The sequence below is a fragment of the Microcoleus sp. bin48.metabat.b7b8b9.023 genome, from assembly GCF_013299185.1.
Lineage (GTDB): Bacteria > Cyanobacteriota > Cyanobacteriia > Cyanobacteriales > Microcoleaceae > Microcoleus.
This window is the reverse complement of the sequence record NZ_JAAFKG010000053.1, coordinates 1-52,827: the sequence shown is the minus strand read 5'-3', so window position 1 is coordinate 52,827 and position 52,827 is coordinate 1. Positions and strand designations below refer to the sequence as shown.

Sequence of the window (52,827 nt, the reverse complement as noted above, 5' to 3'; positions counted from 1 at the left end):
GAATATCTCGCTACTTTTGAGCTTGGGAGATTCTAATAATAATTTTTTGTACGGCACTATACTTGATTTACTTTTTTATACATCATACCTAGTGTACCACTTGTTCGACCTTAAGTAAACCGTATTGGGTTATAACTTTATTAAAAGGTGAAATAGTGCAATTCCCTAAGGATGGCTGTGCCGTGCGTACTATTGGCGTGCGAGTTATCGGAGCATTGCGTTTTCTGAGTTACTAGAGGGACTCCGCCGATGAGTTATTACACACTCTTTAAAGGATGGCTACTTCTAAGCCTACCTATCGGGTTCATTGCACTCCTCGTTCGCAAACGCGCGCCGTTTTTGACAGCGTTACCTTTCCTCTCGTACTAAAGTATGTAGGCTCCAAAGATTGGGACACGCAAGTACGGGGGGCGCAGCTATCTTGTAGGGAATCGCTCTTAATATAAAAAATTAATCATTCAATGGAATCAACCTCCTTAAATTCAATCAAAAACAATGAGAGTGGTAGGACTCGAACCCACAACATCCGCGTCCGAAGCGCGGTGCTCTATCCATTGAGCTACACTCCCTAAATTGGTAGTCCTGGCAGGATTTGAACCCGCAACATCTTGCTTGTAAGGCAAACGCTCTACCATTGAGCTACAGGACTACAAAAGCGGATGATGGGAATCCAACCCATGCGCTGAGAATGGCACGCTCAGATGCTAGCTTTTACATCACACCCGCAAACAAATTTGATATTTCAGTTGGGTAGATCTGGTTTTTGAAGAGGGCGAAGCATCACCGCATATAAGTGATTAGTTATAATCTCATATTGACTGCGGTGATGCTTCGCCCCTACAGATATATGTTCGTGTACAAGCCGCTGCACACTTGTTACCTGTCATCTATAAACTGTTTAATTTGCCAAGCGGATAACGAGGCTCGAACTCGTGCCTAGAGTTTGGAAGACTCGAATGCTACCGTTACACCATATCCGCATGATTGAAAATTTAAAATTGCGTTGACACAGGAAAAATTGCGATCGCCATTTCGACTAATCTGAGGAAAATCGATTGTCAAATTCTGCAAATATCCTTCCTTCTGGGCTGGAGTCTAGTACAGAAAATAGTACGCTTTTGAATCTGCCAGCAAATTGACCGTTTGGCAATAAAAAGTCTGCAAACATCTGAGCTACCATAGATGGATCGTTCCTAAAGACGCCGCATCCCCAAGCTCCTAAAATTAACGCATCGCAACCTTTGTAAAGGGCTAAAGCCAACAATTTTGCACCGCGTCCGTACAGAGTTTCGCGGATTTTTGCCGTACTTTCTGACTCTTTTCGGGAAATCTCACCAGCATTGGGAGCGCAACTCGTGATAAAATCAACAAGATAAGGTTCCTCAAGTAAAGTTCCATCATCTTTTCGGAATACTGAACAGCCGGGAGAGTAGATGAGTCGATCCGAGTAAAGCAGGGATTTATGAGAGCGATGATACTCGTAGTATTTAGGACATTTTAAAAGGCTTTTGTACAGTGCAGAACTGCGTGCTAAGCTCTCTTCTTGCGCTTGAGCGCCTCTGATGAATCCACCACCCGGATTTTTGGCAGAAGCGAAATTTAGGACTCCAATTTTTGCAAATTTCTGCGATCGCCCTTGACGCTCTGCACCCACCAGCGTTGTCTCATTTCTCACCATAAATTCCGTGTTCGACAATTGGTGAGTACCTGAGAGAACCTTTTCCTGAATCGCTGACAGGGCATCGGGTTCGTAGTATGCCGTCCCCGCAATACAGGATGCTAATTGGCGATCGATCTTAACCTGCTTCCCTTCTGGGGACAAGTAGCAACCATCTTCGAGAATTTTTAGCGTGTTTTGGGCGATCGCAATTCTTTTCATGCTTTTTACTGAGATTTGCTACAAAAAATTAGGGCTGTAACTTATGTTGAAAAGTTAGCACAATTAGATAGACTCCTTCTGAGCTTTAGGACAAGCAGGTGGCGAGATTTGAACTCGCAAGAAAGCTTTACAAGAGCCTCATGTTGCCAATTACATCACACCTGCATTTTTGGTGGCGGGGACAGGAGTTGAACCTGCTATGAAGAGGCTTATGAGACCTCCAAGCCTACCCAGGCTACTTCACCCGCGATATCACCAAATACCCCTGGCTGGCCTCGAACCAGCAACCTCCTCGTTCTAAGCGAGGCACCTCTTCCAATTGGGCTACAAGGGCAATTTTGTTTAATCAACAGTCCTGGATACACTCCGACTAAAGAAACCGGGTTTTTTACCTAATTTGTGGGTGAGTGCGAAGGATTATGGCACAATTCACAGATTAACTTTGGTTGCTCAAAAGCACCGCGATTGCTCCAGAGGCATTTTCGATAAACTAACTTTTTTCCTAGACACTGTAAGTTCCTCCGATATTTATCAAAAATTCATGCTCCCGACAGGATTTGAACCTGTAGAAAACTAGCTTCTCGAACTAGCGCGTCTGCCGTTCCGCCACGAGAGCAAATAGCAAAAATTGGCGGTTAGCCAAGTACCCCTGACAGGAGTTGAACCTGCAAAAACACCGATTCTGATTCGATGATGTTTTCCAATTACATCACAGGGGTAAAGTCGGGATAGCAGGATTTGAACCTGCAACCTTCGGCTCCCAAAGCCGCCGCGCTACCAAGTTGCGCCACATCCCGTTCATGCTCAAGGTGAGACTCGAACTCACAATCAAAATAGAACAGATTTTAAGTCTGCCGCGTCTGCCAATTCCGCCACAAGAGCAAGTGAAACTTAGTTGAAAATTTGGTACTCCTGACTGGATTTGAACCAGTAACACACAATTTTTGAAATTGCAGCCTCTGCCAGTTGGGCTACAGGAGCATAATCTGCTTTTGTAATAGCAGAACTGGGAAGGCAGGGATCGAACCTGCATTTGTCCGCTTTCAAAGAGCGGTGCCATACCGATTAGGCGACTCCCCAATAGTTGAATAGTTGGGTAGACTACGAACATAGATAAAAGCCTGTTTCAAAGATAGGCGAATTTACCAATTTGTCTACCCAGTAATTTAAAAAATGGCTGCCTCAGTAGGACTCGAACCTACAACCATCACGTTAACAGCGTGCAGCTCTACCATTGAGCTATGAGGCAACGCAATCCCCCAAGTCAGTATCGAACTGACGGCCTCTTGTTCTTCACACAAGCACTCTACCAACTGAGCTATCGGGGGAAAACGGAGAAGGAGGGATTTGAACCCTCGACGGGTGTTAAGCCGCTCTTTCTTAGCAGGAAAGCGCCATAAGCCTCTCGGCCACCTCTCCTCAATGAGCGAGAATGGAGGGATTTGAACCCCCAAATCTTCAGCCGCGCAAACTGAGTTGTTGTCCGATTACAACACATTCTCTCGATCGCAACTACATATTAAATACAGTTGCGAATGGGTCGGGCTGGAATCGAACCAGCAAAGCTTTAAGCTACTGTTTTACAGACAGCTACTCATACCAATATGAGAACCGACCCAAGGTTGAAAATTTGGTAGGTCGCCGAGGAATTGAACCTCGATCCATCCGCTTAAAAGGCGGCTGCAAAACCATTCTGCCAACGACCCACAAACAGTGCTGACGGGAGTTGAACCCGCAAATCACTTGGGTGAAAACCAAGCGGCTTAAACCATTTGCCTACAGCACTACAAATTTGATATTAAAAAATTGGCACAGGAACTGAGATTTGAACTCAGAATGCTGGTTTTGGAGACCAGAGTGTTGCCAGTTACACCATCCCTGCTTGCGATATAAGTTCAAAGAAACCGGGTTTTTTACCTAATCTGTCGGCTAGGGTGAAGAATTTTTGTAAAAAACCCGGTTTCTAACTACCTGTGCGTCCAGCACTGTGTTGCTTTGTTACTTTCAAAGTTACAAACTGCAATTAAAAGAGTGTTGGGTTAATCTCTTAATTTCTCGTTTCTCAAAACAAGTAAGCTTCTGGAAATTCGCCGATTAAACTTGGGCTTCATCTCGCAGTTGCCAAACCATTTTCTGAGCTTCCCATGCCTCATCAAGCTGTTGCAAGGTAGCATCAACGTCTTGAGAATAGCTATCAGCAAGGGATTTTTGAACGAACGCAGTCAACTGATCTTCCAAGTTGGCACTATTATTTGATACATCGTTAGGCATGAACCTTGAAAGAACGGTAGTTTTGGTCTTCATAACTTCTAACCTCTGTCAATGTCTATTAGGCTTTACTTCCTCTGTTTTGTAGATAGAATGACCGACTTTACAGTGCGTACCCTAAATAATTAAATTTCATGGAATTTATGTAATTTTTAATTACGATTGGGAACAGAGGTTAGGGCGGGATTTGAACCCGCGAAATTCGGTTTTGCAGACCGACGCTTTGAGCCACTCAGCCACCTAACCTGGGAGTCCCGACGAGGTTTGCACTCGCAATCTTCTGCTTGAGGGGCAGACGGCTTGACTTTTGCCTACGGGACTATTGATTTTAGATTTTAGATTTTAGATTTTAGATTGCTCCTGCGAGTAAAACTGTTATTTTCAACTTAAGATTGTTAACTTAAGATTCTCAACTTAAGATTGTTAACTTAAGATTCTCAACTTAAGATTCTCAACTTAAGATTGTTAACTTAAGATTGTTAACTTAAGATTGTTAACTTAAGATTGTTAACTTAAGATTCTCAACTTAAGATTGTTAACTTAAGATTGTTAACTTAAGATTGTTAACTTAAGATTCTCAACTTAAGATTCTCAACTTAAGATTGAAAATCTCACAATCCACAATCCACAATCCACAATCTAAAATCTAAAATTGCTTGACGGGGCTGACGGGTTTCGATCCCGCTACCTTCGCTGTGACAGAGCGACGCTCTCCCAATTGAGCTACAGCCCCACAAGGTTTGTGTTTGGACGGGGTGGCGGTTGATTCCGCGTACTACAACCCTAGGGGGTGATGGTTGCCGGAGTCTACACCGCCAAATGTCCAAAAGTATGTGACATTGTTAATTTCCTATTCAGTTTTCAAGGTTCGTATTGCCTGTGAGACAAAGCTTTAAAGCTCTTTCCCCTTTGCTATACATTTATACTACATTGCGTACTACAGGACTGTCAAGGGGGTAATACAACTTTTTTTGAAATCTTTTTTTGACATGGGGTGTCGATCGCCCTTTCCGAACACTCCCACTCTGCCAAACTACGTAAAATCAAGACATTTGGCTGCTAAACTGGTGGTGTCGTTCGAGAAAAATCCGATGCTGAAACTGTACTACAATCCGATTTCTCTGAATTCTCGTCGCGTGTGGGTGGCACTTCTGGAGAAACAAGTTGCGTTTGAGCCGATCGCACTTAACCTCGACGGCGACCAATTTGCACCCGATTTTCTGGCAATTAACCCGTTTCACCGCATACAGGCGTTGGTGGATGGAGATTTGACTCTGGTGGAGTCGCTGGCAATTCTCCATTGTATAGATGCAAAATATCAAACCTGAATTTCTTCAACCCGCGAAGGGGAGTTTAGTCTGTCTACGCCCGGATTCGATCGCCCGGATTCGATCGCCCTTCCGATACCGCTGTCAATCCCGCTGAGACATATTTATCAAAAATTAGGTTTCTTTTCCCTGAAATTCCCATTATCATTATCGGCAGTGTGGAGTGAAGGGAATCCCAAGTGACCGGAAATCATCTATTTCAAAGACTGCGAAAAAAATGGCGTTTTGTGGCGATCGCCCTGGCAGCGGCTGCAATCAGCTTTATCGTGGGTATGCTGCTACCAGGAAACCAACAGGGAAGCGACAAACCTGCAACCGCCGCCGTGCAGAACCTCAACCAATCCTTAACGGTAAATCCGCTAGCAAAGGAGGTTGGAGGCGATCGAACAAGCTTTAATCTCGATCGCACAGTTGAGGAACTTCTCACCGTATTGGAACCCAAAGAAAAACGCTTGACTTTTGTGCCGCCAGAGCAGTTTCAGGGAACAACTGTTTTTGAAGGGACAATCAAATATTCTCAGAAAGTTATTGCTTTAACAGTGGATGACGGGCCGTGGCCAGAAACGACTGAACAAATGCTGGATATTTTTAAGCAAAATGACATTAAAGCAACATTTTTTTGGATAGGTAAATCTCTCGAAACTTCTCCTGACATTGCTCGTCGAGTTGTAGCAGAAGGTCACGCGATCGGCAATCATACGTGGCATCACCCATACGATCCGATGGATGCGGCGACGGCGGCTAGCGAAATCGATCGCACGGCAAAACTTATTTACGAAACGACGGGAGTCAAGACTACTTATTTCCGCCCGCCGGGAGGAGTTTTGACTAATGGTTTGGCTAAGTATGCTAAGGAACAAAATTATTCTGTGGTGATGTGGTCGGTAACTTCTGCGGATACAGATCCGCGCGCTCAACCAGAAGCTTTTGTTGAGAATGTGTTGAAGGGTGCGAAGCCGGGGGCGATTGTGTTGATGCACGATGGCGGGGGCGATCGATCTCGTACTATCAAGGCTTTACCGGATATGATTGCTGGCTTGAAGGAGGAGGGATATCGGTTTGTGACGATTCCTGAGTTGCTGGAAATGCAAGGGAAATCAGCAGCGTAAATTGTGCGGGCGGGCGATCGGCTTTTTTTGAAGATGAACAAAAGGCGATCGCTTTTTTTAAATTAAATTATGTATGTCGAATTATAACTATTGACGCTTGAAAAGAGGTATCCACTTTTTGGCATCTGACCAGAGAATTGGAAGAGTATTATTAGGACAAGCATCGGCAAATACAACTGCTGCTTGACAATTTCCGTAACCAAGTGGATTATTGTTAACTAAGTTACGACCATACTCATAAGCGACATTTTTTGCTCGTTCCAAATCACTAGATTTAGAGAATATTTTAGACCGATCGCTAAAAACTTTATCAGATTCATCAAGGGGATCACATATATGTACCTTGACATTAAAATTAAGTTCATAAAGCTTAGTTTCGATCCGTGTTTTAGCTTCCTGGAAACCAGATACAGAGATAAAAAATACTATCAAGTTGGTATTCCGAAGCAGTTCTCCACATTCATTCGCTAATTCTTCAAAATATTGACAAGCAGATCCCCCCGTACCTATAAAATCATCAATAAAAACAAGACCTTTTATTTTTTCCATTCGGGTCTGATCTGTTAGAGTTTGAGCTAGTTTTCCTCGTTCAACAATATTATTAGCATAAATTTCATTTTCATCAGCAAAAATTTTCGCATAAGAGCATCCACTTTTGCTGGGATTATGTTCTAGATAGCTAACAAGTATATCCGATCTTTTCCTTTGCTTTTCTGTTTCATATTTACGTACTGAAATTCCTCCTCTAACGATGATTCCATGAGCTTCTTTCATTTTATTTCTAAGATTATCACCATTGTAGAATTTTAGATGTTTAAGAATTCGGAACATTAACCTCTGTTCTGTATTTTCCTTAAACTGGCTTAACCAAGCTCTCACCTTATCTTCTGTAATGGGTCTAGATAAATATTGTCCCCAATTACTGATTAATTGAATGATTTCTTCAGAACGAACATAAGCCTCTTCTTCTTCTTTTTTTCTTGACAAAATAGCATCTAAATCAGTAAAAGTTGTAATAATTTCATGAAGTCCTTTCTCTTTCAGCCATTTTCCAAATAAAGGAACTTTATACTTATAAACAGTATCCTCTTCACTTACAATTATTTGACGGCGTTCAAAATCTCGCAGTTCAAATTTAACCTGATTTTCATTTAATCCGTATTTCATAGCCTGCTCTATAATTTTATCTTGGTTAATATTAATATTTTTTCGACTTATTTCTGCTAAAGCCAACAAAACTTTTCTCCGATTCATTGACCTCTCTTCGGCACGATCTGTCTCAAATAAACCATCTTCCCAAAAATGCAGGAAACTATTGCTAGCTAATTTATTTATAGTTATCTTAGTAGCCTCTTCCACTTCTTTTTGTGTAATATGCCCATCTCGACGATTTACTATAAGTTTAAATAATTCACCGCATATTTGCTTGGTGAAATAAGGATTACCACCTGTTTGTTGATAAAGTTCATATATTGCTCGTTCTGAAATTTCAATATTCCACTGAGCCACTGGTTTTTTTACAAGGTCTTTAAAGTCAGATTGATGATTTTCAAAGTAATCAATTCTAAAAGATTCAAATCTATTAAGAGCATCACCTTGGGTGCTTATTATAAATTCCATTTTTTCGCCTCCTACCAGAAGAAAGCCAAAATGTGTCTTTCCACTAATAGCTCTTAGGCTTAAAAAAAATGTATCTCCAATAGTCCCTCTTTTGTAAAGATCAATTGGCAATTCGTCAAATTCATCCAAAATAAAAAGAATTTTATATTCAGGTACAAGTGTTACAATCGAATCTAAAAAACTACTCAAAGGAGATAATGCACCGTTGAAAGAAGGTATTTCCAAGCCGTCAAACTGAGAATTACTTTGTTTTATTCGTTCGCAAATTTTTTTTGCTAAATTTTCTATAGTAATTACCGGATCGCTATTAGCATAATCACCACCTTCTAAATCAATTACAAGATAATTACTGGGCATTAGCCTATTTAAGCGTGCTTTTAAAGTTTGCGCTATAGAGGTTTTACCCACACGCTTTTGTCCAAAAATATAAGACGATCCTATACTTCTGGCTTTGCTTCTTGCGATTAATGTATTGAGTTGTTCTGTTCTGCCAACTAACTCATCCTCGGTTATGACTGGTTCTAGACTGTATGGCTCTTCTATCGCTAAACTATCCCAATCGATATTATCACTTTGGCTTTCAAACTCTAGGCAAAAATCTTTTTTAATTTCTGATCTATCAAAGTTTTTCCAAGCTAGTTCTAGTATTAATATAGCCTGTTTTTCTGAATGAGTCACTTCACAGGAAATGGGAACTGTTATAGAAGTCAAATGTAGATTTCCTAGATAACGTTCCGATCTATCTAAATATATATTATCACTTATCTCTATTAGATTAAATCTGACATCAAATGCCTGGTTAGGCCCACAATTGCTAACGATTAAGTTCAAATCAAATTTAGCATTTTTTGTTAAAAAAGGGTACTTTTTATCCGAGCTGGAAATATTTAACTCAGCAGGTTTACTAAGGGGATTATTCTGAAAATCTTTTTCTAAAAGTTCTAAAACTTTAGTGGCAAATCTCCCTAAGTAATTACAACTATATTTTGTTCCAAATATTTTAGCAGAATTTAAATAATCAGTCAGAATTTCTTTTGCTTCGGTAAAATTCTGAACTTTTTTCACTCCTTCTTCTTTTAAATACTGCTCGATAGATTTAAAAATTTGCGTTAGTTTTAATTTTTCTATTAATTCTTGTGGAATAAAAGAAAAAAGTATAGCCTTCGATATTTTATTGTTGAGTTTTCGAGTAAGCTCACTACGGAAAGGAGTAATCAAAGTAATATCATTAAAAGAATTTATCAAATTTTCAAAATCTTTTTCTACTTTTAATACAACGTTTTTGAGAATATTTTCTTTTACATGAGATTGAGATTTTAGTTCTATATCTAATTGAGGATATAAGTCTTTGGCAAATACGTCATCAAAAAGTTCTAGGGTTTTGTATTTGACTCTGTTATCATCAAGGATATTTTCACAAGTATTTAATAGTCGTAACAAACAAACAGCGATAAATCTTTTTTGATTGGGATTTAAATTTTGATCAAAAAGCAGATCTACTAAATTCGAGTGATTTACATATTCAATATCTTGGCATTGGAAGATTGCCTGACAAAAAAGAACAAAAAATTCTGAATCGATATGTTTGTGTTTGGTTTCTTTTGTGTTGAATAAAAAAGCGTCTAGCGAATAGTCAATGGCTACAATAGGTTGACTAGATAATATTTTTTTAATCTCGTCTATACTTTTTGGGGACATCATTTTTTCCGTGAAACTGCAAACCTAATAGTCTTAAATAGATATTTGTACTGTTTATTATCTTTGCTTCTGTGTCTCTGTCAGCTTAGCTTGATATCGGAAGTTCAGATATAGGAAACCACTGTCGAGTATGACATATAATGCGAATATTCCGCCACTTCTGCACGATTCAAATCAAACCTTGTCTGAATTACCCTTAATTCCCGTGCCCGCATCTCCAGAATCCGATCGCCCAAACCTTCCTCTTCCTCACTGGCTGCATACGTTAGATACTTGTCCCAGTACCAATACCTGGGCGATCGCCCGCGCAGACCAATTGCACCACGGAGATGTAATATTTACTAAGCAGCAAACCAACGGGCGCGGACAGCAAGGGCGCACCTGGTACGCCCCAACAGGTGTTTTGACTGCCAGTTTTGTACTCGACAACCTCAATCCCCATCTGTTGCCAGGACTCAGTTTAGCAGTCGGTTTGGCCGTGATTTTCGCGATCGAGGATTTGGTACCCGAATGTCGCGATATGCTGCGCCTGAAATGGCCAAATGATGTTTGGATCGATCGCCAAAAATTAGCCGGAATTCTCTGTGAAGCCTCTTCTGGTAACAGTTTTGGCACTCGCGCCGTTGTGGGAATTGGACTCAACCGCTGCGTAGATTTCGCGGCGGCCGGATTGGATGACAGGGCGATCGGCAATGCGGTAAGCTTGCATTCTATTGCTACTAATGTACCCGATGAATTGTGTTTGCTTGCGAGACTCCGGCACTATTTACTCGAACTAGCCGATATGTTTTCCGCCACCGACAAGCCACCCGAAAAGTCTGGTTTAGCAATGCTTTTGCCAGAATTACGCCGCCGCGACGGGCTGATTGGTTCCAATGTGGCGATCGAACTTTCCTCCGAAACCATCTGCGGAGAAGCCGCCGGCATTGACGGATGCGGCCGGTTGTTAGTATGCTTGGCGGGCGATCGAATACAAGCCTTTACCTCCGGGCGAATTCGATTAAGTTAAGACGAAGAAGTCATTAGTCATGAGTCATGAGTCATTAGTCATTAGTTATTTGCTAGCAATGCCCAATGCCCAATGCCCAATGCCCTGTTTGGCCAATGCCCAATTCCCTATGCCCAATTCCCTATGCCCAATTCCCAATTCCCAATTCCCCATTACCACTTTAATTTACCACCTCAAATACTACTAATCTGCTCATCCACAGCGGTTGATTAGCCTCCACACCTTCACGACGACCCTTCGTAGAAGCAACTTGTATTCTATTGCCATTTATCCCTTCTTTAACTAGAGCAGCTTTCACATTTGTCGCCCTTTCCAGCGCCAACTTTTGATTTTCCACAGGACTACTTTTAAAATCGCTGTAGCCAATTACCCTCAAATTAGTCGTGCTATTTTCCTCCATATATTCTTTGACTTTGCTCAGTTTTTGTGCTATGTCTTTCGGCGCCAAAATTGCTGAACCAGCACCGAAATAAAGGCGAACTTCTATTGGCAGTGACGGCGGTTGAGTTCCGATTCCCACTGTATTTGTTACAGACTTTACCCCCGGAATTTTCTCGAAAGCTTGAGTAATTTTCTGAGCATCCGTTGCTTTGCTCACACTACCTGCAATCGCGACTTTTCCCTCTGCATAGCGAGCCGAGATATTAATACTTTCTAATTTATTCAAAAGAGCCACAGTCCGCTTGACATCAGCTTCGGTTAAAACCGGATCGGGAGGTACTTCAACGGCTATAATTTTATTGTCAATTCTTAATTTGGGAGCTGCTTGCTGAGCAATTTTTTCCGCTTTCACTCGCAGCTTTTGATTCGGTACTCGTCCCGAAATCTCTAATACTCTATCTTTAACATCTGCCGCGAGTCGATAAACCGATAAGTCGGGAGCAGATTGTAAAGCTAAATTTGTATCTGCTTCTAAAGTCGCTGCAATTCCGCTGCGGTATTCATGAATGCCCCAACCTACGCCAATTAAACCTAACGCGGCCAAACCGATAACTGGTAAAATTGGAATCTTAGCAGGTTTAATTTTTACCTCTGTATCGATTAATTTTTGCAAGTTCAAGTTTACTTCTGGAGGTACACGGGTTGGATCTCCGTTAAATGCCTGAATTTGCTCTCCGTATTCTTCAATAATATTCTTGAATATCGCTCGCATTTTGTACTTAAACCACTGGCGGGTTCCTCCTTCGATCACTACTGCTAGATAACACGAACCTGCTACTTCCAATACTATCGAAGATGTCCCGTATTGTACCGCATCAATCTCTGCAAGATTTCCCGATTTAGATATACAGTCGTTGACAAAAGAGCGGATAGCAGTCAGCATCCCTGCTACCATTTCTGATTCTAGCTCTTCGCTTTCAGGCGGCTGCACTCCTGAAATTAACAAGCCAGAGTTTTTTTGAATCAAAAATACAGCTTTAACAGTCAGCGGTGCTGTTGCTTGCATTAGCAATTCTGCTTCAGAAATTCCCTGCAATTTGGCTTTAATTTTGCGAGCGATCGCCTCAGGACTTAACGATTGCTCCAACTTTTCGTTAATCTCGCGCATCGTCTCGCCTATGTATTTTAAAATTGTGCTGCCTATGATCGGATAAAGTGCATCCGACATTGCTTCTCGCTTGATAGTGATTTGCTGTTTGATTGCCGAGGCTATTTCCGGCGCCAGCGCTATGGCAATTTCATCGGGATATTCACTAATTCTGTGGCTGATTCCCACAGGAATAGAAGGCGCTAGGGCTACTCCAAACGACTGCCGATTTTCTCGAATTTTGGTATTAATTACTTCATCAATTATCGGAGCTAGAGTTTCGGTAAATAATTTTCTAGAGTCATTAATTGTTTGGATCATCATTTCGGGAAAGATGCTTTTAATTCGGGCCATTAATTCTGCCCGATCGCCTCCCCATTCAGCATCAGTTATTTTGCGTTCTAGTTCCTGTACTTTACTGTTGAGATTGTAATTATAACCTACCACTTCATCTAATAACGGTAAAATAGATTCTATGACCGATTTTTCTAGTTGGGAGTGATGGCTAACCATCAGCTCATCAATCAAGGGTTTGAGTAAATCTGTAAACAAGTCTGTCGATTGATAAATCCGGTGTTCGATCGCCACAATTTTTTGTTCGATATTTCCGAGTCTTTCATCAATCTTTTTGTTCTGAACGATCGCATCGACAGTAGGGGCGATCGCAGATTCTATCTCTAGCTTAGCGTCCCGAATGCTTCCGGACAGCATTTCCAAGATCGCGGGCATGATTCTGCCCATCAACCCCTCGATCTCGCCTAAAACTTGCTGCTGAACTTCGACAATCTTACTTTCATTTTGCAATATTTTTGCTGCAATACCGCTGTTTTGAATAGCAGTATCGACAGCAGGTGCGATCGTCTCTCTCATCTCTAACTTTGTCTCGTCAATTTTCCGGCTTAGCGACTCAATCATTAACGGCATCAACCTTGCCATGATTTCTTCCGGCTGAGATTTTTGCTGGCGCTGAAGATTATTGAGCCTACTTTCGACATCGCTCAATTTTCCGGGAATTTCTCGTTGCAGAATCGCTGATTGAATCAAAGGTTCGATCGCTGCTGCTACCTCTAATTTTGATTCATCAATTTTCCGGTTCAGAAAATCCGTGATTGCTGGCATTAGCATCGCCATAATCTCTTCTGGCGTCTGAATTGGCGACTCTTGGGTAGCTAGTCGGCGCTCGACGATGCTCAATACTTTTTCTTCTATTTCTACCCAAGCTATTCTTACCTGTACTGAAGGTGCGAGTGTTTCGACAACTTCTAACTTTAATTCACTAATTTTGCGGGCGAGCAAATCGCTAACTACCGGGACTAACTGTTTGATAATATCTTCCGGTTGCTGCTGGTAACGCTGCTGAACAGTCGCAAGTTTCTCTTCAATTATGACTACTTGTTCTTCCAGTCCGTTTTGATTTTCAACTACTTGATTGATTGTCGGTGCGATCGCCGAAGTCACCTCTAACTTAGACTCCTCTACCTTGCGGTTGAGCAGATCTCCCACCATCAACATTAGCCGTTTAACTAACTGTTCTGAATTTCCCAATTGCTGCTGGTTGAAATCAGAAATTTGATTTTCCAAATCCGCTAATTTTGCCTGAACTTCCAGGCGATTGATTTTATCGTTGCCGACGAGTTCTATCGCCTGGTTTAATTGAAACTTCAACCGCTCTAGCTCTTCTCTCACTAATTCGGGAATTAAAGGTTTCAATAAATTCATCAATTCTTTCGGCTCAGACATTAGTTTCTCAAAATTTTCTAACCTTTGTTCTACGCTGAAAATATTACTGTAAAATTCCGGCAAATCCCTTTCAAACAACAGTTCCTGCAACCGTTTAAACTCTTCGACTGCTTTTTCTAAATCTTCTTCCGACGGTGGCTCATTGTTTGCTAAATTAGCGATTCTAGATAAGCCTGCTTCTTCGTTCTTGTTTTGTCGTCTTTGAGGTGGTATCTCTTCATGATTATTCAATACTTCCGGTACAACCGCAGGTGATTCGATCAAAAAAGACAATTGGTTGCGCCGATTTTCCTCTTCCTCAAGTCGCTCTGCTGACTTTTCAGAGAGCGGTAACTTCAGCTCGATAGATTCTTTTTTTGATTGCTTCAATAACTGAATTTCAGTTAATATGATTAGCAATTCCTGAAGTTGATCTCCTGCTTTAGAACTTGCCAGATTTGCATCTGACACCTCTGTTTCTGACTGATATATGTTCCCTGAATTATCATTAGATGCTGCCATACTGTGCTACCAAAATCTGATTTTAACCGATCGACTAAAATGACCAGCTTGCTTGTCGCCTGACACCAGCGAACATCAATAGGATTGACACTCAAGCGGGCTGAAGCCGCTGAGATTTTGCGGACAGAATAGGCTTGGATAATACCCAAAGTCTAACTCTCGCTACGGTCGTCAAAGACCGTCTACCCAGTTGGTTTAAGCTTACACCTAACTTACTGGCTACTTTTCTCAGAATATTTGCAGCACCATTTAAGTCTGCATTCACCATCAAAGCATTAGCTGACTGATACAAGCCACGTTTAATCCGTTTTCCAGATGCTTTCCACCACGATGGTTTTTCACCATATTTGGGTAGGGAGTCACCATCTAAAAAACTAGCTTTCGATGTATATGCTTCTTCAGTTTCAACAAACCTGACACCGTGCAAATCACACAGTTCTTTTAACCTATTTTTCAGTTTACCTAAAGGCATTTGAACAAATTTTTGATTGTTCGCTTTACCTAGATTACTGTTAGACTTAAAACCTTCATTCCACCCAACTATCAGTGTACCAATTCCGATTTTAAGACAATGGTTAGCAATCAACTTAGCAGCCTTATTGATACCATCACGCATTTGGTGGTTACGTTTTCGGGTAACACCGTCTAACCAACTATCCCAATAACCTTCTGGCTTTCCTTCTTTTCTGGTTGCTACTTTTTTGTTCCATAATTGATTCATCGCTTTCATAGCACGAGCATCAATCAAGAAGGAATTTCCTAATGTATCAACACAAGCTGCTAAATTATCAGCAGTTCCCAAGTCAATTGATAACGCTTGACTAATGTCTAGATTATGTTGTTTTTTTTCAACCTCGTAGGACATTTCCAGATAAAAAGCGCCATTTTTAGGGAGAATTGTAAACTCTTTCACTTGGGAAAAATCAAGATTCGATGGCATAGGTAAAAAGAATTCAGAAACTCCAAACCATCGCTTCACTGTTAAACCCAAGGAAAATCTTAACTGATTGTCAATAAGCTTAGGTCTTAAACCTCCCGAATTTGGATAAGCCACTTTGAACAACTTAGAACCTGTCAGGTATCCCGGTGGCTTGGGCTGGAAATGCAGTTGACCTTTGATGTACAAATCTCTTAATTCTTTAAAAGATTTGAAGGCTTCCGTGACTGACATCAATGTTTGCTGCATTGGCGTTGATGGCAACGACTTAGCAACCATTGATTTTGTAACTGACGATTCAAAAGATAAGTCAAACTTTCCCGTCAACAGTTTTCCGGTCTTAAAAAAAGTTTGACGAGCCAAATAAACCCCACTGTTGTAAAGTTTACCTGATTGTTGGCAGAGATACTCCAACAATGCTTTAACTTCTTTGGTTGGAGACAGTAATACTTGCTGAACTCCCATGGTTTTTTGGGTTTTAGTCACCTCTATTTTCCTGAATATTGGTTGATTTGTCTAGTTTCAGTTATTATACTAGATATCTCAAGCTCGCTCAATAAAATCTTTAGAAAGAAAGAAAGAAGGAAAGAAAAGAGACAGGGACTAAAGTCCCTCGTGCCGCTTCCCTAGGAAGGTCTAAAGACTCGCTTGTTTCTCGCATCCCGTATTAATTTTTATGACACAATTTTGCACAGTGTCAGACTTAATTAAGGCTATCGCCCTATTTTAACTGGTGCTCTGCGACTAGCCAACTGGGCCGCCAACTGCAACGCTGCTGTCATGCTGGAGGCATCGGCAATTCCTTGACCTACAATATCAAAAGCTGTGCCGTGATCTGGAGATGTACGGACAAAGGGTAAGCCAATTGTAGTGTTGACTGCTTTGTCGAAGGCCATCAATTTGACTGGAATCAAGCCTTGGTCGTGGTACATTGCCAAGTAACCGTCGTGAGCTTCTTTGGCTAAGCCGTACCAAACTTTAGCCGGTTTTACCCACATGGTATCCGGGGGGATTGGCCCGTCTAATTGCACTTGAGGAAAACGATCGCGCTGCGCTTTCAACCACGGTATCATCCAGTCTTGCTCTTCACTTCCCAGTTTGCCATTTTCGCCGCTGTGAGGATTTAAGCCAGAAATCGCTATTTTTGGTTTTTCTATCCCAAAATCTTCGCGCAAACACTCGATCAGCAATTCTAGTTTTTCACTCAGCAACTCTGGAGTCAAAGCCTCGGGTACTTGACGCAGAGGAATATGTGTGGTAGCGAGTAAAGTTACCAGCGTCCAACCGCTGTGGGGAGATGTGGCGGCAAACAGCATTCCGAACCGCTGCGATTTCGACCTTTCTGCGAGAAGTTCTGTTTGTCCGGGGTAATTGTAACCTGCGGCCTGCCAGCAAGTTTTGGAGATGGGGCCGGTGACGATCGCACAAAATTCGCCGCCAAGGGTACGGGCGATCGCCTTTTCCATATACTCAAAGCTAGCTGCCCCACTAGCCGCATTCCCGACACCGGGGATAATGGAACCCCACTTGCTGTCTGGTTCGATATCAATAATGTTTAATGTTGCGGGATTTGCTGCTGTTGTAGCCCGATCGATCGATCGCAACCGATCGTAAGTTTGTTGCAAAATCATCCTAGATCCAAAAACCGTCACCATCAAAGCAGCAGCCGGATCTGCCAAAGCCTTGAGAATAACTTCCGGGCCAATTCCTGCCGGATCTCCCAGAGTTACAGCTAGTTTTGATTGCCGATCGAGACTCAAGGCAGTTTTCTCCCCAAAAAATACAGAAATTTCAGCAGTAAACTACCCCACGGCCTTAAGCCGGGGGCTTTCAGTAGCCCTGATGTAGTCTGCAAGGTGGCAAGACAACACCGAACCTCCGAGCGGATTTACTGCCGCTCCAACGATTGAAATCACCTTTGAAGCATTTTCATCCGCATCACATTGATTGCCGCAATGCCCACACTTGAACGACTTGCCAGAGCGATAGGACTTACCTTTGACCGGATGGATGTGCAAGCACTTGTGGCAAGTCTGGCTAGTGTATGCCCGGTTAACTGCAATCAACTTCACGCCATACTTCACACTCTTGTAGCTCAGAAATAATCGCAGTTGGAAGAATGCCCAACTGTTAAAGCGCCTACGCTCAGTCTTATTTCTAGGCAGTTCATTGGTGCGTTCTCGAATGCCCGTCAAGTCTTCAATCGCAATCATTGAATTACCTTGAAGTGCAGACAGGACAATCAATTTGCTGATGTTATGCTTGGGCCAAGTCTGATAGCGACGTTCACGCCCCGACAGCCGTTTCAAAATCTGCCTTGCCCTGCGGCGAGTAGACCTTGTGCCTTTGGAAGCTTTGCTCTGGAGAGACGCTCTGACTCTGGCAAATTTATCTCTAGTTTCTGTAGTCTGTTTTCCGTCCCATTTGTCACCCTCAGAGGTTACGGCAATGTCTCTACGTCCCAAGTCAACGCCGATTACCTTGTCACCCTCGATCGGGTCTGGCGCATCGTCCGTTACTTGGATGTGCATATAAAACCGTCCATCACCGTGCTTGCACAGTTGAGCAGAGGTGGGCTTACGTCCCTTCAATTTACCTGCCTGATAGTTGGCAAGCACGACCCGAATCCGCTCGCGACTGCCCAACAGTGTCAGGCTGACGGTTTGATCCTTCTCCCTGAAGTCAAAGATCCGAGCGTCATAGTCTGCCGAAGTTGGACTAAACGATTTCACCGTTTCGCCTTTGAACTTCGTGGTTTTTCTATTAGCTCCGACTCTGGCGCAAACTCTGACGGCTTGATTGGCGCTCAAACCAAACCGAGCGCGAATATCCTGATAAACCAAGGTTTGAATAGTAGTTTTGCTAGTTATTCCTGGTTTTACCTGCTCATTCACATAGTTGCAAGCATCTGCGAACGCCTTCAACAAGTCATCTACTTTGATGGCTTGTTCGGGAGTAGGTTGAAGTTTGCAAACTATAGTCAATGTTTGTTCCATCTCCCAATTATATCACACTGTGAGATACTATGGATAATTCAAGGAGACTTGAATTCGCAGCCGCTTACCTCCCCATGTCCTTAGCCCAGGGCATCCGCTCGTTTTTCGGTGAGATCTTAGCATTCATGTAGCTGGTTGGCCCAAATTATATTATTATTTTTACTTAATGCGATCGTCCAATTAGGTCTATAGATCATGAATCCTGAAATTTTCAATGCAGCCTTTTTGTCCTTTTCCCTAATTTTCGTGGGTATAGGCGGAGGCTTCCTCCTGCTCAAACTGCAAGGCGGCGAAGAATAAATTTTTGTAACAATCATTCAGAAGTCTTCTAGGTCAACCCTTCTAGCTTCTGCATGACACCTCAACGCCAGCGTGCTGCTTAGGCTCTCCAGCCGAAAATGAGAAATATTCAGGTTTTTGTTAAGTTTTTATAAAAAACATAACGAAAACCTGATACTATCTTATAGAAAGTTTAAGATTCATAAATTAATCCCTAGATGACTTTATTGATTGTAGGAGCCACCGGCACCCTCGGCCGTCAAATAGCCCGCCGCGCCCTAGACGAGGGCTACCAGGTGCGTTGTTTAGTCAGAAATTACAGAAAAGCGGCCTTTTTGAAAGAATGGGGCGCCGAACTCGTACCGGGGAACCTTTGCCAGCCTGACAGCTTAATTCCTGCACTAGAAGGCGTCACTGCTATCATCGATGCAGCAACAGCCAGCGCGGCAGATTCTGTCAGCATTAAAAGAGTAGACTGGGACGGAAAAGTATCGCTGATCCAAGCAGCAGCAGCAGCAGGCATCAAGCGTTACATATTCTTTTCATTTCTAGACGCCGAAAAATATCCGCAAGTCCCCTTGTTGGAAATTAAGCGCTGTACCGAGCTATTCTTAGCAGAATCCGGTCTAGACTACACAATATTGAGACCTTGCGGCTTTTTGCAAGGACTGCTGAGCCTGTACGCAATGCCGATTTTGGACGGTCAGGGAGTCTGGCTGCCCAACAAGCCGTCAGCCCTTGCCTACATGAACACTCAGGACGTAGCGAAGTTTGCCGTCCGAGCCCTTTCTGTTCCTGAAACCGAGAAAAAAAGCTTTCCGGTGGTGGGAAATCGCGCTTGGGATGCAGAAGAAATCGTGCGGTTGTGCGAGCGCCTTTCTGGCAAACAAGCCAAAATCACCCGCACGCCAGATGCCTTGTTGCAGGCTACCCGTCAATTTGCTAAGTTCTTTCAGTGGAGTTGGAACGTAGCTGACAGATTGGCTTTTTCAGAAGTTTTAGCAGCCGGAAAACCCTTGAAAGCTCCGATGGATGACGTTTACAGTGTCTTCGGATTAGACCCCAAAGAAACTACAACTTTGGAATCTTATCTGGAAGAATACTTCAGTCTGATTATGAAGAAGCTCAGGGAAATAGAGTACGAGCAGCTTAAGACTAAAAAACGGAGTAAACAAAAAATGCCTTTTACATTTTAAAGTGCCGAAAGCTGGGATTATATACAACGACGTTAAACCAGTCTCTTGTCGCATCGCCGAAGAGTTGAAAGACAAGCTGACTGCCCGCGGCTGGGAGGTCTGTGCGGTTTCCGGTGCCGGGGGAATTTTGGGCTATTCTAGCCCAGATCGCCCCATGTGCCACACTCCGATCGACCAACTTGTCCCCCCCGGTTTTGACAGCGACATGGAGTTTGCGGTGGTTTTGGGTGGCGACGGTACGGTGCTGTCGGCATTTCGCCAAGTTGCTCCCATCGGAGTGCCGCTGCTGACTGTCAATACCGGTCACATGGGCTTTTTAACAGAAACTTACCTAAACTTGCTCCCGCAAGCTTTGGAAAAGGCGATCGCCGGAGAATACGAAATAGAAGAAAGATCGATGTTGGCCGTGCGACTGTTTCGAGAAAACGACTGCCTTTGGGAAGCCCTTTGTCTCAATGAAATGGTGCTGCATCGCGAACCGTTGACTTGTATGTGTCATTTTGAAGTGGCGATCGGGAATCACGCTTCTGTGGATATTGCCGCAGATGGGGTAATTATCTCGACTCCGACAGGATCGACAGCCTACGCGCTGTCAGCCGGCGGGCCTGTAATTATTCCGGGAGTGCCGGTGCTGCAATTGCTACCCATTTGCCCTCATTCAATGGCTTCGCGGGCTTTGGTGTTTTCCAACACCGAACCGGTCAAAATTTTACCTGCCAGTCCCAACCGCCTGGTAATGGTGGTAGATGGCAACGGCGGATGTTATGTTCTGCCAGAGGATTGGGTGCAAGTGGAGCGATCGCCCTACCCAGCCCGCTTTGTTCGGATACAATCTTTTGAGTTTTTCCACATTTTGCGGGAAAAATTGGGCTGGGGCTTGCCTCATATTGCTAAACCCAGTTCAGTGGAGTTGCCTTGATAGTTGTTGTTGACACTCCCCGACTATCAAGGTACGGGGATTGTTGACTCAACCAGTTGGAAAAAGCCTTCTTGTTAAACGTGCCGAATTTAAGTCCTTGACCGTTATTTAGTAATGCGAATCGAATCTTGAATTTGCTGAACTTGTTTTTCTGTATCACTGTCGGAGTAGAAAGTTCCTAGCATAATTGTTTCTTTTTTTCCTGTGGCAACATAGGTGACAATGCCTGCGGGAAACCCGTCGTTATAGTCTTCATACAAGCGCACTGCTTTTTTACCGTTAATGGTTAGACGTTCTGTCTTAATCGTCGTCTTAGGAATTTCTCTCGAACTCGGTTTCATAGCGGTTTCCAGGTTTTCCTCACTGATGGTTGCAAGCACGCGAATCAAACCCTTGGGGGCAAATCCACCGCCTCTATCGGGGAACTTTTTGTTGTGTAAAGTAAGGCTATTCGCACTTGCGCCCCTGGGATTTTCGAGCCAATTTCGGGGTGCTTTGAAGGTCAGATTGCCGATCGCGTGGGTTTTGAGCTGTGATTCTTGGGTTTGGGCTTGGGCGAGTAGGGTAGTGTGGTCTACGAATAGCGTGGGTGTGGCGATCGCGATCGTACTGGCGAGGATAGTCAGGAATTTCTTCATGGGCGATTATGTCCGATTGATAGTTTTGGCAAATATTATGCAGGCTTTAAATGCCCGCCATGTTTCACGATTCAAGAAAAAGCCATCACCTTTCCCATTCGTACAAGTCAAACCGGCTGCCATTGCCTTACAGCTCTGTTTATTCTACCAATTTTCTGTAGGTCAAGCTCTCGATCGAGCTTCCGAACTATCTCCAAAATCAGGCAGAGTTTGCGAGATAACGATCGCGCTCACCGGACGCAAACAAATTCTTCGACTCAACCAACCATACTAGAACGTTCCGGTGCAGCGCCGTTGTTAGGCTTCTATTCTATTAGTACGCGGGATTATCTTGTTCCATCTCGGCTGCTATTTGCCGACACACTTCCTCCACATAGGATCTACATTCTTGTATGCGTTGAATTATATCTGGATCGGTTTCGAGCTTGGCTACTTCATCAAGAAAATAAGCAGCGTGGCTTGTATGCACTAAATCATTATCCATTCCGCAAAAAACATCAAAAAAATTCTCTATTGAGTTAAGCTTCTCATCTTGGCGCAAGGTAGAATAACGTTGCACTTCATCATTGCTATTTAATCGTTGCCAAAAATCTTCAGCCTCTTCTAGGCTGTTAAACCTATTGTCTCTGTTCTCGGCAAGATGCTTTTCTAGAAAGCGTTTCAATGGGTCCTGCAATTTTGATAAGCCAGTAGTGACATCATAATATTCGCCTGTTAGTAAATAGTAAAGAGTTGCACCAAGAGAGTAGATGTCTCCTCTTCTATCAACACTTGCAAAATCACGATACTGCTCAGGAGGGCTAAAGAATGGGCTATTCCAATTTGAGGTAGTTACTCTTACATCTTCACTTTCCATCGCAACACTTAACCCAAAATCGCTAATTTTTGCATTACCATCAGCTCCTAAAAGAATGTTACCAGGCTTAATGTCACGATGGATAATCATTCCCGGAGAATTGTGTGCAAATTTTAAGCCTCTAGCTATCTGCCAGTAAATCTCAAGTGCATGCTCTGAGCTATGGCAGGTCTGCGATACAACACCTGCTATAGAACCGTCAGGACAGTATTCCATCATGTATCCAGGCGCATTTGAATCTTCTGAGAAATCAATGATTCGCACAATGTTTGGATGTTCAAGCATACGAAGATTATCAATTTCTCTACGAAATCTCACTTTATCTTTATTACGAAGAAGATGTGGATGCAGTTTTTTTACAGCAAACTGGGCGGCGCGAGATGGGTCGTATGCAAGATGTACCTCACCCATGCCACCCTCTCCAAGTTTACTAAGCAGCTTTATCCGATCCCACATTTTTCCCTCTCAAAATTATTTTAACAACTAGCCTTGGAAAGGCAAAACCTGCTTCGTTTTGAACACTATTAACAATCTCTGCCTTCGAGGAAGCCTAACGATTTAGTTCAACTGTGCGCGTTAGCGAAGCACTCGAAGAGGATCGCCTCTCGACGAAGCTAACAATCTTAAATTCGCGTCAGTTGCAATGATTAGATTTATCGAAGCATCCCATACGATAAGCTTTGATATTTTGCAGATTTGTTACCGTGCTGTCGATAAATCTTATAATGATATTGCAATTGGGGTACAATACTGGATATAATCGAATAATACCGCAGCTCGATGATGTATGTCAACCCCTTCTTACTCCCCATCAGAATCTCGTTTCCTAGATCGAGTTCGCTGCACGCTTCGGCTCAAACATATGAGCCGTCGTACCGAAAAAAGCTATCTTTATTATATTTTAGATTACATTTTCACGCACGAATCACCGTAATCGTTCTTCTCATTGGACTAACCTGAATTTCGGTTTTCAATCGCTCTTCCAACTCCGGTGCATTCTCGCGCCGATCGAATATTACCAACCACCCCTCATCCTGTCCCAATCTAGCCAAATATCCATCTAACTGTTCCAACCCTTTACTCAACGGATCTACTTTCCGAGTCCGCCAAACCTTTAATTCAATACCTAATGTGACTTCACCGTAACGCAAACACAAACCCATCCTGTCTCGCCCGATCGCATATTCCCTCTCCAACGTTCCCCCACCATTAATCACCCGATGCAGAAACGCCATCAACACCAAATGTGGAGCAATTTCGGGGTAAGACGCACTTTTGAGTAACGGTTCGCCATGTTGCAGCCAAAAGCCGAGAAACGCTTGCAGGAGTGCTTCGGTGATCAGTTCACCGCGAGGATTCAACCAACTCGGACTGATCGTCGGTAAACTATCTTGCGGGCCTTGGGCCAAAACTCGCGGCAACACTTCTCGATAAATCGGATTAGCAATAACTAAGCCCCCGGCCGGATCTCGTTTTAGCAAACCCAAATCTACGAGGTATTGGCGATCGTCATTAGAAGATTCTGGCAATTCTTGTCCGGCTAGTATGGGCTCGATAATTGCTTTGACTCGGTTTTCTCGCAGTCGTTCAGCCAAACTATCCAAATGTGTATCTTGTCGTTTAATCAGAATTTCTTTAGCTTCTAAAATATGTTCGGGTGTAATTTCTATAGATTCATCAATAACTAATTCTTCGACAATTTCTTTGGCTAAAGCATTCACCAACCAAGGTTGTCCTTGTGTTAATTCAAAAGCTAATGCTACGGCTTCCGGTGTAAAAACTTGTCCGGTATCCTGGGTATGTTGCGCGTAGAGTTCTGCGACTTCTGAGGCATTAAAATCTCTGAGCGTAATCGATCGCACTTTAATATTAAACGGACTGGATGTATTGAGGCGATCGCTTCCCCCCGCAGCCACTTTGTAATCGCGAACATCCCGCAAACCGATTAAGCCCACCGATTGCGGAAACGCACGAGGACGAGAGGGATAACCATTGCGTAATTGACGCAAAACCGATAGCAATACTTCATTTTGCAGCGAATCAATTTCATCAATGAAGACTACTAAAGGGCGAGGTGAAGTTTGTGCCCACTGCCGCAAGGTTTCTTCAATTCCTTGTCCCACCTCCATTTCTTGTTTTGGTGGTGGCTGGAGCTCCGGTGGCAAATAGACTCGCGCCTCACTTCGCCAAGAACTTAAAATCGCCGCTTGGGCTTGTTGTGGATTGTCATTAAAGGGCGAACCTAACTCTACTGAAACAACGATCGCAGTGTATTGTCCGCTATCGGTAAGTTGCTTGGCTAAAGCCAGCATGGCCGTGGTTTTTCCCACTTGTCGGGGTGCATGGATGACGAAATAGCTTTGCTGAGCAATTAGTCGCTCTAAATTTGGGAGGCGACGGGTTGCTGGTAACATATAATGAATGTCTTTTTGGCAAGGGCCAGCGGTATTGAACCAACGTGGCATAGGTCAATTGGGGCGAATGGGGCTGCTCTCAGTTTACTTTACCAAAAATTTGGGTAAAAGCCCCGTCGTTCACGACGGCTTTATTTGGGACTATGCTGAATAGAAAGTGATTAGGCATGGTAATATAGTTTCATGATAGTAAGAGAAGCAAAGCTAAAAAACGGAACAGGAGAGCAGTATTCAGCACTCGACGAAGCCATCCAGACAGCGCAGTTCATTAGAAATAAAGCTGTGAGATTTTGGATGGATAACGAAAAAGTTGGTAAGGCAAACTTGTATACACTATGCAAGGATCTAGCTAAAGAGTTTCCTTTCGCTAAGAAATTGAACTCAGCAGCCAGACAAGCTAGCGTAGAACGTGCTTGGGCAGCTATCTCTAGCTTTTATACTAGATGTAAAGAAGGTGCGAAAAAGAAGGGTTATCCTAAGTTTAAAAAACATTGTCGCTCAGTAGAATATAAGGTTTCAGGATGGAAACTATCCGAAGATTGTATGAGTATTAACTTCACAGATGGTTTTGAGATTGGAACTTTATCGCTATTTTGCAACAAAGAAACACGGTCAGACCTCCACACCTTAAAAATCAACCGTGTCAGGGTAGTGAGACGAGCGGATGGGTATTATGCTCAATTTTGCTTTGATGCCATCCGCAAAGAGGAAGGAGTGTATACAGGTGATATTGTAGGATTGGATCTAGGGTTGAAATATTTCACCAAAGACCAAAACAATCATGCTGTCATCTACCCTCAGTTCTTGCGAAAGTCTGAATGCAAATTAAAAAAAGCTGCTAGACGGTTAAGCAAGAAGTTTGTTAAAGGTGCAAAACCTCAATCAAACAACTACCATAAAGCACGGAAACGACTAGGAAAAGTTCATCTCAAAATCCAACGCCAGCGGAAAGATTGGGCGATCAAGCTTGCCCGAAACGTAGTGATGTCTAACGATGTCGTGGTGTATGAAGATTTGCAGATTGCCAACATGGTCAAAAATCATCACTTGGCTAAGTCAATTTCCGATGCTAGTTGGTATCAATTCATTCAATGGCTGGAATACTACGGGAAAATCTGGGATAAAGTAGTGGTTGCGATTAACCCAGCTTATACATCTCAAGATTGTTCTAATTGCGGCCATAGAGCGAAAAAATCACTCAGCACCAGAACTCACTCATGCGCTAATTGTGGACTAGAGATTTGTCGCGATAGGAATGCGGCGCTCAACATCCTCAAAAAAGGTATGAAAATGTTGGGTGTTGAATGGCAAAACGGTACCTCTGGGCAAGAGGAATCCGCCTTGAAAGAGGGAAAGCATGAGGAGAAGACCACCTCTATTATTGATGGGCAACTTGAAATAGTAAGTGGACTTCATTGAGTCATGAATTAGAATCCTCGTGCGTTCACGCCGAGGAGTATGTCAATGTTGTTGGAATGGGGTTCTATTGTTGTTAAGTGGGGTTTGTACCGACTCATCGGGTGGAAATGAGAATCTTAGGCGGAATCCTTAATTCTCGATCGAGCTTCCGAACCATCTCCAAAGTCAGACAGAGTTTGTGAGATAACGGTATAGTGGGAGTACCTTCATTTCTATTCACTCTGCTTGGGACGGATTTCAAATTCTGAACGCGCCCGGAAGAAACAGACCTCAAACTCGAAGAAGAAATTAGCTTGCCCCAAGATCAAAGGCACATCGGCTGCTTGTGTCCAGGCAAATGCCAAGTTAAGCGTTGGGAATGAACTAACTCGACCGTTTACAACGACTGCGCGGGCTTCAAATCGAGCCAAATTCCCAGCCAATACGATTGAGAGTGTCTCATTTTCCCAGACTAAGCCCAGTTGTAGCCCTAACTCGTAGGGCAAAACATTAACGCTTGCGCCTGTATCTAGTAAGCCCTCAGCGTTCAAGGATCGATCGTTGAGGCTGAGTGTCAATGGCAGATACGGCATTCGATCGACCATGCCAAGACTGGTGTCAATGATTTTGTAGGGAAATCTCTGAGCGTCAATCATTCTGTTCTTGTTGTTTTGTTGCCAGAAGATTCATTAAAACATTGGCAGCCTCAGAGCAATTGTAAGGCGACCAGACCGGATACTCTCGATCGGCAACAAAAAAGTTTGTTGCATCTTCTTCTTTGACCAGTTCTGTTGCCAGAAACTGCATTAGCCGAAGCTTGTCAATTTTTGAAAGTTCCTGGATTTTGGACTTGAGTTCAGCCAATGGCATTTAAAAATCTCCTCGTTTGAGGTTTGGCGAAAAAATTGGATTTACTAGCTTGTTGCATGGGTGCGCGATCGAAGCGTCTCTATTGATTCTACCAATTTTCTGATTTGTCAAACTCGCGATCGAGCTTCCGAATCATCTCCAAGATCGGGCAGCGTTGGTGAGATAACGTTCCGGCTGAGCGGCTGCAAACAACCTTCGCATCACCACCAAGATCTTACAACAGTCAGCTCCAGCCGGGTTGTTATACTGCAATTTCACACGAATGTACTAGGATTTCAGAGCTTCTTTTGCACCTTCAATAAAGAACTTAGCAATAGGATGATCAATCATCTTTTCTAAAGCTGCAAAACTTCCTGCTCTGACTCCTCGCAAAATTCGAGATTTTAGCTCTGGATTTTTTTCAATTTGATCTACAGCTTTAGCTCCCAAGACCCTGGAACTATCACCAGGGTAATCTAAAGACAGTTGATCTAACAGAGTCTTAATGTCTTTAGCAGCGCGTGCTAAATCTTGAGTGTTGTTGGTTTGGGTACCAATCTTGTCACCCATGACTTTATCGCCCATGACCTTATCACCTGCGATATTGTCACCTTTACCACTTTGATATATGTTACTCATTGATGCGTCCTTACCTTAAGAGCTACTTACTTATTTGTTATTTGTTTTATCACCCATGACTTTATCACCTGCACTATTATCACCCAAACCATTTTGATGAATAACAGTTCTTCTTACTACAATAGCTACAATGCTAAGCGCAGCTATCAGAAACAGTGTTATTACTACTATTTCTAAACCTGTTAAGCCTTTCAACTCAGACTTTTCGGAAGATATTGGAGATGCAGGGACTCTAGATGTCGCTTGTTCTGGAGTTGTAGAAGGTTCAGGCAATCTTTCCAAAGGTGAAGCGATCCCAGACACTACAGATATATCGTAACAGTCTGAGCCTGATATGTTCCAAATTAACTTATCCCCGATAACTTTGTCAGCGTTATGTAATTTTATATTTCCAGGAGGCTCAATACTCCAAGTAACCGACTTGGTAAATTTAAGATCAAAATCATTAACACAGGTCTTGTCTGTAGATTTATATGTAAACTCATCGTTATTAATGGTAAGCCTATTTAGCTTTAGTCCTAACCCTTTGTATAGCTTTTCCACCTCATCTAAGTCGTTAAAAGAATAGGTATATGCACATTGATCACTGCCACTAGAATTATTCGTAGAACGGATCCTTTCGTGTGATACGTTATCCCATGCAATGCTAGTTAGAAGTTTGCGACAGGTTTCAACATTTACCTGAGAACTTTCATTAGGACTTTCAGAATTTACGATTCTCAGACTCAATGTTCCTGAGCCATTCTTTTTAAATGAAATAACCCCATGAATTTCTTCACAGCCAGTCAATAGGATTAAAAATACTGTCCATATAGCCCAAATCTTTTTAGAATTCATTTTTCTCTCTACTTTTTTACCTCTCTTAAAGTATCTAACGTTCTAACCTAAATAATCAAACTACAAGTACTACATCTACCGTCGCCGTAGATAACCATCCCACCCGTAAAAGCTAAGCTAAACCCTGTTTTTTTTAGCAATCTCGACATTTACACAGCAGATGGAATTTACTGTCTTCACGATAAACTCTCTGCTGTATAACGATTTAGTTCAACTGCGCGCGATCGCCTGTTAACGGAGCAAACTATTTTAAATTCGCGTCAGTTGCAACGACTAGATTTATCGAAGCATCCCATACGAGAAACTTTAAGCTTTTGGAGATTGGTTACTGTGCTGCCGATAAATCTTATAATTGTATCGCAATTGCGGTACAATATTAGACTGGATGCGGTAAAGTACTGATTATAGCCGTATAATACCGCAGATTGAGGATGTATGTCAACTCCTTCTTACTCCCCATCAGAATCTCCTTTCCTACAGCAAGTTCGCCACACGCTTCGGCTCAAACATATGAGCCGTCGTACCGAAAAAAGCTATTTTTATTATATTTTAGATTACATTATGATAAAGCAAGCAGCGATAAAGTCTCATCTTCATAAAATAATTCGATCGCGTTGAACTCCCGACGCAGCAAATTTTCAACTTGTGATGTCGAACAGTTTCCAAGGCGAAGCCAAATAACTTTCGGTGGATTCCCAAATACTAAGCTCAGGTCGTGCATATCCGCGTCTTTCGAGACAATCATCAAATTATTGTCTTTTGCATAATCCCAAACTATTGGGTCGATCGTTGCTTTCATGCCCACATCTCGAACGTGAAGCGAATTAGGGAAAAGATCGCTCAAACGATTCGGCAACTTGGGCGACAAGTTTTCATCAAAAAGTAATTTCATGCGGATAAGGTCGCGGTCATAAACCGACGCTCACGGTCAGCAGCATAAGCTATACAAGCTTTTAAATCTTCTCGTGTCAAATCGGGAAAATCGTCGAGAATTTCTGCTTCGGTCATCTCCGAAGCCAGGTACTCAAGCACTTCATAAACCGTAATTCGCAAGCCGCGTACACAAGGCTTACCACCGCGTTTATTTGCTTCGATGGTGATGTGGTCTCGGTAGTTCATAGTTTGATATGGGATTTTTAGCAGACCAGTTTAGAGAACAGATTTCAGTCCAAGACGAGCAACACTACATTAGTTCCTGCCCTATAGCGTTCGACATATTTTCCTCTAACGCCACCCTTCATCTTACTAAAATTATACTCAGGACGTAACTCGTCCTCTAGCTCTTGATTATTCTCCATCTTCATAAAATCTCCGCTCATTTCGGGTTGCCTCTCGCGCACTGAATGCTGTTGAGTTAGACCTCGACTTTCTAGATAATAAAGAATTGCTTCGATCGGGTCAGGCATCACGATCGGCTCGTGTTTGTTTTCGTAGGCTTCAACTAAGGTGACTAATATTTCTAATCGATCGAATTCTGGAGTTCCTTGAGGAGCTTCAAACAAATGCTCTATTTCTTTCAGCGATGCTTTGTAATCTTCTTGGCTTCTAATGGGTTGTAGGCTGTACATAATTACCTCAGATGGTTTCTGCATCCACTTTGTCATATTCAGCATGAGTGCCGATAAATCGGATAAAGATAATCCCAATGTCATAACGCATATTCTTACATATAACGAAGTTCAAGTGCATTGCAAAAGCTATTCAAGCGATTCAGCAAAGCATTGTAGTAGGGATAAGCATCATCTCGTTCATCTTGAAGGCGGGCATAAAGGGTCAGTTCTGGCTCTGCGGCCAGACGCTCTAGAGGAACATCTAAGCCCGCTTCGGCTAGGCGCGTTGCCGCGATCGCGACTAACAATGACCCAACTGTGTTAGTTTTACCATGATGAAGATCGTCAAGTCCGGGAAGAATTAGCTCCGCTCCCGGCAACTCATTTAAGTTCATAACTGTCCATCCTCTATGTTACTTTCAAAACGTTTTATGAAGTTCTCAACTCTGCTTCTGAGCGCATCAGGATTAAGAGAGGGAAATCGGATTAATTCGGGTGCAATACTCTCAAAACTATTACGCAGTTCTTCTAAGGAAAATAATTTCTGTTCGTACATGGCTTGAACATCTTTAATGTCCCGCTCGAATCCCCTGGATATTTTGGAGAGTGCTTGGGCTATAAAGTCATAGTGATAAAACGAGATTTGACCGTATTTGCCAATGAAGATACTCCTGTCACGCCACCCCGGAATTGTGGGTAAGAAATCCTGTGGGGAAGCCAGTTCGATATTGATATTCAATTCTTGTTTGATTTTGGCGATCGCACCAAAAATGCCTGGGGGTTCAGGATCTAGACGAATATCGATATCAATTGTCGAATTCCGCCATCCAATCAGTAGGGCACTAGCACCACCCGTAAAATAGATGCAGCCTGAACCCTGAGCCTCTCTGCCCAAGACTTGCATCAGTCGTTCTATCTTCTGAGAATCAACATTCGGACGCATATGCTGCACAAATATTTTAAACGGTAACAGATTTCTTAGAACTCTACATCAATATTATTACATCGCCCTCTTAATAATAAATTCAAGATGGCTGCTCGAAAACAATTTCTTCATAGAATTGCTCGATCGCCAAACTCAACCCAATACTTTTAAGCTCAACCCGATCGCCCGCTCGATAGCTCAGAATCAACCAATCCCCCGCATCATTTTTATGATAAATATCGATCGCCATTTCATCAGAACTCACCAACACATAATCAATTAAATTCGGATTGCGGCGATATTTTTCAAACTTCTTGCCGCGATCGTAAGCCTCGGTACTATCCGATAAAACCTCAACAATCAAACAGGGATAGGTAATATATTGAGGGCTAGAATTATCTCGCCGATCGCAAGTGACACTCAGATCGGGATAGGTATAGTTGCGAGTATTGAGGATATTAACCTTTAAATCCGAATTAAAAACTCTACATTGATTTCCTCGCAAGTGAGTTTTAATCGATAATAAGAAATTGATAGCGATCGCACTATGATTTTGCGTGCCCCCACTCATCGCATACACGCGACCATCGATTAGCTCATGTTTTTCTAATTGTTTCTCCTCCCAAGCAAAATACTCTTCAGGCGTAAAGTACCGCTCCTGCTCTCTAGCTGCAATCATAATAATCCCCTAATTTAAACGATTTAGACAAACATTATTGGTAACAAGCTTTTTCAATTTTAAGGTGTTGTTTCTGGGGTAAGGTCGAGGTTGCGATAGACTTGTTCGATCGCAAAACTGAGATTGATGCTTTTTAGTTCTATAGTATCACCTTCTTTGTAGTTAATGATGAGCCATTCACCAGCATCATTTTTGTGATACAAATCCATTTCGATACTGGTGGAACTGACTAATAAATAATCTTGTAAGACTGGATTTTTGCGGTACATTCTAAATTTTCCACCGCGATCGTAAGCCTCAGTGCTGGGAGAGAGAACTTCAACAATTAAGCAGGGGTATGTAATGTATTGGGTTGTGGTTTTATCGCGATCGTCGCAGGTGACGCTGGCATCGGGGTAAGTATAGTTACTGGATTCAAAAATATTAATTTTGACATCAGAATTACCTGTTATGCAACCGCTATTTTCTAAATGAGCATCAAACATGGCAGTAAATCTGATGGCAAGGCGACCGTGATTGACGCTGCCACCGCTCATGGCGTAGATTTGACCGTCGATATACTCATGCTTTTCTAGCTGCTTTTCTTCCCAAGCAAAGTATTCTGCTGGGGTAAGTTGGGGAAACTTTTCTTTTGCAGCGACCATTTTTTTTAGGTAATGGGTAGTAGGTAATACCAATTTAATATGAAGTTGCACATATCTCGATCCCCCTAAATCCCCCTTAAGAAGGGGGACTTTGAGAAGAATCTTGTCCCCCCCTTATTAAGGGGGGTTAGGGGGGATCGAAATTCTATGCAGCCTCATAAAAAATTGGTATAATGGGTAATGGAGTTTACTTCTATTCCCTATTTTAGTCTCGCGCAAACATTTTTTGCAGGAAGCCTTTTTACAATAATCCAGACTGTTTTTAAAGAGGGATGCGATCGCGAACATCCCGCAAACCACCAAAGTTTCACTCTTCCACCCGATAGCCCAATTCTGCCAAACGAGTCCGAGATTGCCGCCATTTCGGCTGCACCTTGACAAATAGCTCCAAATATACTTTACCTTCAATTAACTTTTGAATCTGTTCCCGGGCCGCACTGCCGATCGCCTTGAGCATACTGCCGCTTTTACCGATTAAAATACCTTTTTGGGAATCCCGTTCGACGTGAATCGTCGCCAGAATGCGGGTAATCTTCGCTTCTTCTTGAACGATGTCGATCGCGATTGCGACTGAATGCGGCACTTCTTCCCGCGTCAGCAGCAAAATCTGTTCCCGAATCAACTCGCCCATAATAAACCGTTCCGGCTGGTCAGTCACCAAATCTGGCGGATAATAATAGGGGCCTTCCTCCAGATGTTGGATTAACAATTGTTGCAGCGGTTCCACACCCTCGCCCGTGAGAGCCGAGAATTTTACTACAGGCCACTCGGGATTGACAATTTGTTCGTAAGTTCGATCGATCAACACGGAATCCTCTGGTTGTTCGTCCAACTTATTCATCCCCAAAATCACCGGAACTTTGCAATTGCTGAGAATTTCGATAATATATCGATCGCCCCCACCCGATTCCACCGAACCATCCACCACAAACAGCACCACATCCACAGACTGAATCGCCGTGCGCGCATTCTGCACCAAAACCTTACCCAATTGGTGGTGTGGCTTGTGAATTCCCGGAGTATCGACAAAAATAATTTGTGCTTCCGGCGTCGTCAGGATACCCCGCAGCCTGTTGCGAGTCGTCTGAGACACCGGCGAAGTAATCGCAATTTTCTGTCCTACCAACTGATTCATCAGCGTGGATTTGCCAACATTCGGGCGCCCGATAATACCCACAAACCCAGACTTGTAGCCCGCAGGAGCCGCGGGAACACCCATGATTTCCGATACGTCGATAAACTTACTATCTTCCACTAAACTCACCTATTTTCAAGCCCCTTCTCTGTCTATTGTCGCCTGAAAATACTCAAACGCCCATCGATGCACTGTAGCATCTTTCTTTCGCTGGTATAGCGGGTAACACTCAAAGGGCGATCGAGCCCTCAACCAGTGTTAAAATGCCACAGGCGATCGACAAAACTTGATATCTGACACAAAATTTGATAAAGTTCCAATGACATCGATCGAAAATGAATCATTCTGGTAAAACCGAGTCCCAAACGCTGTAACAACTTCAGATGTGTAAATGTCTCACTCAACTGAAACAATTCTACAGTTTGTCAGACCAACCAGTTTTTACGTTTTTGAAGATGTCTGGTAATAAATTAGATGGGTCAAAACCAAGATAAAATTTCATTAGCATTAGATTTTTTATAAATTAAAGCTAATGTTTTGCCCCTACCTAATTAGTGCTAACCGTCATAAAGTTGAGGAGATGAATCGGATGAAATCGAAATTATTTTGGAGTTGCTGCACCGTATTGGTAGCCAGCTTACCTATTCCTGCCTTCGCTCAAACAGCCCCTCAAGCAGGTATTGACTACAAAGGCGGCTCAAAGAACTACCAAACAGTACCGGGCAAAATTCCTGAAAGAACTTTACCCAAAGCCTTTGACTTTCCAATTATTACCAACGTTGCTACTGACACTAGCATCACCACAGATCACCTAATTACCGAGCAGTTTCGCGCCCCCGCGACTCGTACAGAATACACCAGCGCTCTCACCACCTGGTCAGAATCTATCAGAGAATGTCTGGCAAAACAGCCCCGCTTGATCCGGGCCAGCACCAAGAACCCGATTCAGATTAATGGCAAAGTAGGCACGATTGTCAGAAATGCAAATAACCGTGCAGTTTGCAAATAAGCGAGTAAGTTCCGCTGTCTGAAGACAAAAACTAAAGAGTGTTTTTACACAAAAAGAGCAATAGAAAACCTATTGCTCTTTTTGTGTAAAAACTCAATTGGTTTGTAGTGAGGACTTTAGTCCTTCTTAATTTCTGAGGACTAAAGTCCTCACTTGGTTTGTAGTGAGGACTTTAGTCCTTCTTAATTTCTGAGGACTAAAGTCCTCACTACAAACCTGATAATTCCACAAATATGCTCTGAAACCCGAAGGATAGGGATTTCAAACTCTAATTCTCGATTAAGTAGCGCAAAATTCATTCGTATTCAGCAAAATTTCCCCATAATCAGGAATCCAAGCCAGCCACTTTTGGTCGGAGCACTGACACAACAACCACGCTTCATCAAAACTGAATGCTGTTGGCGGATTGAACAGTTTGACCCACATCGAAGGAGCCAATTTTGGTGCAGGTACGGCGCAGCCAAATTTTGCCCAGTCCAAGGCACTCGCGGCGCTGGCTAGCGTTGCTTGCGGTTGCCGACTACGAATATCTGTTTGCAGTTGCATAACTACTCCTGTAGAGCTAAAAGTCAGCACGCCTTGCGGGGTTTCAACAACTCATCACCAAAGGCGCAGATCAACTTAGATTATGTAGTCTATGCTACTGAATTTTCTTGGGTTCTGTGTGCTATTGTAGCAAAAATTTACAATCTAGATCGAAAAACCGGGTCAAAGCTGAAAAGACCGATCGACTATTTGGGCGATCGACAATTATCAATTACGATCGATCGGTCAAAACATTTAATTTATAGCAACCATGGCCGACGCTTAGAATATTCTTAATTATTTTGTCCCTCTTCGTTCTTCCCTATTCTCTCTTCCTTCTTGCTTCGGTCAACTGTCAACTGTCAACTAAGAGGGCGGGCACGCACCATCCGCCGCCCCTACAAACTGTCAACTGTCAACTGTCAACTGTCAACTGTCAACATGAACCCAACCGAAAATTTCAACTGGAAAACTCTAGACAGATTTGTAGAAATCAACTCTCATTGGGTAAAACTAATTGGCGAACATCTCGAAACAACCGAAGGGCAAATAGTAGAATATTGGCGAGTAGAAAGACCAGATTCAGTGGTCGTCTTAACAATTCAAGCTGACAAATTGCTGTTGCCCTCACCGATGTATCGCGCCGGCGTAGCAGCAGCAACCCTCGACTTTCCCGGCGGTCGCGTACCAGAAGCCGCAACACCAGCAGCCACAGTTCCAGCTATAATCAAAAAAGAACTAGGAGTGACAGAAAGTGCGATCGCCCGCATCCAACCAATCAACACCACAGGCTGGGAAATCAACAGTTCATTCTCCAATCAAAAACTCTACGGTTTTGTAGCAGAATTGCACCCCACAGCCACAGTAAACCCCGAACTAATCGGTGCTGCATATCCTGTAACCCCCGACGGAATTCGCGACTTGCTCAAAAAATTAACTTGCCTCCAATGTCGAGCCTTGTTGCTAGAATGGCAAAACCAAGATAATTTTAGATTGTAGATTTTGGATTTTGGATTCTCCCGCAACACTCGCCGATTGACGATTTATTAAAACCAATATCACCCAAACTAATCATGGCTCTCAACAATGAAGTTGCTGTCGAATGCCTCGACGTTACATATCGGCTCAACCGCAGATATTTAGTAGAAAAACTCAATTTTAAAGTGTTCCAAGGAGAAATTTTAGTATTGTTAGGACGCAGCGGTAGTGGCAAAACTACTACCATGAAATTAATTAACAATTTACTAACGCCAAGCAGTGGCGAAGTGCTTGTCATGGGAAAACCGACAACTCAGTGGAACGCAATTCAACTGCGGCGAAAAATTGGCTACGTAATTCAAGAAATCGGTTTGTTTCCCCATTTTACCGTCGAGCAAAACGTTGGTTTAGTGCCGAAATTGGAAGGCTGGGAGGGCGATCGCATACAATCTCGCGTCCGCCAACTGTTAGAATTAGTCAACCTCGACCCCCAGCACTTCGCCAAACGCTATCCCCATCAGTTATCCGGGGGACAGCGGCAGCGTGTAGGCGTCGCCAGAGCACTTGCAGCAGATCCTCCGCTGCTATTAATGGATGAACCGTTTGGTGCTTTAGATCCCATTACTCGCCTGGAATTACAGCGGGAATTCGGTCAATTGCAGCAGCAACTAGGGAAAACTGTGATTTTTGTGACTCACGGAATTCAAGAAGCTTTTTTTTTAGCCTCTAGAATTGGTTTGATGCAAGACGGAAGGTTGGTTGAATTGGCATCGCCTGAGAATTTTATGAAATCTCAGCATCCAGAAGCTCGCGCCTTTTTGGAATCTTTTTAATTAGCTAAATACGAATGCTGTTAGCAATCATGAATTACGCAATGATTAATTTTATTAACCGCTATGGTGCTGAGATGGTTCAGAGGTCGATGGAACACTTATATTTAGTAATAGTCGCGATTGTTATATCTACGATTGTGGGAATTCCTCTGGGGATTTTAGTCACGAGAAAACCCAAATTGAAAAAGCCGATTTTGGGCTTTGCGAATATTATGCAAACAATTCCCAGTTTGGCTTTGTTTGGCTTGCTAATTCCGGTGCCGGTATTGGGCGGAATAGGCGATCGCACGGCAATCATCGCCCTGACACTCTATTCCCTACTGCCAATTGTCCGCAATACTTACACGGGCATTATCGGCGTCGATCGGGCGATTGTGATGGCCGGGACAGGCATGGGAATGACGGATATGCAACTGTTGTGGCAGGTGGAACTTCCCCTAGCGCTGGGCGTGATTCTGGCGGGCGTGCGAGTTGCTGCGGTAATTGCGATCGGGCTAGCAACTATTGCGGCGGCAATTGGTGCAGGTGGCTTGGGAGTCTTTATTTTTCGGGGCGTTGCTACAGTCAACAATCAGTTACTTTTGGCTGGGGCAATTCCGGCGGCTTTGATGGCCTTAGCTGCGGATTTTGGGCTGGGTTTCGTGGAAGCGCGTCTCTCGAAAAGTACATTGAAAGGTGTTAAAGAGGACTGAATTTGTATTTAAGGTATGTAGTTGCGCTGTCTTCGCTCCGGTTTTATCTATTAAGAGAGCGCTGAAGCGCAACAACGTACCTAAGAGGGCTGAAGCCCAACAACGTACCTAAGATCGCACTTCCTCTACTTCCTCTGCTAAGTTCATCTCAGGTTCAGCCTTTAAAAGCGGCAAACTTACCCTAAAAGTAGATCCCTGATTCTCGCCCGCACTCTCCGCAGCAATTGTCCCGCCGTGTGCTTCGACTAAATGGCGGACGATCGCCAATCCCAATCCCAGCCCGCCATATTTGCGCGTCAGAGACACGTCTTCCTGGTAAAAAGAATCAAAAATAGATAGCAAAAAGTCAGGGTGGATGCCTTTACCGGTATCGCTGACGGCAATCAGCGCCCGATTGCCCGATCGCTCCAGCCGAATCTCCACTCTGCCACCGTTGGGAGTAAACTTAATCGCATTAGAAAGCAAGTTCCAGACAATCTGCTGGAGTCGCACCGCATCGCCCGACACCAACCCCAGATCCGGCACCACCGCATGAATCTCGATCGACTTAGCCACCGCTGCCGTTTTCACAGTATCGATCGCAGATTCGACAGCCAAACTCAAATTCACCGGGGTGGGATTCAAGCTCAGTTTGCCGTGCATAATCCCCGCAATATCGAGCAAATCATCAATCAACTGAGTCTGCAATCTGGCATTGCGCTCGATCGTGTCTAAAGCTTTAGCAGTTTGAGCCGCATTCAAAGCTTGACTTTGCAGCAGTTGCGCCCATCCCAGGATCGGATTCAAGGGCGATCGCAATTCGTGAGAAAGCACAGCCAAAAATTCATCCTTAGCACGGTTAGCTTTTTCCGCTGCTGCGCGCAGAGCTTTTTCCTGCTGCAAAATACTGTCCCGCTGCTTTTCCAAGCATTTTTGGTCTTCAATATCAGTTGCGGTACCAAACCATTTGACAACTCGATCCGATTCATTCTTGACGGGAATAGCTTGGTGCAAAAACCATCGATACACGCCGTCGCAGCGCCGCAATCTACCTTCGGCTTGATAAGGGCTGCCGTCTTGTTGAGCAGACATCCAACGATCGCCCATCATAGAGACATCCTCAGGATGGACAACCGCCGGCCAACCTTCGGCTTGGGCTTGTGCTAGCGTCAACCCAGTAAAATCTAACCAGCGTTGGTTGACATCTAGCAATACTCCCTCAGCGTTTGCTGTCCATACTAATTGTGGGATTGATTCAGTTAAATATCGATAGCGTTCTTCGCTTTGACGGATCTCTTCCTCAGCTTGTTTGCGATCGGTAATGTCGAGGTTAATGCCGCTCAACTGTAGCGGTTCATTTTGCGGGCTTAAGCTGAGGCGGGCCAGCCCCAGAAGCCACCGCACGCCGTATTTCGGGTGAACAATGCGGAATTCGCAGTGAAACTCTTCGCAGTGTTGCTCTACAACTCTCTCCACCTCTGCATTGACTCGATCGCGATCCTCGGGGTGCACGGCATTTAACCAATCTGCGTATTCGGGCGCACCCTTCGCAGGATCGAGTCCGTACAAATCGAAATTTTCCCGGGACCAAAAAACTTTACCAGTAGGAATTTCCCAGTGCCACGAGCCGGCATGGGCCCCCGACAGTGCCAATCGCAGGAGTTGCTCGTTGTGGCGCAAGGATGCTTCTGCTTGTTTGCGCTTGGTGATGTCGATCAAGGTTCCCACGTAGCCCGTCACCGTTCCGTTACTGTCTAGGTAGGGCAGTGACTGGGTGTAGTACCAGGTAATGCTGCCGTCTGGCTTTACGTGCCTGCCTTCGTTCTGGTAAATTCCTCTGGGCTCAGGTTTTTCACGCCACTCTTGCCATTCTCTCCTCAGACGCTCGTGTTCGTCGGGATGTAAAGCTTGCACCCATCCCATCCCCAACGCCTCTTCTACCGATCGGCCTGTCATTTCGCCCCAACGGCGGTTGACATAGAGACAATTATTTTGAAGATCGAACCGGAAAATGGCAGCGGGAGAGGCTTCTGCTAGGGTTGCAAACTGGCGTTCGTTCTCTAGCAAAGCGATTTCAGCTTGTTTGCGATCGGTAATATCCTCAGCAATTCCTGTGAGCCGATAAATCCTTCCTGTCTCATCTTTGACCGGAAAACAGCGGTCTCTCACCCAGCGTACAGTGCGATCGGGCAAAACAATCCGGTACTCTTCATCGAACTTGCCTTCAACAGCTTTCTGCTCAAACGCTCGGGCGTTCGATTCGCGGTGTTCCGGATGCACTAAATCCTGCCAAACCCGAGAGTCATCATACAAAGATTTGGGATTCAAGCCCCACAGCCGTTCGTAGGCAGGACTGACATAAAGCACTCGCCCCGAAGGGTAATCGGAAATCCAGAACACAGCATCGATGCTTTCTGCTAACTGGCGGAAGCGTTCTTCGCTTTCCCGTAAAATTGCTTCGGTGCGCTTCCGCTCTTGCAGTTCGTGTTGTGCTTGCTGATAAAGCTCTGCCTGCCGGATAGCAATGCTCACCTGCTGGGCCAACTGCTGAAGCAAATCAATTTCTAAAGGTTGCCACAGGCGCGGGCCGCCGCAGTGATGGACAATCAGCAGTCCCCAACACTGTTTTTCGTGCAGGATGGGTACGACTAGATTTGCCCTGACTTGAAATTGAGCCAGCAGTTCGACGTGACAAGGGTCGATCGAGACATCGTGAATATCTGTTTTTGCCGTCACCAATCCTTGACGGTAGGGTTCGAGATAACTCTCGGCCAAACAGGGATCGTAGATTTGGGAAGCTAGGATCGATCGCCACGCAGTGCCCACAGATTCTGCTACCACAGTCCCGCTACCATCTGGCTGCAAGCGAAACACGATCGCCCGATCCGTGTCGAGAAACTGTCGCACTTCCTCTACGGTTGTTTGCAAAACGCGCTCTAAATCCAGCGATTGGTGAACTTGTTGAGCAATTAGGGCGATCGCGCGCTCTCGCTGCAATCGTTGCAGGCGTTCTGCTTCTGCCTGTTTCGACTGAGTGAGGTCTACTACTGTACCCAGGAACCGCAGCGGTTTGCCAGCCCAGTCATAGTAAAGTTGCCCTTTAGCGCCTACCCAATGCAGCGAACCATCGGCCCAGACAGTGCGAAATTCAACTTCATAGTTAATCCCTGTCCCAAGGGTACTGGTAATAGCCTCGCCAATAATCTCGCGGTCTTCGGGATGTACGAGTTCGATAAAATCTTCATAACTTGCCGGAGAAGTTCCCAGCGGTAGACCAAAAATCGGCCCTACCAGATTAGACCACACCACACAATTCTTAGGAATCTGCCATTCCCAAGTACCCATCCCAGCGGCTTTCAACGCTAAGTGCAAGCGTTCTTCGTTTTGTTGCAATTTGGCGTGTAATTGCGCTTTGTCGATCGTCGCATTCACCGCCAGCCGCAAGCTCTCCGGTGTCAATTGTTCTTTGATGAGATAGTCTTGGGCGCCGGCTTTGATAGCTTCGACTGCGATCGTCTCATTCCCGACTCCGACTACAATTACAGACAAATATCGCTGCGATACTATTTTGCTTCGCAGTTGGGCGATAAATTGCAAACCGTCCATATCTGGCAGCCGGTAATCGAGCAACACCAGATCCGGCTGGTGTTGTTCCCACAGCGCCAACCCTTCTTTTCCTAACGGCGCTGCGATTATTTTGTATTGGTACTCGCGATCGCGCAGCAGATACTGTCGGTACTTATGACAGTCTTCCGGGCTGCGATCGACAATCAAGACGGTGCGCTGGATCTGACTCATTGCAAACCTTCCTTGCAAGCGCGATCGATCTTCATGGCAATTTCACAGCACCCATCCTGTAAAGTCTGAATGCTTCCCTTCAATTGACGAACATTCATCGGAGCGATCGTACAGCTATCATCTGTAACAGATACTGGCAAAACATGAGCCAAACGTAGAAAGTCTATTTTTTGTAAGGGCTTAAAAAGCAGCTCGTTGCTACCCATACAACAATACCAATACATTCTATCAACTTTCAACAAGTTATACGTAGATAAATTTTAAACCGTCAGCGTTGTGATTTTCTGCAAACCATCGGCATTCGGAGGATTTGCCATCAGATTGCGAATTTCATGCGATCGTGCAATGTACTCTCCATCGCTTAAAACAGCTTCACTCCCCTCCAGAGAAATAGGACTTGCCAAATCAATCCAAGAACGACAACCGCCGTATTCAGAAATGTACGGAATTTCGGCTGTTTCTGCGAGGCGATAAGCGCGCAGCAATAAAATATAAATTGGCTGGTTTTGTTTCCATTTCAGGCGGTCGCCGACAAATTTTTCATTCCAAATATGGTAAGGAAACAGTGCCTTAATTGCTGGCTCCCAAGCCACCAAAAAAACATCAGTAATCTCAGCCCAACTGGCAATTCTAATATTTTCTGGATGCCAACCCGATTCTACAATTTTCACTTGACTTGCAAAATCTGGCTTTAATAAATCAGGTTGTTGGTGTTCAAAAGTTGGATAAAGCAAGACTTGCTTGTCACTGACATTAAACTGTCCCGCTTGCTCGCGAATACCACCCTTTCGCAACAGCAAAATCGTTTTGCCACATTCTAAAGCATTAACCGCTACATTCCATTCTTTCAGCGCGCAAGTAGTTGATTTCATAGGTGTTTTTTAGAGTTTAACAATAGTAACAAAATCGGTGACTCAAAGCTACTATACCTACTTTTTTCTGTTAAAATTAGATAGATTGAGGGTGAATACTAAAAATCCAAATGAGGACTTAGGGTATGGAAAAGCGACAATTGGGGACATCGGAAATTCAAATAACCCCGATAATTATGGGGACTTGGCAAGCTGGGAAGTGGATGTTGGTGGGAATTGAGGATGCTGAAAGTGTCAAAGCCATGCGCGCCGCTTTTGAGGCCGGTATTACCACCTTTGATACGGCTGAGGTTTACGGAGAAGGGCATTCGGAACAAATTATCGGTCAAGCACTTTCAGACGTGCGATCGCAAGTAGTATATGCTAGCAAAGTCTTTGCCAACCACCTCAGAGCAGATTTGGTAGTCGAAGCGTGCGATCGCTAAAAAACCTCAACACCGATTATATCGACCTGTACCAAATCCACTGGCCCGCCGACACTTGGAATTCCAAAGCTGTACCAATTGCCGAAACAATGGACGCCCTGAACAAATTAAAGCAACAGGGGAAGATTCGGGCGATCGGCGTTTCCAACTTTTCCCAGGCCCAAATAGCAGAAGCCTCCCAATACGGACGCATTGACAGCTTGCAACCGCCCTATTCTCTGTTTTGGCGCTGCGTAGAAAAAGACGCCATGCTCTACTGTCAAGAAAATCATATCTCAATCATCGCCTATTCATCTCTAGCCCAAGGAATATTGACAGGTGAATTTGGGCCAGAACACAAATGTGCAGAAGGAGATCGCCGCGCCAAAAATAAGCTGTTCCTCAAAGAAAATTATGCCCGAGTGCAAACAGCATTAAATCAACTGCCGCCAATTGCCGATCGCCACCAGACAAGCTTGGGAAACTTAGCATTGGCCTGGTTGATTGTGCAGCCGCAAACCAATGCAATTGTCGGCGCCCGCGACGCCCAACAAGCCACCGATAACGCTAAAGTGGCTGAGGTAAAGTTAAGTCAGGAGGACTTAAAAGAGATTGACGCGATCGGGCGAACAGTCACCCGGGCGAACAGTCACCGATCGTTTAGATGACAATCCCGTCATGTGGAACTTCTAAAATAGCTTGGGATCGGAATACCGGGCGGTTGAAACCGCGTCTATACAAACCAAACCCGCCTCCGCGGGTTGAAGACAAAAGCGGTTAAAATTTTTTTATTTTCTTCAGTCTGCGGAGGCAGACTTCGTTTGTGTAGACGCGGTTTCAACCGCCGTCTTATCTAAAATCTAAAATCTAAAATCGAATGAGTTACTGTTTAAACCCGAACTGTTCCAAGCCCCACAACCCGGATGCAGCCAAAATTTGCCGCAATTGCCGGTCAAAACTGCTGCTGCGCGACAGATACCGTGCTATAAAGGCGATCGGACAAGGCGGCTTTGGCAGAACATTTCTCGCCGTAGACGAAGACAAACCCTCCAAACCCCGCTGCGTCATCAAGCAATTTTTACCAGACAGCCAACTAATACCATCTGGAGTCGATCGTAACAGCAAAAAAGCAGCCCAACTGTTTGAACAAGAAGCAATGCGATTGGACGAATTGGGCAAACACCCCCAAATTCCAGAACTATTAGCCTATTCCACCCAAGACAACCGACAATACGTAGTACAAGAATTTATCGATGGACAAAATTTAGCACAAATCGTCGAACAAGAAGGCACATTTACAGAAACTCAAATCAAAGACTTACTCAATAGCTTACTACCAGTCATTCACTTCATCCACTCGCACAACGTCATTCACCGAGACATCAAACCCGGAAACATCATTCGCCGTGCCACAGACAAACAATTAGTTTTAGTAGATTTTGGCGCAGCCAAAATTGCCACAGGTACGGCATTACTCAAAACAGGAACCAGCATCGGCAGCCCCGAATACATCGCCCCCGAACAAGCCAGAGGCAAAGCATTTTTTACCAGCGATTTGTACAGTTTAGGCGTAACTTGCCTGTACTTGCTAACACAAGTTTCCCCCTTCGACCTCTTCGATCCGGGCGAGGATGCCTGGATTTGGCGGCAGTATTTAACGAACAACCCAGTCAGTGAAGAACTAGGTAAAATTTTAGATAAACTGATTGACAATGCTACTAACCGTCGTTATCAAACAGCAATTGAAGTATTAAAAGAAATTAATCCGCAAAGTGCGATCGACCTAGTAATACCCGAAAAAACATCCAACAAGTTAATTAAACCACAAAAAACTTCCGCCGAACCCCAAAAACCAACCTATAACTGGCAATGTATTCACACCTTAACAGGTCACAAAAACTTAATTTACTCTGTTGCTTTCAGCCCCAACGGAGAAGTCATAGCCAGCGCTAGTGATGACAAAACAATCAAACTGTGGCGAGTAGAAGACGGGCAAGAAATAGTAACTCTCGCAGGCCATACAAACTCAGTTTATACAGTAGCTTTCAGCCCCGACGGACTGATGCTAGCCAGCAGCAGCCACGACAAAACAATCAAACTTTGGCGCATGAAAGACGGGCAAGAAATGCGATCGCTTGTGGGTCACAGCAACTCAGTTTACGGCGCAGCATTCAGTCCCGATGGAACTCTAATTGCTAGCAGCAGTTGGGACAGAACAATCAAGATTTGGCGAGTCAAAGACGGACAAGAAATCTGCACGCTAGCAGGCCACATCAACTTAGTTTATTGTGTCGCTTTCAGCCCCGATGGAGAAACTCTTGCTAGCAGCAGTTGGGATAGAACCATCAAGATTTGGCGAGTCAAAGATGGGAAGCTACTTCGCACGCTGACAGGTCATACAGACTGCGTTCGCTGCATAGCTTTTAGTCCCAATGGCGAGTTTTTGGCTAGCGGCAGCCACGACAATACTATTAAGATTTGGTGGGTAAAAGATTGGCAAGAAGTTTTAACTATTACAGGACATTCCTGGTACGTCGATTCGATCGCCTTTAGTCCAGATAGCGAGATTATAGCCAGCAGCAGCAATCAAACTATCAAGATTTGGCGAGTTAAAGACGGTCAAGAAATTTGCAATATTGCAGGTCATACTAACTCGGTTTACTCGGTAAATTTTAGCCCGGAAGGAGAGTTTTTGGCTAGTGGCAGCAGTGACAAAACTATTAAGATTTGGCAGAATACCATGTTTGTTTAATTGCGCGCGATCGAAATTGTTTGTAATCGTTGGGCGGGGGCAGGTTTATGATAATTTTCGGTTTTAGGCAATTATTGTTGGTGAATTTGCCCCTACAGGAATTACGATCGATTCACCGAACACCATATGATTCAACCGTTTTCCCTTTCAATTTTCAGTCGCAACTCCCGAATAACTGTACTTGTATGGCGATCGCGCGACATTTGCCAGCATTCCTCCACAATTTCTGATATATTAAAATTGGGAAAATAACGGCTGATGGAACTTTCGACATATCGATCGTTTTGCAAGTCGTAAATTCTGAGCTTATTTTTCTTAAGCAGCCACACTTCCGGCACTTGATAAGGCAAATAATCATCTAAATCCGTATAGCTAGTTACGTCTACTTCAATCACCAGATCGGGCGGCGGTTCAACACCCCAAGCAATCCGATCTTTACCAAGAATTGCCGCGCAATTATCAATATAAAAACAATAATCTGGTTCAATTCCTCTTTCCTCCGGCAAATCCATCGTAATTGGCGTAAACGCTTCATAATCTCGCCCCAAGCAATCTAGCAAAACTTTGACAACATCAGCAATGATATTTGCTTGTTTTCCGTGTACGGGTAAAGGGGACATTAATAAAATCTCTCCTGGTCGATATTTGATGCGCGGAATCTGACGATCGCCCAATTGTTCTACAAGCGCTTGGTAATCCTGCCAAGTACCAGGAAATTTTATCAGCGTTCCTGGTGGCAAATGAATTGTTTCTGGGGTGACGACTGCAAACATAAAACTTATACCTCCTGACTGAGGATGTGTGTTTTAAACAACTAAAAGCTATTTCAATCCATCTGCTTCACTACCTCCAAGGCTAACCCTAGCACCTCTGCAATTTGCTCATCCTTCAATCCCAACTGTCGTAATTTACCAATCATTTCAATTTTAACTTGATTCGTGCCGTCATGGTAGTCGGGAGTCGGAGGCTGACTTTTATCTGGGGTAGCATTGGGTAGTTCTGAGCAACCATTGATATAGTTAATTGTATTGCTATGACCAAAATGAGTATTATTATTACGATCGCCAAAATTTATATTCAGATTTAATTGCCGTTCTAGAACAGATTCCAGATTACCTTTATCAACTGCTTCGCCAAAAGCATCAGATAACAGTTGCAAAAGCTTATAACCTACATCTTTAGCGTGACCCGGAGTACAACCATAAATATTAGCAATGTCAGAATACTTTTGTCGCTTCAGTATTCCATCGATAATTCCGCGCTGCAAGTCATTTAGACGTTTGCCTGTCTTTGCGCGGACTACTTCATCTACAAGTTGCAAGATATCGGCAGTGTCCATCAGTATCGGTGTCAGATAACTATCGTTAGTATATCCGACTTTATCCGTCTTTATCCGTCTTTATCCGCCTTGCATGGCAATTTTAGAAATACCCGTCTTTTTCCGTCTTTTTTAGCTTTGCAGTTTTGGGCGATCGGTTTATGATACGGAAGAGCCAAAAAGCAGCCTCATCGCTAGAGAAAGTAGCTGCCAAATTAATCCCGTTACTGAATAGCGACCGCTCATGCTTTTGCTTGTCAAGTAGTTATCATACAATATAAGGTTGGTGCTATGGGAAGGTATTTTCATTCAGGAATAATTTTTTCTCTTACTCTTGCAGCTATTTTATTGTTTCAATCTCTATCAGTAGCATCACCTAATTACCAAGAACGTAACGGTATATTTGGTGAGATAAAATATGCTGAATTCTGTAATTACTCTAACAGCGTTAGGTATAGGGTCAAAGGTGAAGCAGGCAGTAGAGATGCTCGTGTTGAACACGTAGATTTCAAAATTTTTTGGAGACCAGTTAAGGGAATTAACATTAGCGGTCAACCATTGGGCTATATTAGAGGAGCTGAATGGAGAAGTTTTTTACCTACTTACAATACTAAGTCAGGAGATAGAAGGTGGTATGAGAGATCAGAACAAACTCCTCTTACGTCAGCAGATGTCACAACACCTGTAAAATTCGCGATGCACGTGTACAGAAAATCTCCTGGATACAGCGACTATGTGGTTGACTTGGGAGGAATTGTCAATCTTGGTATGATACCGCTGAATTCTTGTCGTGTTTATGATGATGGGAATATTAGGTAGAGTATTGTGGAATTTAACGAATAATTACATCTAAGGGAGAGGTTGGGTGAGATTAGCTATCTTGCTTGTTCAAGGGTATTCCATCAAGAAGTGCGAGTGCCCTTTTTCCACCTCTTCAACAATTCCGGCGTCACCAAACCTTGCGGAAAAAATATCGTCCCCAAAACAATCAGCACCCCAAACACAATTAACTGCCCATCCCGCAGAAATTTCGCAAACCAAACAGGCAGTACGATCGCCCATTACTATTTTATCGATCGGCGATCGCCCCTCTCTTTTTTACCGATCGACATCGACGCTGATTAGAAACGGATAATCTCGATCGTGCATCGCGATCTCTGAAAACAAACATCAAATTCTCGAAAGAAGTTTGTTTGCCCGAGAATTAAGGGTACTTGAGAGGATTCTGCCCAGGCAAATGCTAGACGAACTGGTTCCAGATTCCCAATTTGAACGTGTACAAATATACCCCGTGCCTCAACCCTTGCAAGATTTCCAGCCAATGGCAAGCGGATAGTTTGTTCTTCCCAAATTACACCCAATTGCAGCCCTATGTCATAAGGTAATAGGTTGACCGCAGACCCACTATCTAGCAGTGCATTCGCGGAGACAGAAATGCCTGCATGACTCAGAGTAATGGGAATCGTGGGTAATACTTCATCGTCAGAAAAGGGAAACTCGATCGTACTAGGCATGAGTAGATGCCTCTCGGTCATCCTGAATCATCTGCATCATAATGTTTGCAGCTTCCGTTGCATCGTAGGGCGACCAAACCGGATACTCTGATGCAGAAAAGATAACTTGTAGTTCAGCCTTTGGGATTTGCACAGCTAGGAGTTTGAATAGTGATAATTTGTCTGGCTGGCTCAGACTGTTCACCAAAGGAATTAACTCAGCGAGAGACATACTTTAAACTCCTAGACATACGAGGATACATTTATCATAAGCGATCTGTGAGACACGGTTTTATAGATAGGCGATCGATAAGGACTGGGGATGCGATCGCATATCCATCTACCAAAAATCCAATTTTAAACAGAAGTACGATCGCCCTTCTTCCACCTTTTCAACAACTCCGGCGTCACCAAACCTTGCGGAAAAAAGATTGTCCCCAAAACAATCAGCAACCCAAAAATAATTAACCGCCCATCCCGCAGAAATTGCGCCAACCAAACCGGCAATCCCTGAATAGTCGCCATTCCCCTTAAAACCTCCGGTAAAGCAGTAAACACCATCCCACCCAAAACTGCTCCCAAAAACGTTCTGCTACCACCAATCAACACAGAAGTCAAGTAAATAATACTAGCATCAAAAGTACCTTGACGCGCGTTCCAAGTATTCAGAAAATGGGCACTAACAGCACCCACAACACCAGCTAAAACAGCACCTAATGTAAAGGCCAAAACCTTATAAAAAGTTGGGTTAATGCCGATCGCATCCGCCGCCAACTCATCAGCCCGAATCGCCGCAAAAGCCCGCCCCACCCGAATCCGTTCCAGCCGGTAGACGATCGCCATACTTACCAATAGTAAAGGCAGTACAATCCACAAATACTCGATCGGCGTCGCAAACGGTTGCGGAATCCCAAAAATACCAACCGCCCCGCCAGTGATATCCAGATTCAGCGATAAAACCCGCAGAATTTCCACAAAAGCAATAGTTGCGATCGCCAAATAAATCCCACTCAACCGCAGCGCCGGAATTCCCACCAAAATCCCCAACAACCCCGAAACAACCCCTGCAATTATCATCTCCACCAACAGCAATGGTAGAGGAAACAAACCCCCTATCGGCTTAAACACCGTCGTAGACAAAATCGCCGCAATATACCCACCCAACGCATAAAAACCGGGGCTAGCTAGAGACAATTGACCAGTCATTAGAGGTAAATACAGCGACATTCCCAACATTGCACCCAACAACATCGAGACAATCAGAAACCCATAAGTAGTAAAAAATGTAGCCATTTGATTTTAGATTATAAATTATTAGAAAAAATCTGGTTAACTTGGTTTCCAATTATAATTGATTAAGCTAGTCTGAATATGGTCTTCCCACCGACCATTTATGAACAAATAATCTCTCGCGTAACCTTCCACCACAAATCCCAATCTTTTAAGTAGATTACCGCTGCGCTGATTGTGAGGCATATAATTTGCCATAATGCGATGTAAATTCAACTCTTCAAAGACATATTGAATCGCCCCCCGCACAGCTTCAGTCATGTAACCTTTACCTTGTTGCGCTTCTGCCAGATTATATCCTAAAAAGCAGAAATGACCTGCACCTCGTACAAAATTATCAAAATTAACGTTACCGACAATATACTCAGGATTATCCTTCTCAAAAATCCACAACTTTAAAGATTTGTCAGACTCAAATCCTTCCCAATTTTTCTCTACTTGTTTTTGCCAATAGCTTTCCGTTAAAAAATCCTCCGCCCATTGTCGGTGCCACGGAGTAAAAAATCTTTGGTTGTCACTGTAAAATTTAATAATTTTGCAGACATCCTCTCGATTTGCCAATCGCAAAAAAAGGCTATCGCTTACAATTAATGGAACTGCTTCTTTCATAAAACATCTTTGTGGCAACTGACGGACTAAAGTTCTTACAAACCATCCTACACCTTTTGAATCAAACGCCTGCCAAACAAACCCTGCGGCCTCACCAACAGCATCAAAAACAATATCGCAAAAGCCACAGCATCCTTATAAGCCGAAAAATCTCCCGGTACAAAAGCCTCCACCAAACCAATGATAAACCCACCCAAAACCGCCCCAGGAATACTCCCCAACCCTCCAAGCACAATCACCGCCAAACCCTTCAAACCAAAAGCAATACCAAAATATGGCCCAGCAATACTCACACTAGAACCTACCAAACTCCCCGCCAAACCAGCCAGAAAACTGCTCACAAAAAACGTCAACACAATATATCGATCGGTATCAATCCCCAACAAACTAGAAGTAGTCGCATCTTCAGCCACAGCCTGCATTGCTTTGCCAAACTTAGTGAAATTTATCAAGTAAGTTAAAACAGCCACAATCGCAACAGATACCGCAAAAATTACTATTTGAACACTACGAATCGGAATAGGTTTATCCGCTGTTCCGAAGTTAATTGCCGCAGGCAAATAGCCATAAGTGTTAGCAGGAAAAGTGTAAATTTCCGCCCCGACAAGATATTGGATGATATTTGCGATCGCAACTGCAACACCCAAACTAGAAACCACCGTCAGCAGAGGATCGGAGTGTCGGTGGCGCAAAGGTAAAAAAGCAACTCGTTCAACAATTACTCCCACCCAACCAGCCATGACACTTCCCAAAATTAACGCCGCAGCAAAAGGCAACTGCACCGGAATTCGAGCATTAGCCCACAACCCATTAAAACCGACAGCACCTCCCATCAGCGCATAAGTAAAGTAAGCACCCAAGGTAAATACCGCACCGTGAGCAAAATTAATAATTCCCAGAATAGAAAACACCAGCGTGTATCCCAGTGCAAAAATAGCATACACGCTGCCGATCGACAAACCATTCAGAAATTGTTGCAGAAACAGAGTTAAGTCCATCGCCAGTCACTAATTAGGCATCAAAATTAAATCATTCAATCACAAATAGGCTAAAAAACTACTGTCATATTTTTGACTACATTCGTTAAATCCCTACAAAATTCGTTGCCGAAATTCCTTTATTTCAAAAATTCAAACTTCCCATTAACTCCATCCGCATTCATTTTAATTTGTGCCACATAAAAGTCTTTTTGATTTATTTCACCTTCCGGCGTAAAAGAAATTTCCCCCAAAGGCGTATCATACTTGCCAGTCAACAACCGCTCATTAAGCTTTGTACGCAATTCTGCCAAAGGTTTTTCGCTAACCTTAGACTGAGCATTAATTGCCTTTAATGACTCCACAAAAACTTGTACGCCAGTAAAAGCTTGAGCGCTAAACTGAGGCGGTTCCTTCTTAAATTGAGCGCGATAAGCATCGCGGAAAGCCTTATTAATTTCATTCTGATATTCCGGACTGTATGCTTGGGCAATCAAAACCCCATCGCAAAGAGCCTTGCAAACAGTAAATACATTGGAAGTATTCAAACCGTTGCCGCCAATAATAACGCCTTTGTAGCCCAACTCCCGCAATTGCTTAATTAAATTGCCTCCATCTGCGGCCAACCCAGAAATAATTATCAAATCGGGCTTGACATTGATCCCATTAGTGGCTTGAGATTGGAAATCTGTATCAGTAGTCAAGAATTTTTGGACTGTTGCCAATTCCAGCCCCATCTCTTTAACGGTTTTCTGAAAAGTTTCAGTCTCAGATTTGCTGAAAGCATCATTCTGAGCAAAAAACACGGCTACTTTCTTGATATTGGGATTTTGCTTCAGGGCCGCTTTAACTGCATTAGGTGCCACCACGGCGACAGGCGCGGAGACTCTGGCCACATAATCGCCAATCTGGGGAATGCCTTTAGCCGTGTTGGACGGTGCGAGGACGGGAACTTTGGCGCGATCGGCGATCGGATCGGCACCAAAAGCCTGCTGTGATAGAGTTGGGCCCACAATCCCCACCACCTTATCCTGATTGATCAGAGTATTAAACGCATTAATCGCCCCTTGTTCATCTCCACCCGTATCTTGGAACACCAGTCTAATCGGCGTCCCATCCACACCGCCCTTATCGTTAAAATACTTCTCAGCAATTTTCGCCCCAGCCACCTGTTCCTGACCGAGTAAAGCCACATTGCTAGTTTGCGCCACCCCAACCCCAACCGGAATAGCCGCAGAGTTCCCCGCAGCCGAAGCCTGTGGCGTAGCTGTGGGAGTTGGTGAAGTACCTGGAGATACTGTATTAGTACCAGTCTGGGGAGTGTTGGTCTGACTGCAAGCCAGCAGCAGTGAGGCGCAGGTTAGGAACAAGGCAGTAGGACGAGCAGTAGGTTTTTTCATGGGCGGGCGATCGAACACATATATATAGAACATCTGTCTGTGTCTGTAAAGATATTCTACCCATTAGCGGAAGAGTCCCCGGAAAAAAACCTTAGAATTACGCCCCAAACAAGTGAAATCCGGAAAAGCAGATTGGGCGATCGGGTGAAATAGTCTGTCTCAACAGCCAAAACGCATACGGTGTATAGTTTCTACACAACATCAAAAATATTTTCGCAAAACGCTTGACAACCCCTTGCGAAATAAGTATATTAATAAAGCGCCAGAGAGAGAGCGGTTCACACCGCGAACTTAAGGCACAGAGAACTGAACCTAGAAAAAAGAATA

51 protein-coding genes, 22 tRNA genes and 1 pseudogene are annotated in these 52,827 nt (G+C 43.9%); 16 read left to right on the top strand and 58 right to left on the bottom strand.

Annotated elements, in window-relative coordinates; translation table 11 throughout:
* Nucleotides 1-496 precede the first annotated feature (496 nt).
* The 24 genes from QZW82_RS24925 to QZW82_RS24810 form a co-directional block, all read right to left on the bottom strand.
* A tRNA-Arg gene (locus QZW82_RS24925) sits at nt 497-569 on the bottom strand.
* A 5-nt stretch (nt 570-574) separates the two neighbouring features.
* A tRNA-Val gene (locus QZW82_RS24920) sits at nt 575-649 on the bottom strand.
* Between the two features lie 260 nt (nt 650-909).
* A tRNA-Gly gene (locus QZW82_RS24915) sits at nt 910-980 on the bottom strand.
* 56 nt (nt 981-1,036) lie between these two features.
* Nucleotides 1,037-1,879 carry a TIGR02452 family protein gene (locus tag QZW82_RS24910; protein WP_293154370.1) on the bottom strand — a complete coding sequence of 281 codons (843 nt, stop codon included), beginning with the start codon at nt 1,877-1,879 and terminating at the stop codon, nt 1,037-1,039.
* 93 nt (nt 1,880-1,972) lie between these two features.
* Nucleotides 1,973-2,044, bottom strand: a tRNA-Thr gene (locus tag QZW82_RS24905).
* A gap of 95 nt (nt 2,045-2,139) precedes the next feature.
* A tRNA-Leu gene (locus tag QZW82_RS24900) sits at nt 2,140-2,213 on the bottom strand.
* Nucleotides 2,214-2,421: 208 nt separating this feature from the next.
* A tRNA-Leu gene (locus QZW82_RS24895) sits at nt 2,422-2,495 on the bottom strand.
* Between the two features lie 28 nt (nt 2,496-2,523).
* Nucleotides 2,524-2,598: transfer RNA gene (locus tag QZW82_RS24890), tRNA-Leu, on the bottom strand.
* Nucleotides 2,599-2,602: 4 nt separating this feature from the next.
* Nucleotides 2,603-2,676 (bottom strand) — tRNA-Pro (locus QZW82_RS24885).
* 4 nt (nt 2,677-2,680) lie between these two features.
* Nucleotides 2,681-2,761: transfer RNA gene (locus QZW82_RS24880), tRNA-Leu, on the bottom strand.
* Nucleotides 2,762-2,783: 22 nt separating this feature from the next.
* Nucleotides 2,784-2,860: transfer RNA gene (locus tag QZW82_RS24875), tRNA-Leu, on the bottom strand.
* Nucleotides 2,861-2,885: 25 nt separating this feature from the next.
* A tRNA-Gln gene (locus QZW82_RS24870) sits at nt 2,886-2,959 on the bottom strand.
* 94 nt (nt 2,960-3,053) lie between these two features.
* Nucleotides 3,054-3,128 (bottom strand) — tRNA-Asn (locus QZW82_RS24865).
* Between the two features lie 6 nt (nt 3,129-3,134).
* A tRNA-Phe gene (locus QZW82_RS24860) sits at nt 3,135-3,207 on the bottom strand.
* A gap of 4 nt (nt 3,208-3,211) precedes the next feature.
* A tRNA-Ser gene (locus QZW82_RS24855) sits at nt 3,212-3,298 on the bottom strand.
* Between the two features lie 8 nt (nt 3,299-3,306).
* A tRNA-Arg gene (locus QZW82_RS24850) sits at nt 3,307-3,381 on the bottom strand.
* A gap of 34 nt (nt 3,382-3,415) precedes the next feature.
* Nucleotides 3,416-3,497 (bottom strand) — tRNA-Tyr (locus tag QZW82_RS24845).
* A gap of 13 nt (nt 3,498-3,510) precedes the next feature.
* Nucleotides 3,511-3,585: transfer RNA gene (locus QZW82_RS24840), tRNA-Lys, on the bottom strand.
* A gap of 5 nt (nt 3,586-3,590) precedes the next feature.
* A tRNA-Glu gene (locus QZW82_RS24835) sits at nt 3,591-3,665 on the bottom strand.
* A gap of 21 nt (nt 3,666-3,686) precedes the next feature.
* Nucleotides 3,687-3,761: transfer RNA gene (locus QZW82_RS24830), tRNA-Trp, on the bottom strand.
* Nucleotides 3,762-3,973: 212 nt separating this feature from the next.
* On the bottom strand, nt 3,974-4,150 hold the full coding sequence (locus tag QZW82_RS24825) for a hypothetical protein (protein WP_293154367.1): 177 nt from the start codon (nt 4,148-4,150) through the stop codon (nt 3,974-3,976).
* Between the two features lie 169 nt (nt 4,151-4,319).
* A tRNA-Cys gene (locus tag QZW82_RS24820) sits at nt 4,320-4,393 on the bottom strand.
* Nucleotides 4,394-4,468 (bottom strand) — tRNA-Glu (locus tag QZW82_RS24815).
* A 339-nt stretch (nt 4,469-4,807) separates the two neighbouring features.
* A tRNA-Asp gene (locus tag QZW82_RS24810) sits at nt 4,808-4,880 on the bottom strand.
* 238 nt (nt 4,881-5,118) lie between these two features.
* Between QZW82_RS24810 and QZW82_RS32310 the strand changes: the two genes are divergently transcribed.
* Both QZW82_RS32310 and QZW82_RS24800 read left to right on the top strand, forming a co-directional pair.
* On the top strand, nt 5,119-5,475 hold the full coding sequence (locus tag QZW82_RS32310) for a glutathione S-transferase family protein (RefSeq protein WP_363318925.1): 357 nt from the start codon (nt 5,119-5,121) through the stop codon (nt 5,473-5,475).
* A 179-nt stretch (nt 5,476-5,654) separates the two neighbouring features.
* The gene (locus QZW82_RS24800; RefSeq protein WP_293154364.1) at nt 5,655-6,584 is read left to right on the top strand and encodes a polysaccharide deacetylase family protein; all 930 of its coding nucleotides are present in this window, start codon (nt 5,655-5,657) and stop codon (nt 6,582-6,584) included.
* An 87-nt stretch (nt 6,585-6,671) separates the two neighbouring features.
* Here QZW82_RS24800 and QZW82_RS24795 read toward each other — a convergent pair whose 3' ends face one another.
* On the bottom strand, nt 6,672-9,905 hold the full coding sequence (locus QZW82_RS24795) for a hypothetical protein (protein WP_293154361.1): 3,234 nt from the start codon (nt 9,903-9,905) through the stop codon (nt 6,672-6,674).
* A gap of 127 nt (nt 9,906-10,032) precedes the next feature.
* On the opposite strand from QZW82_RS24795, the gene QZW82_RS24790 reads away from it, so the two are divergent.
* Nucleotides 10,033-10,911, top strand: coding sequence for a biotin--[acetyl-CoA-carboxylase] ligase (locus QZW82_RS24790; protein ID WP_293154358.1), 879 nt, complete (start codon nt 10,033-10,035; stop codon nt 10,909-10,911).
* A gap of 160 nt (nt 10,912-11,071) precedes the next feature.
* Here QZW82_RS24790 and QZW82_RS24785 read toward each other — a convergent pair whose 3' ends face one another.
* The 4 genes from QZW82_RS24785 to QZW82_RS24770 all read right to left on the bottom strand — a co-directional run bounded on the left by QZW82_RS24785 (nt 11,072) and on the right by QZW82_RS24770 (nt 18,613).
* Nucleotides 11,072-14,680 (bottom strand): BON domain-containing protein, encoded by a 3,609-nt coding sequence (locus tag QZW82_RS24785; RefSeq protein WP_293154355.1) that lies wholly within the window; start codon nt 14,678-14,680, stop codon nt 11,072-11,074.
* 91 nt (nt 14,681-14,771) lie between these two features.
* On the bottom strand, nt 14,772-16,103 hold the full coding sequence (locus QZW82_RS24780; protein ID WP_293154352.1) for a transposase: 1,332 nt from the start codon (nt 16,101-16,103) through the stop codon (nt 14,772-14,774).
* A gap of 227 nt (nt 16,104-16,330) precedes the next feature.
* Nucleotides 16,331-17,377 carry a 4-hydroxythreonine-4-phosphate dehydrogenase PdxA gene (pdxA, locus tag QZW82_RS24775; RefSeq protein ID WP_293154349.1) on the bottom strand — a complete coding sequence of 349 codons (1,047 nt, stop codon included), beginning with the start codon at nt 17,375-17,377 and terminating at the stop codon, nt 16,331-16,333.
* Between the two features lie 42 nt (nt 17,378-17,419).
* Nucleotides 17,420-18,613, bottom strand: coding sequence for a transposase (locus QZW82_RS24770; protein ID WP_293154346.1), 1,194 nt, complete (start codon nt 18,611-18,613; stop codon nt 17,420-17,422).
* 195 nt (nt 18,614-18,808) lie between these two features.
* On the opposite strand from QZW82_RS24770, the gene petM reads away from it, so the two are divergent.
* The 3 genes from petM (at nt 18,809) to QZW82_RS24755 (ending at nt 21,007) form a co-directional block, all read left to right on the top strand.
* Nucleotides 18,809-18,913: a cytochrome b6-f complex subunit PetM gene (petM, locus tag QZW82_RS24765; RefSeq protein WP_172189541.1), complete on the top strand. Its 105-nt coding sequence runs from the start codon at nt 18,809-18,811 to the stop codon at nt 18,911-18,913.
* Between the two features lie 197 nt (nt 18,914-19,110).
* Entirely contained in the window at nt 19,111-20,088 is a 978-nt protein-coding gene (locus QZW82_RS24760; RefSeq protein ID WP_293154339.1) for an NmrA family NAD(P)-binding protein, read from the top strand.
* A 1-nt stretch (nt 20,089) separates the two neighbouring features.
* Nucleotides 20,090-21,007 (top strand): NAD(+) kinase, encoded by a 918-nt coding sequence (locus QZW82_RS24755; protein ID WP_293154336.1) that lies wholly within the window; start codon nt 20,090-20,092, stop codon nt 21,005-21,007.
* 104 nt (nt 21,008-21,111) lie between these two features.
* Here the strand turns inward: QZW82_RS24755 and QZW82_RS24750 are convergent, their stop codons facing one another.
* Nucleotides 21,112-21,645 carry a hypothetical protein gene (locus QZW82_RS24750; protein ID WP_293154333.1) on the bottom strand — a complete coding sequence of 178 codons (534 nt, stop codon included), beginning with the start codon at nt 21,643-21,645 and terminating at the stop codon, nt 21,112-21,114.
* Here QZW82_RS24750 and QZW82_RS24745 point away from each other — a divergent pair.
* The gene (locus QZW82_RS24745) at nt 21,644-21,919 is read left to right on the top strand and encodes a hypothetical protein (RefSeq protein WP_293154330.1); all 276 of its coding nucleotides are present in this window, start codon (nt 21,644-21,646) and stop codon (nt 21,917-21,919) included. The genes QZW82_RS24750 and QZW82_RS24745 overlap by 2 nt on opposite strands.
* Nucleotides 21,920-21,958: 39 nt before the next feature.
* Here the strand turns inward: QZW82_RS24745 and QZW82_RS24740 are convergent, their stop codons facing one another.
* Nucleotides 21,959-22,957 carry a serine/threonine-protein kinase gene (locus tag QZW82_RS24740; RefSeq protein WP_293154327.1) on the bottom strand — a complete coding sequence of 333 codons (999 nt, stop codon included), beginning with the start codon at nt 22,955-22,957 and terminating at the stop codon, nt 21,959-21,961.
* Between the two features lie 458 nt (nt 22,958-23,415).
* Entirely contained in the window at nt 23,416-24,966 is a 1,551-nt protein-coding gene (locus tag QZW82_RS24735; RefSeq protein ID WP_293154324.1) for an ATP-binding protein, read from the bottom strand.
* Nucleotides 24,967-25,098: 132 nt separating this feature from the next.
* On the opposite strand from QZW82_RS24735, the gene QZW82_RS24730 reads away from it, so the two are divergent.
* Entirely contained in the window at nt 25,099-26,334 is a 1,236-nt protein-coding gene (locus QZW82_RS24730) for a transposase (protein WP_293154321.1), read from the top strand.
* Between the two features lie 212 nt (nt 26,335-26,546).
* Here QZW82_RS24730 and QZW82_RS24725 read toward each other — a convergent pair whose 3' ends face one another.
* From QZW82_RS24725 to QZW82_RS24660, 14 genes are all read right to left on the bottom strand, one after another.
* Complete coding sequence (locus QZW82_RS24725; RefSeq protein ID WP_293154318.1) at nt 26,547-26,969, bottom strand: hypothetical protein; 423 nt, start codon at nt 26,967-26,969, stop codon at nt 26,547-26,549.
* Nucleotides 26,962-27,183, bottom strand: coding sequence for a hypothetical protein (locus tag QZW82_RS24720; RefSeq protein ID WP_293154315.1), 222 nt, complete (start codon nt 27,181-27,183; stop codon nt 26,962-26,964). Before QZW82_RS24720 ends, QZW82_RS24725 begins: the two co-directional genes overlap by 8 nt.
* 267 nt (nt 27,184-27,450) lie before the next feature.
* Nucleotides 27,451-27,801, bottom strand: coding sequence for a hypothetical protein (locus QZW82_RS24715; RefSeq protein ID WP_293154312.1), 351 nt, complete (start codon nt 27,799-27,801; stop codon nt 27,451-27,453).
* 30 nt (nt 27,802-27,831) lie between these two features.
* Complete coding sequence (locus QZW82_RS24710; protein WP_293154309.1) at nt 27,832-28,638, bottom strand: hypothetical protein; 807 nt, start codon at nt 28,636-28,638, stop codon at nt 27,832-27,834.
* Between the two features lie 559 nt (nt 28,639-29,197).
* Complete coding sequence (locus tag QZW82_RS24705) at nt 29,198-29,530, bottom strand: DUF5615 family PIN-like protein (RefSeq protein ID WP_293154306.1); 333 nt, start codon at nt 29,528-29,530, stop codon at nt 29,198-29,200.
* Nucleotides 29,527-29,757, bottom strand: a complete 231-nt coding sequence (locus QZW82_RS24700; protein ID WP_096829650.1) for a DUF433 domain-containing protein — start codon at nt 29,755-29,757, stop codon at nt 29,527-29,529. The genes QZW82_RS24705 and QZW82_RS24700 overlap by 4 nt, the downstream gene beginning before the upstream one ends.
* Nucleotides 29,758-29,801: 44 nt before the next feature.
* Nucleotides 29,802-30,230, bottom strand: coding sequence for a hypothetical protein (locus QZW82_RS24695; protein ID WP_293154295.1), 429 nt, complete (start codon nt 30,228-30,230; stop codon nt 29,802-29,804).
* Nucleotides 30,214-30,297, bottom strand: a complete 84-nt coding sequence (locus QZW82_RS24690) for a type II toxin-antitoxin system HigB family toxin (RefSeq protein ID WP_293154385.1) — start codon at nt 30,295-30,297, stop codon at nt 30,214-30,216. The genes QZW82_RS24695 and QZW82_RS24690 overlap by 17 nt, the downstream gene beginning before the upstream one ends.
* Before the next feature lie 4 nt (nt 30,298-30,301).
* A complete protein-coding gene (locus QZW82_RS24685; protein ID WP_293154292.1) occupies nt 30,302-30,583 on the bottom strand; it encodes a hypothetical protein in 282 nt (93 codons plus the stop codon).
* Nucleotides 30,580-31,131 carry a DUF6036 family nucleotidyltransferase gene (locus QZW82_RS24680; RefSeq protein WP_293154382.1) on the bottom strand — a complete coding sequence of 184 codons (552 nt, stop codon included), beginning with the start codon at nt 31,129-31,131 and terminating at the stop codon, nt 30,580-30,582. Before QZW82_RS24680 ends, QZW82_RS24685 begins: the two co-directional genes overlap by 4 nt.
* Before the next feature lie 82 nt (nt 31,132-31,213).
* Nucleotides 31,214-31,792 (bottom strand): Uma2 family endonuclease, encoded by a 579-nt coding sequence (locus tag QZW82_RS24675; protein ID WP_293154289.1) that lies wholly within the window; start codon nt 31,790-31,792, stop codon nt 31,214-31,216.
* Nucleotides 31,793-31,851: 59 nt separating this feature from the next.
* Entirely contained in the window at nt 31,852-32,436 is a 585-nt protein-coding gene (locus tag QZW82_RS24670) for a Uma2 family endonuclease (protein WP_293154285.1), read from the bottom strand.
* A 307-nt stretch (nt 32,437-32,743) separates the two neighbouring features.
* Nucleotides 32,744-33,655, bottom strand: coding sequence for a GTPase Era (gene era, locus QZW82_RS24665; protein WP_293154379.1), 912 nt, complete (start codon nt 33,653-33,655; stop codon nt 32,744-32,746).
* Nucleotides 33,656-33,819: 164 nt separating this feature from the next.
* Complete coding sequence (locus QZW82_RS24660; protein ID WP_293154282.1) at nt 33,820-33,975, bottom strand: hypothetical protein; 156 nt, start codon at nt 33,973-33,975, stop codon at nt 33,820-33,822.
* Nucleotides 33,976-34,160: 185 nt separating this feature from the next.
* Here QZW82_RS24660 and QZW82_RS24655 point away from each other — a divergent pair, with 185 nt between their 5' ends.
* Nucleotides 34,161-34,580: a hypothetical protein gene (locus QZW82_RS24655; protein WP_293154280.1), complete on the top strand. Its 420-nt coding sequence runs from the start codon at nt 34,161-34,163 to the stop codon at nt 34,578-34,580.
* 279 nt (nt 34,581-34,859) lie between these two features.
* Here the strand turns inward: QZW82_RS24655 and QZW82_RS24650 are convergent, their stop codons facing one another.
* A complete protein-coding gene (locus QZW82_RS24650) occupies nt 34,860-35,126 on the bottom strand; it encodes a hypothetical protein (RefSeq protein ID WP_293154278.1) in 267 nt (88 codons plus the stop codon).
* Nucleotides 35,127-35,444: 318 nt separating this feature from the next.
* On the opposite strand from QZW82_RS24650, the gene QZW82_RS24645 reads away from it, so the two are divergent.
* From QZW82_RS24645 to QZW82_RS24635, 3 genes are all read left to right on the top strand, one after another.
* Nucleotides 35,445-36,104, top strand: coding sequence for an NUDIX hydrolase (locus tag QZW82_RS24645; RefSeq protein WP_293154275.1), 660 nt, complete (start codon nt 35,445-35,447; stop codon nt 36,102-36,104).
* 74 nt (nt 36,105-36,178) lie between these two features.
* Nucleotides 36,179-36,916, top strand: a complete 738-nt coding sequence (locus QZW82_RS24640) for an ATP-binding cassette domain-containing protein (protein ID WP_293154272.1) — start codon at nt 36,179-36,181, stop codon at nt 36,914-36,916.
* A gap of 14 nt (nt 36,917-36,930) precedes the next feature.
* Entirely contained in the window at nt 36,931-37,608 is a 678-nt protein-coding gene (locus QZW82_RS24635) for an ABC transporter permease (protein ID WP_366665093.1), read from the top strand.
* A gap of 108 nt (nt 37,609-37,716) precedes the next feature.
* Here the strand turns inward: QZW82_RS24635 and QZW82_RS24630 are convergent, their stop codons facing one another.
* Genes QZW82_RS24630 through QZW82_RS24620 form a run of 3 tightly spaced genes read right to left on the bottom strand, consistent with a single transcriptional unit; the run spans nt 37,717 to nt 42,257 of the window.
* Nucleotides 37,717-41,385 carry a PAS domain-containing protein gene (locus QZW82_RS24630; protein WP_293154269.1) on the bottom strand — a complete coding sequence of 1,223 codons (3,669 nt, stop codon included), beginning with the start codon at nt 41,383-41,385 and terminating at the stop codon, nt 37,717-37,719.
* On the bottom strand, nt 41,382-41,591 hold the full coding sequence (locus QZW82_RS24625; RefSeq protein WP_293154266.1) for a hypothetical protein: 210 nt from the start codon (nt 41,589-41,591) through the stop codon (nt 41,382-41,384). The genes QZW82_RS24630 and QZW82_RS24625 overlap by 4 nt, the downstream gene beginning before the upstream one ends.
* Nucleotides 41,592-41,645: 54 nt before the next feature.
* On the bottom strand, nt 41,646-42,257 hold the full coding sequence (locus QZW82_RS24620) for a DUF1802 family protein (protein ID WP_293154263.1): 612 nt from the start codon (nt 42,255-42,257) through the stop codon (nt 41,646-41,648).
* Between the two features lie 125 nt (nt 42,258-42,382).
* On the opposite strand from QZW82_RS24620, the pseudogene QZW82_RS24615 reads away from it, so the two are divergent.
* Together QZW82_RS24615 and QZW82_RS24610 are read left to right on the top strand one after the other, a co-directional pair.
* A pseudogene (locus tag QZW82_RS24615) lies at nt 42,383-43,354 on the top strand (aldo/keto reductase).
* Nucleotides 43,355-43,538: 184 nt separating this feature from the next.
* Nucleotides 43,539-45,413: a serine/threonine-protein kinase gene (locus QZW82_RS24610; protein WP_293154260.1), complete on the top strand. Its 1,875-nt coding sequence runs from the start codon at nt 43,539-43,541 to the stop codon at nt 45,411-45,413.
* A 131-nt stretch (nt 45,414-45,544) separates the two neighbouring features.
* Here the strand turns inward: QZW82_RS24610 and QZW82_RS24605 are convergent, their stop codons facing one another.
* A complete protein-coding gene (locus QZW82_RS24605) occupies nt 45,545-46,186 on the bottom strand; it encodes a Uma2 family endonuclease (protein WP_293154257.1) in 642 nt (213 codons plus the stop codon).
* 53 nt (nt 46,187-46,239) lie between these two features.
* A complete protein-coding gene (locus QZW82_RS24600; protein ID WP_293154254.1) occupies nt 46,240-46,752 on the bottom strand; it encodes a hypothetical protein in 513 nt (170 codons plus the stop codon).
* Nucleotides 46,753-47,022: 270 nt separating this feature from the next.
* On the opposite strand from QZW82_RS24600, the gene QZW82_RS24595 reads away from it, so the two are divergent.
* Nucleotides 47,023-47,550, top strand: coding sequence for a hypothetical protein (locus tag QZW82_RS24595; RefSeq protein WP_293154251.1), 528 nt, complete (start codon nt 47,023-47,025; stop codon nt 47,548-47,550).
* A gap of 96 nt (nt 47,551-47,646) precedes the next feature.
* Nucleotides 47,647-47,856: a hypothetical protein gene (locus QZW82_RS32305; protein ID WP_366665092.1), complete on the top strand. Its 210-nt coding sequence runs from the start codon at nt 47,647-47,649 to the stop codon at nt 47,854-47,856.
* Here the strand turns inward: QZW82_RS32305 and QZW82_RS24585 are convergent.
* The 6 genes from QZW82_RS24585 to QZW82_RS24560 form a co-directional block, all read right to left on the bottom strand.
* Entirely contained in the window at nt 47,853-48,245 is a 393-nt protein-coding gene (locus QZW82_RS24585) for a hypothetical protein (RefSeq protein WP_293154248.1), read from the bottom strand. The two genes, QZW82_RS32305 and QZW82_RS24585, sit on opposite strands and share 4 nt — an antisense overlap.
* Nucleotides 48,238-48,456, bottom strand: a complete 219-nt coding sequence (locus tag QZW82_RS24580; protein WP_293154245.1) for a hypothetical protein — start codon at nt 48,454-48,456, stop codon at nt 48,238-48,240. Before QZW82_RS24580 ends, QZW82_RS24585 begins: the two co-directional genes overlap by 8 nt.
* Nucleotides 48,457-48,581: 125 nt before the next feature.
* Nucleotides 48,582-49,517, bottom strand: a complete 936-nt coding sequence (locus tag QZW82_RS24575; protein WP_293154242.1) for a branched-chain amino acid ABC transporter permease — start codon at nt 49,515-49,517, stop codon at nt 48,582-48,584.
* A gap of 36 nt (nt 49,518-49,553) precedes the next feature.
* Nucleotides 49,554-50,123, bottom strand: coding sequence for a GNAT family N-acetyltransferase (locus tag QZW82_RS24570; protein ID WP_293154239.1), 570 nt, complete (start codon nt 50,121-50,123; stop codon nt 49,554-49,556).
* A gap of 47 nt (nt 50,124-50,170) precedes the next feature.
* On the bottom strand, nt 50,171-51,121 hold the full coding sequence (locus QZW82_RS24565; protein ID WP_293154235.1) for a branched-chain amino acid ABC transporter permease: 951 nt from the start codon (nt 51,119-51,121) through the stop codon (nt 50,171-50,173).
* A gap of 119 nt (nt 51,122-51,240) precedes the next feature.
* Nucleotides 51,241-52,533 (bottom strand): ABC transporter substrate-binding protein, encoded by a 1,293-nt coding sequence (locus tag QZW82_RS24560; protein WP_366665091.1) that lies wholly within the window; start codon nt 52,531-52,533, stop codon nt 51,241-51,243.
* Between the last annotated feature and the right edge of the window lie 294 nt (nt 52,534-52,827).

Coding starts and splice junctions, on each gene's coding strand:
- QZW82_RS24825 (WP_293154367.1), bottom strand. CDS start 4,150: ATGCCTAACGATGTATCAAATAATAGTGCCAACTTGGAAGATCAGTTG.
- QZW82_RS24610 (WP_293154260.1), top strand. CDS start 43,539: ATGAGTTACTGTTTAAACCCGAACTGTTCCAAGCCCCACAACCCGGAT.
- QZW82_RS24680 (WP_293154382.1), bottom strand. CDS start 31,131: ATGCGTCCGAATGTTGATTCTCAGAAGATAGAACGACTGATGCAAGTC.
- QZW82_RS24705 (WP_293154306.1), bottom strand. CDS start 29,530: ATGAAATTACTTTTTGATGAAAACTTGTCGCCCAAGTTGCCGAATCGT.
- QZW82_RS24635 (WP_366665093.1), top strand. CDS start 36,931: ATGCTGTTAGCAATCATGAATTACGCAATGATTAATTTTATTAACCGC.
- QZW82_RS24565 (WP_293154235.1), bottom strand. CDS start 51,121: ATGGACTTAACTCTGTTTCTGCAACAATTTCTGAATGGTTTGTCGATC.
- QZW82_RS24730 (WP_293154321.1), top strand. CDS start 25,099: ATGATAGTAAGAGAAGCAAAGCTAAAAAACGGAACAGGAGAGCAGTAT.
- QZW82_RS24655 (WP_293154280.1), top strand. CDS start 34,161: ATGAAATCGAAATTATTTTGGAGTTGCTGCACCGTATTGGTAGCCAGC.
- QZW82_RS24700 (WP_096829650.1), bottom strand. CDS start 29,757: ATGAACTACCGAGACCACATCACCATCGAAGCAAATAAACGCGGTGGT.
- QZW82_RS24670 (WP_293154285.1), bottom strand. CDS start 32,436: ATGGTCGCTGCAAAAGAAAAGTTTCCCCAACTTACCCCAGCAGAATAC.
- QZW82_RS24675 (WP_293154289.1), bottom strand. CDS start 31,792: ATGATTGCAGCTAGAGAGCAGGAGCGGTACTTTACGCCTGAAGAGTAT.
- QZW82_RS24750 (WP_293154333.1), bottom strand. CDS start 21,645: ATGAAGAAATTCCTGACTATCCTCGCCAGTACGATCGCGATCGCCACA.
- QZW82_RS24690 (WP_293154385.1), bottom strand. CDS start 30,297: ATGCGTTATGACATTGGGATTATCTTTATCCGATTTATCGGCACTCAT.
- QZW82_RS24910 (WP_293154370.1), bottom strand. CDS start 1,879: ATGAAAAGAATTGCGATCGCCCAAAACACGCTAAAAATTCTCGAAGAT.
- petM (WP_172189541.1), top strand. CDS start 18,809: ATGAATCCTGAAATTTTCAATGCAGCCTTTTTGTCCTTTTCCCTAATT.
- era (WP_293154379.1), bottom strand. CDS start 33,655: ATGGGTGTTCCCGCGGCTCCTGCGGGCTACAAGTCTGGGTTTGTGGGT.
- QZW82_RS24560 (WP_366665091.1), bottom strand. CDS start 52,533: ATGTTCTATATATATGTGTTCGATCGCCCGCCCATGAAAAAACCTACT.
- QZW82_RS24770 (WP_293154346.1), bottom strand. CDS start 18,613: ATGGAACAAACATTGACTATAGTTTGCAAACTTCAACCTACTCCCGAA.
- QZW82_RS24695 (WP_293154295.1), bottom strand. CDS start 30,230: ATGCAGAAACCATCTGAGGTAATTATGTACAGCCTACAACCCATTAGA.
- QZW82_RS24715 (WP_293154312.1), bottom strand. CDS start 27,801: ATGAGTAACATATATCAAAGTGGTAAAGGTGACAATATCGCAGGTGAT.
- QZW82_RS24580 (WP_293154245.1), bottom strand. CDS start 48,456: ATGTCTCTCGCTGAGTTAATTCCTTTGGTGAACAGTCTGAGCCAGCCA.
- QZW82_RS24760 (WP_293154339.1), top strand. CDS start 19,111: ATGACTTTATTGATTGTAGGAGCCACCGGCACCCTCGGCCGTCAAATA.
- QZW82_RS24735 (WP_293154324.1), bottom strand. CDS start 24,966: ATGCCACGTTGGTTCAATACCGCTGGCCCTTGCCAAAAAGACATTCAT.
- QZW82_RS24795 (WP_293154361.1), bottom strand. CDS start 9,905: ATGATGTCCCCAAAAAGTATAGACGAGATTAAAAAAATATTATCTAGT.
- QZW82_RS24595 (WP_293154251.1), top strand. CDS start 47,023: ATGGGAAGGTATTTTCATTCAGGAATAATTTTTTCTCTTACTCTTGCA.
- QZW82_RS24625 (WP_293154266.1), bottom strand. CDS start 41,591: ATGGGTAGCAACGAGCTGCTTTTTAAGCCCTTACAAAAAATAGACTTT.
- QZW82_RS24600 (WP_293154254.1), bottom strand. CDS start 46,752: ATGGACACTGCCGATATCTTGCAACTTGTAGATGAAGTAGTCCGCGCA.
- QZW82_RS24620 (WP_293154263.1), bottom strand. CDS start 42,257: ATGAAATCAACTACTTGCGCGCTGAAAGAATGGAATGTAGCGGTTAAT.
- QZW82_RS24785 (WP_293154355.1), bottom strand. CDS start 14,680: ATGGCAGCATCTAATGATAATTCAGGGAACATATATCAGTCAGAAACA.
- QZW82_RS24725 (WP_293154318.1), bottom strand. CDS start 26,969: ATGATTGACGCTCAGAGATTTCCCTACAAAATCATTGACACCAGTCTT.
- QZW82_RS24605 (WP_293154257.1), bottom strand. CDS start 46,186: ATGTTTGCAGTCGTCACCCCAGAAACAATTCATTTGCCACCAGGAACG.
- QZW82_RS24720 (WP_293154315.1), bottom strand. CDS start 27,183: ATGCCATTGGCTGAACTCAAGTCCAAAATCCAGGAACTTTCAAAAATT.
- QZW82_RS24685 (WP_293154292.1), bottom strand. CDS start 30,583: ATGAACTTAAATGAGTTGCCGGGAGCGGAGCTAATTCTTCCCGGACTT.
- QZW82_RS24745 (WP_293154330.1), top strand. CDS start 21,644: ATGGGCGATTATGTCCGATTGATAGTTTTGGCAAATATTATGCAGGCT.
- QZW82_RS24790 (WP_293154358.1), top strand. CDS start 10,033: ATGACATATAATGCGAATATTCCGCCACTTCTGCACGATTCAAATCAA.
- QZW82_RS24710 (WP_293154309.1), bottom strand. CDS start 28,638: ATGAATTCTAAAAAGATTTGGGCTATATGGACAGTATTTTTAATCCTA.
- QZW82_RS24570 (WP_293154239.1), bottom strand. CDS start 50,123: ATGAAAGAAGCAGTTCCATTAATTGTAAGCGATAGCCTTTTTTTGCGA.
- QZW82_RS24640 (WP_293154272.1), top strand. CDS start 36,179: ATGGCTCTCAACAATGAAGTTGCTGTCGAATGCCTCGACGTTACATAT.
- QZW82_RS24575 (WP_293154242.1), bottom strand. CDS start 49,517: ATGGCTACATTTTTTACTACTTATGGGTTTCTGATTGTCTCGATGTTG.
- QZW82_RS24740 (WP_293154327.1), bottom strand. CDS start 22,957: ATGTGGGATCGGATAAAGCTGCTTAGTAAACTTGGAGAGGGTGGCATG.
- QZW82_RS24650 (WP_293154278.1), bottom strand. CDS start 35,126: ATGCAACTGCAAACAGATATTCGTAGTCGGCAACCGCAAGCAACGCTA.
- QZW82_RS24630 (WP_293154269.1), bottom strand. CDS start 41,385: ATGAGTCAGATCCAGCGCACCGTCTTGATTGTCGATCGCAGCCCGGAA.
- QZW82_RS24585 (WP_293154248.1), bottom strand. CDS start 48,245: ATGCCTAGTACGATCGAGTTTCCCTTTTCTGACGATGAAGTATTACCC.